The 44,610-nt window shown below is 38.9% G+C and carries 36 protein-coding genes; 14 read left to right on the plus strand and 22 right to left on the minus strand.

From position 1 onward, the window contains the following. Positions 1–499: 499 nt before the first annotated feature. From ACNKXV_RS03660 to ACNKXV_RS03670, 3 genes are all read right to left on the minus strand, one after another. Entirely contained in the window at positions 500–2,398 is a 1,899-nt protein-coding gene (locus ACNKXV_RS03660; RefSeq protein WP_417906346.1) for a putative porin, read from the minus strand. A gap of 119 nt (positions 2,399–2,517) precedes the next feature. Continuing rightward, entirely contained in the window at positions 2,518–3,885 is a 1,368-nt protein-coding gene (locus tag ACNKXV_RS03665) for a RagB/SusD family nutrient uptake outer membrane protein (RefSeq protein WP_417906347.1), read from the minus strand. A gap of 6 nt (positions 3,886–3,891) precedes the next feature. After that, a complete protein-coding gene (locus tag ACNKXV_RS03670) occupies positions 3,892–6,933 on the minus strand; it encodes a SusC/RagA family TonB-linked outer membrane protein (RefSeq protein WP_417906348.1) in 3,042 nt (1,013 codons plus the stop codon). A gap of 170 nt (positions 6,934–7,103) precedes the next feature. On the opposite strand from ACNKXV_RS03670, the gene ACNKXV_RS03675 reads away from it, so the two are divergent. Further along, positions 7,104–7,700, plus strand: a complete 597-nt coding sequence (locus ACNKXV_RS03675; protein ID WP_417906349.1) for a ribonuclease HII — start codon at positions 7,104–7,106, stop codon at positions 7,698–7,700. Between the two features lie 34 nt (positions 7,701–7,734). Beyond that, complete coding sequence (locus tag ACNKXV_RS03680; RefSeq protein WP_417906350.1) at positions 7,735–10,152, plus strand: hypothetical protein; 2,418 nt, start codon at positions 7,735–7,737, stop codon at positions 10,150–10,152. On the opposite strand, the gene lipB is transcribed toward ACNKXV_RS03680, so the two are convergent. Together lipB and ACNKXV_RS03690 are read right to left on the minus strand one after the other, a co-directional pair. After that, positions 10,135–10,842: a lipoyl(octanoyl) transferase LipB gene (gene lipB / locus ACNKXV_RS03685; RefSeq protein ID WP_417906351.1), complete on the minus strand. Its 708-nt coding sequence runs from the start codon at positions 10,840–10,842 to the stop codon at positions 10,135–10,137. The two genes, ACNKXV_RS03680 and lipB, sit on opposite strands and share 18 nt — an antisense overlap. A gap of 2 nt (positions 10,843–10,844) precedes the next feature. Then, positions 10,845–11,003: a YqaE/Pmp3 family membrane protein gene (locus ACNKXV_RS03690; RefSeq protein ID WP_417906352.1), complete on the minus strand. Its 159-nt coding sequence runs from the start codon at positions 11,001–11,003 to the stop codon at positions 10,845–10,847. A 120-nt stretch (positions 11,004–11,123) separates the two neighbouring features. Here ACNKXV_RS03690 and lysS point away from each other — a divergent pair, with 120 nt between their 5' ends. After that, positions 11,124–12,815 carry a lysine--tRNA ligase gene (lysS, locus tag ACNKXV_RS03695; protein ID WP_417906353.1) on the plus strand — a complete coding sequence of 564 codons (1,692 nt, stop codon included), beginning with the start codon at positions 11,124–11,126 and terminating at the stop codon, positions 12,813–12,815. A gap of 78 nt (positions 12,816–12,893) precedes the next feature. Here lysS and ACNKXV_RS03700 read toward each other — a convergent pair whose 3' ends face one another. Then, positions 12,894–13,103, minus strand: coding sequence for a DUF2267 domain-containing protein (locus ACNKXV_RS03700; RefSeq protein ID WP_417906354.1), 210 nt, complete (start codon positions 13,101–13,103; stop codon positions 12,894–12,896). Between the two features lie 198 nt (positions 13,104–13,301). Here ACNKXV_RS03700 and ACNKXV_RS03705 point away from each other — a divergent pair, with 198 nt between their 5' ends. The 3 genes from ACNKXV_RS03705 to ACNKXV_RS03715 all read left to right on the plus strand — a co-directional run bounded on the left by ACNKXV_RS03705 (position 13,302) and on the right by ACNKXV_RS03715 (position 16,874). Continuing rightward, entirely contained in the window at positions 13,302–15,794 is a 2,493-nt protein-coding gene (locus tag ACNKXV_RS03705) for a zinc-dependent metalloprotease (RefSeq protein ID WP_417906355.1), read from the plus strand. Positions 15,795–15,922: 128 nt separating this feature from the next. After that, a complete protein-coding gene (locus ACNKXV_RS03710) occupies positions 15,923–16,369 on the plus strand; it encodes a hypothetical protein (protein WP_417906356.1) in 447 nt (148 codons plus the stop codon). 97 nt (positions 16,370–16,466) lie between these two features. Beyond that, the gene (locus ACNKXV_RS03715) at positions 16,467–16,874 is read left to right on the plus strand and encodes a hypothetical protein (protein WP_417906357.1); all 408 of its coding nucleotides are present in this window, start codon (positions 16,467–16,469) and stop codon (positions 16,872–16,874) included. A 192-nt stretch (positions 16,875–17,066) separates the two neighbouring features. On the opposite strand, the gene ACNKXV_RS03720 is transcribed toward ACNKXV_RS03715, so the two are convergent. The 12 genes from ACNKXV_RS03720 to ACNKXV_RS03775 form a co-directional block, all read right to left on the minus strand. Next, positions 17,067–20,024: a heavy metal translocating P-type ATPase gene (locus tag ACNKXV_RS03720; protein ID WP_417906358.1), complete on the minus strand. Its 2,958-nt coding sequence runs from the start codon at positions 20,022–20,024 to the stop codon at positions 17,067–17,069. Positions 20,025–20,170: 146 nt separating this feature from the next. Then, complete coding sequence (locus tag ACNKXV_RS03725) at positions 20,171–20,491, minus strand: four-helix bundle copper-binding protein (protein ID WP_417906359.1); 321 nt, start codon at positions 20,489–20,491, stop codon at positions 20,171–20,173. Between the two features lie 115 nt (positions 20,492–20,606). Further along, the gene (locus ACNKXV_RS03730) at positions 20,607–21,617 is read right to left on the minus strand and encodes a potassium channel family protein (protein ID WP_417906360.1); all 1,011 of its coding nucleotides are present in this window, start codon (positions 21,615–21,617) and stop codon (positions 20,607–20,609) included. A gap of 102 nt (positions 21,618–21,719) precedes the next feature. Further along, positions 21,720–22,286: a helix-turn-helix domain-containing protein gene (locus tag ACNKXV_RS03735; RefSeq protein WP_417906361.1), complete on the minus strand. Its 567-nt coding sequence runs from the start codon at positions 22,284–22,286 to the stop codon at positions 21,720–21,722. Positions 22,287–22,346: 60 nt separating this feature from the next. Then, a complete protein-coding gene (locus tag ACNKXV_RS03740; RefSeq protein WP_417906362.1) occupies positions 22,347–22,913 on the minus strand; it encodes a DUF3347 domain-containing protein in 567 nt (188 codons plus the stop codon). A 68-nt stretch (positions 22,914–22,981) separates the two neighbouring features. Next, complete coding sequence (locus ACNKXV_RS03745) at positions 22,982–23,680, minus strand: PepSY domain-containing protein (protein WP_417906970.1); 699 nt, start codon at positions 23,678–23,680, stop codon at positions 22,982–22,984. 147 nt (positions 23,681–23,827) lie between these two features. Continuing rightward, positions 23,828–24,214, minus strand: coding sequence for a DUF302 domain-containing protein (locus ACNKXV_RS03750; protein ID WP_417906363.1), 387 nt, complete (start codon positions 24,212–24,214; stop codon positions 23,828–23,830). A gap of 105 nt (positions 24,215–24,319) precedes the next feature. Further along, positions 24,320–24,871: a hypothetical protein gene (locus ACNKXV_RS03755; RefSeq protein ID WP_417906364.1), complete on the minus strand. Its 552-nt coding sequence runs from the start codon at positions 24,869–24,871 to the stop codon at positions 24,320–24,322. A gap of 37 nt (positions 24,872–24,908) precedes the next feature. Further along, a complete protein-coding gene (locus ACNKXV_RS03760) occupies positions 24,909–25,397 on the minus strand; it encodes a DUF305 domain-containing protein (RefSeq protein WP_417906365.1) in 489 nt (162 codons plus the stop codon). A 229-nt stretch (positions 25,398–25,626) separates the two neighbouring features. After that, a complete protein-coding gene (locus ACNKXV_RS03765; protein ID WP_417906366.1) occupies positions 25,627–26,496 on the minus strand; it encodes a TolC family protein in 870 nt (289 codons plus the stop codon). Continuing rightward, on the minus strand, positions 26,493–30,317 hold the full coding sequence (locus tag ACNKXV_RS03770; RefSeq protein WP_417906367.1) for an efflux RND transporter permease subunit: 3,825 nt from the start codon (positions 30,315–30,317) through the stop codon (positions 26,493–26,495). The genes ACNKXV_RS03765 and ACNKXV_RS03770 overlap by 4 nt, the downstream gene beginning before the upstream one ends. Positions 30,318–30,427: 110 nt before the next feature. After that, on the minus strand, positions 30,428–30,820 hold the full coding sequence (locus tag ACNKXV_RS03775) for an HYC_CC_PP family protein (protein WP_417906368.1): 393 nt from the start codon (positions 30,818–30,820) through the stop codon (positions 30,428–30,430). Positions 30,821–31,091: 271 nt separating this feature from the next. Between ACNKXV_RS03775 and ACNKXV_RS03780 the strand changes: the two genes are divergently transcribed. After that, positions 31,092–32,033, plus strand: a complete 942-nt coding sequence (locus ACNKXV_RS03780; RefSeq protein ID WP_417906369.1) for an NmrA/HSCARG family protein — start codon at positions 31,092–31,094, stop codon at positions 32,031–32,033. Positions 32,034–32,040: 7 nt separating this feature from the next. Here ACNKXV_RS03780 and ACNKXV_RS03785 read toward each other — a convergent pair whose 3' ends face one another. Together ACNKXV_RS03785 and xrtF are read right to left on the minus strand one after the other, a co-directional pair. Further along, positions 32,041–32,484: an exosortase F system-associated membrane protein gene (locus ACNKXV_RS03785; protein WP_417906370.1), complete on the minus strand. Its 444-nt coding sequence runs from the start codon at positions 32,482–32,484 to the stop codon at positions 32,041–32,043. Beyond that, the gene (xrtF, locus tag ACNKXV_RS03790; protein WP_417906371.1) at positions 32,469–33,017 is read right to left on the minus strand and encodes an exosortase family protein XrtF; all 549 of its coding nucleotides are present in this window, start codon (positions 33,015–33,017) and stop codon (positions 32,469–32,471) included. The genes ACNKXV_RS03785 and xrtF overlap by 16 nt, the downstream gene beginning before the upstream one ends. A gap of 88 nt (positions 33,018–33,105) precedes the next feature. On the opposite strand from xrtF, the gene ACNKXV_RS03795 reads away from it, so the two are divergent. Beyond that, positions 33,106–33,561 carry a GAF domain-containing protein gene (locus tag ACNKXV_RS03795; RefSeq protein WP_417906372.1) on the plus strand — a complete coding sequence of 152 codons (456 nt, stop codon included), beginning with the start codon at positions 33,106–33,108 and terminating at the stop codon, positions 33,559–33,561. A 327-nt stretch (positions 33,562–33,888) separates the two neighbouring features. On the opposite strand, the gene ACNKXV_RS03800 is transcribed toward ACNKXV_RS03795, so the two are convergent. Next, positions 33,889–35,145: an ABC transporter permease gene (locus ACNKXV_RS03800; protein ID WP_417906373.1), complete on the minus strand. Its 1,257-nt coding sequence runs from the start codon at positions 35,143–35,145 to the stop codon at positions 33,889–33,891. Positions 35,146–35,290: 145 nt separating this feature from the next. Between ACNKXV_RS03800 and purH the strand changes: the two genes are divergently transcribed. Genes purH through rodA form a run of 6 tightly spaced genes read left to right on the plus strand, consistent with a single transcriptional unit; the run spans position 35,291 to position 42,342 of the window. Further along, positions 35,291–36,823, plus strand: a complete 1,533-nt coding sequence (purH, locus tag ACNKXV_RS03805) for a bifunctional phosphoribosylaminoimidazolecarboxamide formyltransferase/IMP cyclohydrolase (protein WP_417906374.1) — start codon at positions 35,291–35,293, stop codon at positions 36,821–36,823. 41 nt (positions 36,824–36,864) lie between these two features. Continuing rightward, positions 36,865–37,893: a rod shape-determining protein gene (locus tag ACNKXV_RS03810; protein ID WP_251741336.1), complete on the plus strand. Its 1,029-nt coding sequence runs from the start codon at positions 36,865–36,867 to the stop codon at positions 37,891–37,893. A gap of 12 nt (positions 37,894–37,905) precedes the next feature. Continuing rightward, on the plus strand, positions 37,906–38,730 hold the full coding sequence (gene mreC / locus ACNKXV_RS03815) for a rod shape-determining protein MreC (protein ID WP_417906375.1): 825 nt from the start codon (positions 37,906–37,908) through the stop codon (positions 38,728–38,730). Further along, positions 38,720–39,226, plus strand: coding sequence for a rod shape-determining protein MreD (locus tag ACNKXV_RS03820; protein ID WP_417906376.1), 507 nt, complete (start codon positions 38,720–38,722; stop codon positions 39,224–39,226). The genes mreC and ACNKXV_RS03820 overlap by 11 nt, the downstream gene beginning before the upstream one ends. Beyond that, positions 39,223–41,091 carry a peptidoglycan D,D-transpeptidase FtsI family protein gene (locus ACNKXV_RS03825; RefSeq protein ID WP_417906377.1) on the plus strand — a complete coding sequence of 623 codons (1,869 nt, stop codon included), beginning with the start codon at positions 39,223–39,225 and terminating at the stop codon, positions 41,089–41,091. The genes ACNKXV_RS03820 and ACNKXV_RS03825 overlap by 4 nt, the downstream gene beginning before the upstream one ends. Continuing rightward, positions 41,092–42,342, plus strand: a complete 1,251-nt coding sequence (rodA, locus tag ACNKXV_RS03830; protein WP_417906378.1) for a rod shape-determining protein RodA — start codon at positions 41,092–41,094, stop codon at positions 42,340–42,342. Positions 42,343–42,476: 134 nt separating this feature from the next. Here rodA and ACNKXV_RS03835 read toward each other — a convergent pair whose 3' ends face one another. Further along, positions 42,477–44,609: a carboxy terminal-processing peptidase gene (locus ACNKXV_RS03835; RefSeq protein WP_417906379.1), complete on the minus strand. Its 2,133-nt coding sequence runs from the start codon at positions 44,607–44,609 to the stop codon at positions 42,477–42,479. Between the last annotated feature and the right edge of the window lies 1 nt (position 44,610).

Below are 44,610 nucleotides of genomic sequence, written 5' to 3' on the forward strand. Positions count from 1 at the left end.
TTTTCCTTGCCCTTACATGAACATCGCTTTGTTTCCAAAGCGGGTGCAAATATAAAACGAGTTTTGCTCTCCAACCAAATAAAATTTAAAGAAATTTTAATTTAATTTTTAAAAGCTTTCACAACGCTTAAACCCTATCAGTAGTACTATCAATGAACCCACACCCTCGTTTTGAAAGCGGCTGCAAACATACAACTACTTCTTCTTTCCAACCAAATTAAAATCATTAAAATTTTAATTTATTTTTTGAAGCAATTTCCGCTCAAAAGCCTTGTCATTAGTACTGTCAGTGAACATCCGCTTCCTCTGAAAGCGGCTGCAAATATACAGCTGTTTTTTAATTGCGCAACACTAAAATGTAATATTTGTGACTTTTATTTAATTAGATTAATTCGGGAAGAATTCCGGATAAATTGAGAGACAAATCTTTTATTTTCCATCAGTAAGTTCAAGGAAAAACATAATTCACCGAGAATGTCGTAATTCAGGCTTTTGAATATTACATAAAAAGATCCCAAACAAGGCCAAATCTTATCAAAAGGTCGCCATACGGATAGCCTGGAGCAGAGAAATTATTATTCCCGTTGATCACTGCATTAAGGTGCTGCAGCTTAAAAAAGATCCTAGCTTTATCTACTTTCGCATTGAAAAAGTAGTCTACCACGGGGAAGCCGCCCAGTTCTTCAGAATTTTGAACGTAGAATTCTGCCAGTACAGGATCATAGCCATTCATATTATACTTAGTAAAGTAATTAAAGGTAAAACCGGTTTGCAGGTAAAGTGCATTGTCAAACCAATGGTCTTTATAATACACTGAATTACGTGTAACGAAATCCGGAACATTCAACACATCATTCCCTTCAAGTACTTTTTGATACATTATAGTATTATAAGACCCGAATAAACCGAAATCGAATTCTTTTTCAGCTTTTAACTTTACATACCTAACCTGATCATTTATTTGAAAAGGCTTTACACCTCCATTTTCATTCAATCCAAAAAAGGTATAATTGTCGATCTGCAATAATTCGGCTTCCAGATCAACAAGACCTGAAGTATCAAGTTTCGCAAAAAGACTTTGAGAGATTACATTATCAAAGTTATTCTGCCAGTTATAATTTACATAATCACTTTGATGCAATAAGAAATTAAAATTAGGTGCAGTACTATTATGACTAATCCCAAAATGCAAATGATTAGTTTCATTAAAAGAATAGCCTGCGGTGGCCTTCAGATAATTTCCTGAAAACTGATCGGAAATATTAATCCGACCTTCAGCTTTGAAATTAAATCCCCCCAGTTTTTCAGCATAAGAACCTCCTATATAAGGAACATCTCCATTAAGGCGGTTTCCAACCACACTTTCATTGGTTATATAAATCGCATTATACCCATAATCATAATGAGTATATCCAAACCAACCGGAAAGTTTACCTAATATCTGATTGGAATAGTTCAAGGAAACTTCATTTGTGAAAATGGTAGACCTGGTAGCTGTTTCAAGGTTGGTACTCTCGAAAGATTCACCAAAAATAGAATTTACGGCAGCATCCTGCTGAAAGACAAACTTTTTATAACTATGATCTAACCTATGTCCCACACTAATTACATTGGAGGAATCTGCCGGATTGGTTAGCAAATATTCCTGATCCAGGAAAATTCGCTTCCCAAACAAGGTACTTTCAGCGTTTTCGAAATTGACATCCAAAACAGACCTGTCTATAAATTCTGGCTCCTTATCCACATACTGCGAAATGGATTGCAGGGTCAACCCCCCGTTTTCTTCATTCAAAAGATCCTGGGAAACAAAATGCCCTTTAACGTGATACCTTCTATTATCTGAATCATAACTAAAACCCATCCTTAAATTTCCGGTACTGGTAAGGATGTGTTGATATTGACCAAGAGCCCTCATCCCCTTATAGGCAATGAATAAGTTTAGATTTTTAGAGGTATTAACGGTAAAAAAAGCATCTACCTGCTGTCCCTGCTCCGGAACGGTTTTAAAATAAAGCTCTGTCCATGGTTTTGGCACATGATAATAATTTATATCCCGTGCTTCCATAAAGTTATAATGCCTGGCTCTGGCACCAAACTCCGGGAAGGCCCGTGAAAGATCCTTTTTAAAACTCAGGCTGTTATATGTTTGACCTGTATTGGAAAAAGGCAACAGTTCAAAATTATCCTTGCGCAGATAATTGAACTTATAATCTTTGAGAATAGTAAGTGAAGTATCCAAATGGGTAGTATCCCGCTCTATTGAAATGATCTTGTATAATTTAACAGGCGCAACACTATCTTTCTTTTTAGTTTCCTTTTTACCAGAACCCTGATCAGGTCTTTGGCCCCACATATTTACAGAGCACACTAAAAAAAGAAAGAATATCAGTTTTTTCATATATCATCCCAATTGAAAACAAAAATATAATATTTAACGGAAGATGCTCCCTGATTTGTAAAACAAAAAAAAGCCACCCTAATTGGGTGGCTTTTCTTTATAAAGTCCTTGGTTTAGGATTATCCTCCGTAACCTGGATTTTGAGTAACGTTAGAGTTAGCATCAATTTCAGTCAATGGAATTGGATAAGCTAATCTGTAATCTCCAAAAGGAACAGACTCAAGAATGTTTTGAAGTGGATCAACCTTGTCGATTCCCATTCCGTATCTTAACATATCCCAGAAGTAAAGTCCTTCAAAAACGAATTCTTTTCTGTTCTCTAAAAGGATGTTATCAACATTGATCTCAGTATAAAGATCTGCACCTCTATTCTCAGGAATCATGTTCAACCATGTTAGAGCTTCTGCAGTATCACCTAATTGGAAAAGAGCTTCTGCATAAGTAAGGATCATTTCTTCGTAACGAATAACGATCACGTTAGCTTCTCTGTTTGGATATTTACCCATGTTTCTAAGAAGATCACCTTCGTAACCTAAGATATCAGCTCTTACATCGTCATCTCCGTAAAGAGTTTCAACATTTGGAAGAACCTGGATATCTCCATAAACAGATCCTCTGTATATGAATTCCATAGAGTTAGAACCATTATTATCAGTTCCACTGTAAGCTATCTCAAAGATAGAGTTTGCACCACCATCATTATCAAAAGAAGCTACATAATCTCCAGCAGGAACAATAGCGTAGATTCCAGAATCGATCACTGTTTTAGCAGCGTCACGAGCCTGAGCCCACTTCTCAAACTGAAGTGCTACTCTAGCCTCAAGAGCCTTAGCCGTATACTTAGAGATAAATTCTTTCGATGCATCGAAATAATCATCACTCATTGCAGCAAAACCAGCTTCAAGATCTGAAAGTATATCATTTACATTAGAGTCTACAGTATCTCTTGAAGGGAAATCGTTTCCACCTTTAAAAGTTTTAATGTAAGGTACTCCAAGATCTCCACCTACGTACTGCTGTCCGTAAGTTTTAAGAAGATCGTAATGAGCAAGAGCTCTAAGCGTATATGCCTGACCCTGGATGTGACGACCGTAATCCTGATCACCTTCCAAAGTAGAAACATCTGTTGCGATAAGGATGTTTGCGATTGCAATTACCCCGTATGCATTATCCCAGATGTAAACACTGTTTGGCAAGTACATAAGAGCTGCCTCTGTAGTAAAACGTCCAGAGTTACCGTTTGAAAATACATTTATTGTACGCACCTCATTAGTTACCAGGTAATCTCTACCGTAGTAACCGGTTGCTGACAAACGGTTGTAAGCTCCTTTCAAAAGACCTTCCATATCACCAACAGTTTTGATGGCTTCTTCAGATCTTTTAGATTGCTCCAAAGAAGGATCTAGATCTTCTGTGGAACATGATCCCATTGCTACCATTGCAGCGAGCAGGACCACGAAATAAAATTTATTCAAATATCTTTTCATAACTTTTTAGAATTTTAAATTAACACCTAAAACAACTGACTTCACTGGAGGTGTAGCAATACTTGTAAATCCTGATGCATCTACTTCAGGGTCATGCTGCAAGTTATCATCTTTCACCCAAGTGTAAAGATTAGTTCCTCTTACGAAGATTCTTGCACTGCTCATTCCAACTGCTTCAGTAACAGCAGGATTGAAATCATATCCAAAGGTTACGTTTCTTAGACGGAAGAAATCACCATCATAAAGATACTTAGAGTTGTAAGTCCATGGCTGTCCACCAAATACTGATTTAGTAACTCTAGTCTGGTCACCTGGCTGTTGCCATCTGTCCATTAAAGAATCATATCCATTGTAGAATGCAGTTGCAAATAGGTTTGGCTGGTTAATATACCTGTGCCATGACTCATATACCTGGTGTCCACCAGCATAGTATCCAGAAGCATCAAGGAAGAATCCTTTGAAGTCTACGTGGAAGTTCAATCCAGCAGTAATGCTTGGAAGTGCACTTGATCCCTGGTAAACACGCTTAGCCTGAGTATAGCTAGTAGTAGTTTCACTACCAACACCATCTGTATAATAAGTATCAACTCCAGTTTCTGGATCTACTCCAGCCCAAGTTGGCAAGAACCACTCATTAACAAGAGTTCCTTTAGCAGATCTCTGGTAAGAACCATTAGTTACTGCAATTTCGTTACCATTAGCATCCTGAGCAACTTCAAGTACTTCGTTATCTACAGTACCTACGTTACCACCAATACTCATGTTGAAATCATCAGATCTTACAACTTCAAAGTCTAATTCAGCTTCGAAACCTTTGTTCTCCATACTACCTATGTTTCTAAACTGGCTATCGAAACCTGTTGTAAATGATAAAGGTACATTAAGTAAAAGGTCCTGAGACTCTCTTCTATAGTAAGCAAGAGATCCAGTCAATCTGTTTTGCCATAATCCAAATTCAATACCAGCATCGAAAGTATAAGAAGTCTCCCAAGTTAGGTCTTCGTTACCATAACCAGCTGGGTAAGCTCCACCTGTTCCTGCGTAATCTGAATCGTAGTTAAATAAAACCTGGTACTGGTTAAGACCGATATCTGCGTTACCAGTTTTACCGTAAGAAGCACGTAGTTTTAAGTTATTGATAAAGTCGTTTCCTGCAAGGAAATCTTCTCTATGAATATTCCATGCTGCACCAACAGACCAGAAATCACCCCATCTGTTTTGCTCAGCAAATCTTGAGTTACCTTCACGACGGTAAGTACCGTTAAGAATATATCTGCTATCAAAGTTATAAGAAGCAGTACCTAAATAAGATGCTACAGCCCAGTCAGTAAATTCAGAATTTACACCTGTTGGGTTACCTGCAGAAGCAAGGTTACTTAAACCATCTGCAACAAACTGATCTCCTTCTGCAGACATATAGTTTCTTCTATATTTCTGGAATTCCTGAAGAGCTTTAAAGTCAAAATTGTGATCTCCAAAGCTTAGAAGATAGTCAATAGAGTTCTGGAATACATAAGTTACAGTATTTCTACTAGCGAAAAATGCATATCCATTTGTATCATCACCATCACCTAACTGTCTGTTGTTATAAGTTTTGTAGTTATAAACCTGGTAGTCTAAAGAGAATCTAGAAGTAAAAGAAAGATTTTCGATAGGAGTTCTCCAGTTAACAGAGTTGTTAGAAAGGATTCTTGTTAATTTTGACTGATCGATATCATTCTCTGCAATGTATAGTGGGTTTGGAATACCTGTATTAAGGTTAAAAGACCCATCCTCATTGTAAGGAATATCGATTGGAGACATAAAATATCTCGCTGTGAACGGAGAAGAGAAGTATGCACTACCTTCTAAAAGACCATCCTGGAAAGTATGAGATCCAGTGTTAGATGAACTGAATTCAAGATTATCAGAAAGGTTTTTTGTAAAGTTTAAAGATCCAGAGATTCTTTCGAATTCAGATCCAATTACAGTAGCTTCCTGATCGAAATAACCAAGAGACGCATAAAAACTATGATCTTCGGTACCACCAGTAGCAGAAATAGTGTGCTCCTGTAGTGGCGCATCGTTATTCTTGATCACTTCATCCCAGTTACCTTCTGGTCTTCCAGCTGCATTCCATGCAACATATCCACCGTAATCTCCAAGGTTAGCAGCTTCAAAAGCTTTAGCCTCATCCATAGAACCAACACCAAAAGTATTCATGATACCTTCGTAGTAAAGGATTTCTCTTTCAGCACCGGTTAACATATCCGGACCATCGATAGCATTGTTTGCAAAACCGTAGTAAGAACTTACATTGATAGAAGTTTTACCAGCTTTACCACTCTTAGTTTGGATTACAATAACCCCGTTAGCACCTCTTGCTCCATAAGAAGCAGTTGCAGAAGCATCCTTAAGTACAGTAATACTTGCGATGTCATTTGAGTTTAAACTCGCTAAAGAAGAAAGTGAAGAAGTTGCAGAACTACCACCAACGTTCGTGTTAATGATTGGCACTCCATCAATTACATATAAAGGCTCATTCCCTGCGTTGATCGAGCTTATACCACGAATACGGATATCCTGCACAGATCCAGGAGTACCAGAAGAAGTCGAGATCTGAAGACCTGAAACTTTCCCTTGTAACGCCTGATCTACAGTAGCCATAGGAGTTTGTTGAAGAGCTTCAGAATCAATCTGCACTGCAGATCCAGTCATATCTTCTCTCTTCTTAGAAACATACCCCATTACTACTACTTCTTCCAAAGCACCAGCATCAGTTTTAAGGGTTACGTTATAAGTATCAGCAGCACCAACAGTCACCTGCTGAGTTGCGAAACCTACATAACTAAATACGATAACATCACCGGAAGCAACAGAGATGGCATAGTTTCCATCAAAATCTGTTTGAGCACCATTACTGGTACCTTTTTCGATTACGTTAACACCGGGAAGGGGCAAACCTTCCTCATCTACAACCGTTCCTGTAACGGTTTTTTCTTGTGCAAAACCAATTTGCACTACTAACACCAGTAACAGTGTTAGAAATCCATTTAATCTTTTTTTCATTATTTCGTTAAATTTGAATTAGCCAGCGCCAAAAATGCTAATAATTCCTTAACATTCCAAAAAATCTTACATTTTAACTTATTAAAACTTTAACAAGCTTGTATTAAACGCTCCCCGGGAGTTTATAATACCGGTGTATATTTGTTAAAGTTTTAAAAAACTATTTACGAATGCTTAAAGCATATAATAAAAATATAATTGTTGCAGGAACAGATGAAGCCGGGCGTGGATGTCTCGCAGGCCCCGTTACTGCTGCCGCTGTGATCCTACCTAAAAGATTTAAAAACAATATTTTAAACGACTCTAAGGTTTTAAGCTTAAAAAAGAGGAACAATTTAAGAGATGAAATTCAAAGTAAATCTCTTTGCTATAGTGTGACTCATATTTTTATGGAAGAAATTGATGAAATAAATATTTTAAACGCTTCCATCAAGGCAATGCAAGTATGTATCGAAAAACTTAGCACCAAACCAGAGCATATAATTGTGGATGGGAATAGATTTTATCCGTTTAATGACATCCCTCACGAATGTATAGTAAAAGGTGACGGGAAATTTTTAAGTATAGCAGCCGTATCGGTCCTGGCGAAAACCTACCGGGATGCTTATATGGAAGAGATACATGAGGAATTCCCCATGTATAACTGGAAAAAGAATAAAGGTTATCCTACCAAAGAACATCGGGAAGCCATAAAGGAGCACGGGATTACCAAATATCACAGAAAAAGCTTTAAACTCTTACCAGATCAATTGAAGTTTGCCTTCTAAGTTTATACTTTTGCGCGTATCCCAATTTAAACTGATGAAAAGATTTCTTGTATTATTAATAATACTATCCTGCTACGCCTGCTCCAAACCAGAGTCAGCAAAATTTGAAATTAAAAATCATATCCCGGCAGATACTGAATTATTTCTTCTTTCTCCTGATCTGGGTTTGCTGGAAGAGGAATTGGCAACCAATAAGATCTTCACCAATTTTAGCCCCACGTTTAGTGCTAAAATTCAGCAAAACCTGGGATTCCTTAAAGATTTACAGTTTAATAACCGGGCAGGGATTAGTTTTTCCCGGCTGGGTTCAGATAATTGGGACTATCTGATTATTACTAAAAAGGACAGCAGCCTTATAAATCTGGATTCCATTCAGAATAAGAGTGTTGAAAGCCTGAATTTGAATGGGCAAAACTTAAAAAAGATTGGCCTGGAAAATGATTCGTTCTACCTGAAAGAAACCGGGAATGCCAATTTGATCTCCAATTCCAGAGAACTCTTACTGGATTTTCAGCCAAACTCAAATCCCGAAGAGATGGAAGATTTCTTCAAAGTGTTTAATGCTACAGATCCCGGAAAGACTTCGATACTTTTTGAAGATAGGGCCGAAAAAAAATTATTCAATATTCTGAAAAAATTCGGAATTGAAAATTCAACCCACTTTGCCGGATGGAGTGCGATAGACTTCAAAACCGAAGACCACAAATTAATTTTTAATGGTCTAAGCCTGAAAAAAGAAGACAGTTTTATTAATCGCCTGCAGCAAAGCCCATCGCAGGAACCGGAAGCCAGTAAAATAACACCAAAAGATTTTATAAGCTTTTACGCGATCAGCTCGAAACCAGAAACCAGCTCAGATTCCGAATTAGCAGACACGGTCCGGATTTCCGCTTCATCATTTCCCGAGCACATAAGAGAAGTTGTTTTCATAAAATTAAACTCGGGTAATGTGATCGCCTTCAACGCTCAGGAAATTGAAGCCGCTAAAGAGAAGTTGGCCGGCACCTCGACCATAATAGAAGAATACCGTGAAAACCGGATCTATGAAATCAATACGGAATTGAAATGGATGAATGCATATCCGTATTTAAATCAGGCCGAAAAACCTGGGTATTATACCGTGATAGACCATTTTCTATTATTTAGTACCAATACAGAGCCTTTAAAAAAAATCATTTCAGCCGTATTAAATTCTGACACACTGGAAAACAACCAGCATTACCTGAATACGCTTGGAGCTTTGTCTTCCCGTTCTTCAGTTTTAATGGTTGAGAACATAAGTTTTAATAAACAAAGCACCGACCAGGATTCAGATAAGACTCCAAAACTTAAGAGATTTACCCTGGCTGCTTATCAGCTCATAGCAGAGGAGAATTTTTCTCACCTGCACGGAATTATTTCTGAACCAGATGAGAATGACACCGCTCTAAATGAAGCGGAACAACAGTCTTCCATAAAGATTAATTCACCAATTGCCACTTCTCCTGTCTTTTTCAGAAATCACAGAACAGATCAAATGGACATTGTAGTTCAGGATCAAAACAACAATCTCTACCTGGTTTCCAATCAGGGGAACATCTTCTGGAAAAAGAAACTGGATAGCAAGATCACCAGCCCTGTATATCAGGTAGACCTATTTAAAAACGGGAATAAACAACTGGCTTTTTCCACGGGTTATAACCTGGAGGTAATCGACAGAACGGGTAAAGATGTGAAACCGTTTCCGGTTAAATTCAATGATCCGCTTTCCCAACCTTTAGCTGTTTTCGACTATGATAACAACAGGACTTACAGATTCGTAATGGTTCAGGGAAAAAGGGTGTATATGCTGGGACCAAAAGGGAAACCCATCAAAGGATTCGATTTTGAGAATGCCAGCTCTAATATTATTAAAACACCAAAACACATTAGATTAGGCCATAAAGATTATATCCTGATCGCCGAGCAGGACGGGAAGTTAAATATCCTGAACAGGCAGGGAGGAATCAGAGTTCCGGTTACCGAAAAATTGGATTTTTCTACTAATGACTGGTTCGGGTATGACTCGAAATTTGTTGGGACAGACCAGTCCGGAAACCTTTTGGAGAAATCGCCACAGGGAAATCTAACCAAAAAAGACCTTGGTCTGGCAGAAAATCACCGCTTAGCCGCTGAAGATGACCTAATGGCGTATCTTAATGAAAATGAACTGGTAATTAACGAAAAGTCTGTTTCTCTGGATTTTGGACTTTACACCTCTCCCCAGATCTTTAAATTAAAAAGAAGAACACTGGTAGCTATCACAGATACTCAGGCAAATAAAGTCTATGTTTTTAACAAGAACGGAGAACTTCTCAACGGCTTCCCGGTATATGGAAGCTCTGAAGTTGACCTTTCCAATGCCGATCTGGACTCTAAAACGGAATTGGTAGTTCGAGGAGATGAGAATGAGATCTTAGTCTACGAATTTTAATTCGGCCTCAAAAAGGTCTTTAAAATGCTTTAATAGTTTTTCCTGAACTTCAGACAAGTCCACTTCTTTCACTCCTAATTCCACATTTAGAGATGTAACAGCTTTACCTTTAATTCCGCAGGGAATAATATTATCAAAATAACCCAGGTCTGCATTTACATTCAGGGCAAAACCATGCATGGTAACCCATCTGCTGGCTCTAACGCCCATGGCACATATCTTTCTTGCGAAAGGTGTTTCCACATCCAGCCAAACACCGGTTTCCCCTGGGCTTCGTTCAGCTTTCAAACCATATTCCGCCAGGGTCAGGATCACCATTTCCTCCAGGAGCCGAAGGTATTTATGTATATCTGTAAAAAAATTATCCAGGTCAAGGATAGGATATCCCACCAGTTGACCCGGCCCGTGATAAGTAATATCACCACCACGATTGATCTTATAAAAAGTGGCGTCTTTTCGCTTCAATTCAGCTTCCGAAACAAGTAAGTTTTCAAGATCTCCGCTCTTACCCAAAGTATAAACATGTGGATGCTCCACCATGAGCAGATAATTAGGCGTGGGAGAATCAAGCGCTTCCCTCCTGTTCCTGATCTTTAGATCCAGAGTTTCCTTGAATAACTTTTCCTGATAATCCCAGGTATCTTTGTAATCTTTTCTTCCCAGATTCCTTACTTCAACTGCTTTGTTCATGATCAAGACTTGGGGTTATTAATGATAATAAGAGCTGCGATCACTCCCGGGATCCATCCCAAAAGGGTTAAAATCAATACAATTAAAATAGATCCACAGCCTTTATCATACACCGCCAATGGTGGAAAAAGCACTGAAAGGATCACTCTCCAAACACTCATTAAATATAAATTTTGACGCAAAGATAGAATTATTATTTCGGCTTTTAATTGCGTTGTGTGGCAGGCTGATAGTCACTATATTTGCATCCGCATTTTTGTTGAATGCATAAAAAAAATTATATGCAGCAGTTATCAGAACAGGAACAAATTAGACGAGAGAAATTAACGGCTATAAGAAAAGCCGGAATCAATCCTTATCCGGCCGATCTATTTCCGGTGGATCATACCACTACTCAAATCAAACAAAATTTTGAGGAAGGAAAAAAAGTAGTGATTGCGGGAAGGCTTATGTCCAGAAGGATTCAGGGAAAGGCATCTTTTGCTGAATTACAGGATTCTACAGGTCGTCTTCAGGTATATTTTAACCGCGATGAGATTTGTACAGGAGAGGATAAGTCTAAATACAACGACCTTTACAAGAAATTGCTGGATATAGGTGATTTTATTGGAATTGAAGGAGAGCTTTTTAAAACTCAGGTTGGTGAAATGACGGTGATGGTAAAAGATTTCCATCTTTTAAGCAAATCCCTGAGACCGCTGCCACTTCCAAAAACAGATAAAGAAGGAAATACTCATGATGGTTTTAACGACCCGGAGCAAAGATACCGTCAGCGTTATGCCGATCTTGCCGTTAACCCTAAGGTAAAAGAGGTTTTTGTAAAGCGAACCAAGCTTTTCAACGCCATGAGAAATTTCTTTAATGATAAAGGATATTTTGAGGTTGAGACACCAATTCTTCAGCCAATCCCGGGTGGAGCCGCAGCGAGACCTTTTGTGAGTCATCATAATGCTTTGGATATTCCTTTGTACCTAAGAATTGCCAACGAACTGTATTTAAAGAGACTTATTGTTGGTGGATTTGACGGAGTATATGAGTTTTCCAAAAACTTCAGAAATGAAGGAATGGACAGAACTCACAATCCGGAATTTACGGCAATGGAGATCTATGTTGCCTATAAGGATTACAACTGGATGATGGAGTTTACAGAAAATTTGCTTGAACATTGTGCAATGGCTGTAAACGGTACTACGAAAGCTACCTTTGGAAAACATGAAGTAGATTTCAAGGCACCATACAAGCGTCTTTCCATGACAGATGCTATTAAGGAATTTACAGGTTTCGACATTACCGGAAAATCTGAAAAAGAATTATACGAAGCCGCCAAGGGAATGGGGATCGAGGTTGACGATACCATGGGGAAAGGAAAACTCATCGATGAGATCTTTGGTGAAAAATGTGAAGGAAACTTTATCCAGCCAACATTCATTACAGACTATCCAAAGGAAATGAGTCCGCTATGTAAAGAGCACAGGGATAATCCTGAGCTTACGGAGCGTTTTGAATTAATGGTTTGCGGAAAAGAGGTTGCAAATGCTTATTCTGAGCTTAATGACCCAATTGATCAAAGAGAACGTTTTGAGGAACAATTGAAGCTTTCTGAAAAAGGTGATGATGAAGCGATGTTTATCGACAATGACTTCCTTAGAGCTTTGGAATACGGAATGCCTCCAACGTCCGGACTTGGAATTGGAATGGACAGATTGATCATGTTCCTAACCAATAAACAATCCATACAGGAAGTTCTTTTCTTTCCTCAAATGAAGCCTGAGAAAAAACCGGTTGAATTAACTGAAGAGGAAAAAACTGTTTTTAAATTGCTTAAAAATGATGAGATCCATGAGCTTGATGCGATCAAGGATCAATCTGGTTTAAGTAACAAAAAATGGGATAAAGCCATTAAAGGCTTACGTAAGAATAAGATGGTAGATGTATTTAAAGAAGGTGATGTTTTGAGCATCAAAACTTCGTAAATTCTAAATATTAAAAGGACTGTTTAAAACTGCTCGCACGCCTTAAGACGTAATAACAGTTTTAAACAGTCTTTCATTTTATTTTTTACCGAACATCCCGCCAATTTTCCCGGCCATGTCTCCTAAATTTCCGGCCTTACCTTCGCCTTTTAGATAAGCATCTACCTGCCCGGCCATAGCATCTGGCATCCTGTCTTTTAAGACTCCGGCCACAACCTGTACTGCTATTCTTGCTTTATCTTCAGAGATTCCAGCTTTTTCTGAAACTAACTTTACTACTTCATCCATAATACTTGATTTTTAATCTAATTAATATTCTATCTAAAAAAACAAATTTTCATATCAACTAAGATAGTTCTTAATCTTTTTAACTTTCCATTAAACCTTTTAGCTTTTCCCAAGTCATAAGACTGCCAAACGGCGGCTTTTTTCATTTTATGTCACAAATCCCGCTATAGAACAACTTATTAATTAAAACATTTATTTATGATCAAGAACCAGAGCCTTAAGCTATTGCTTATCGCCCTTTCCATGTCTGTTTCCAGCTGTGCTGTATTTCAGAAACAGGATAAAAAGGAAACCAAATCTGCCACTGCCGCCGATTCCAAGAAAGATAACGGAATTAAACCTTATGCTAAGGTGATCACCAAAGATGCCAAAACAGATAAAGGTCTTTTTACCGTGCATCAGGTAGATAACAAGTATTTTTATGAAATCCCGGACAGCCTTTTTAACAGAGAGATGCTAACTGTTACCAGAATTGCCAAGACCGCCAGCGGAATTGGTTTTGGAGGTGGAAAGCAAAATACCCAGGTTCACAGATGGCAAAAAAAGGGAGATAAAGTTCTTCTTAGAGTAGTCTCTTATGACATCTATGCAGCCGATTCACTACCTGTACATGAGGCAGTGGTAAATTCAAATTTTGAACCTATCATTCAATCTTTCGATGTTAAAACCATAGGAAAAGATTCTCTTTCCAAATCTACGGTGATCGAAGTTACAGATCTTTATACCAAAGATGTTCAGGCTTTAGGCTTACCAGATGGTACCAGAAAACGTTACAAGGTGTCAAGACTGGATGAAAGCCGTTCTTATATCGATACCATCAGGAGTTATCCTCAAAATATTGAGATAAGACACGTAAAGACCTACAATGCCGGCGAACCACCATCCAACGAAAGTTTAGGTTCTATTTCGCTAGAATTCAGCAACTCAATGATCCTGCTTCCAAAAGTTCCCATGGAAAGAAGGTATTTTGACGAACGTGTTGGTTGGTTCACTACAGAGCAAACAGATTATGGTCTTGCAGCTCAAAAAAGTGAGACAGTAGAATACCTTGATCGCTGGAGACTTGAAGTGAAAGAAGAAGATATTGAGAAGTTCATAAACGGTGAACTTGTTGAGCCAAAAAAGCCAATTATATATTATATAGACAGAGCTACTCCAAAACAATGGGTTCCATTTATCAAACAAGGAATAGAAGACTGGCAGGTTGCATTTGAAGCTGCAGGTTTTAAAAATGCTATTCTTGCTAAAGATGCTCCAACCGTAGAGGAAGATCCGGACTGGAGCCCGGAAGATGTTAGATATTCTGTGGTAAGATATCTTGCGTCCCCAATTCCAAATGCTAACGGCCCACACGTTAGTGATCCACGTTCTGGAGAGATTTTAGAATCTGATATCAACTGGTACCATAATGTTATGACCTTGTTGAGAAACTGGTTCTTTGTGCAAACCGCAGCTATCAATGAAGATGCGCAAGGGGTGGCATTCAAGGATGAAGTAATGGGAAGGTTGATACGTTTTGTTTCGGCTCACGAAGTTGGACACACCCTTGGATTGCCTCATAATATGGGAAGCAGTGTGGCTTACCCGGTTGAAAAGCTTAGAGACCCTGAATTCACTAAAGAATTTGGAACAGCTCCATCTATCATGGACTATGCTCGTTTCAACTATATCGCGCAGCCGGAAGACGGTGATGTGGCTTTAATGCCGGAAATTGGACCTTATGATAAATATGCGATCGCATGGGGATACAGACCAATTCTGGATAAAGTTGGAAAAGAAGAAAAGCCGGTACTGGACAAATGGATCCTGGAACATGCCGGAGATGCAAAATATCGCTTCGGAAAACAACAGGGAAATGTGATCGATCCAAGTTCTCAAACCGAAGATCTTGGAGATGATGCCATGCTCGCCAGTGAATATGGGATCAAGAACCTTAAAAGAATTGTTCCAAAGCTAATTGAGTGGACTGCTGAAGACGGAAAGAATTATGAAGATCTTGAAGATCTGTATGAGCAGGTTCTTTCTCAATACAACCGCTATATGGGTCACGTGACTGCTAACATTGGTGGAGTTTATGAGTATTATAAAACTTACGATCAGGAAGGTGCTGTTTACACTCATGTAGATAAAGAGAAGCAGGAAAGAGCCATGAAGTTCTTACAGGACCAGCTTTTCGAAACTCCTGAATGGATGATCAATCAGGATATTTTCAACAAGATAGAATTTGATGGAAATATTGAGCGTATTAGAAACATGCAACAAAAAACTCTGGACAATCTATTAGACTTTGGTAGAATTGCGAGACTGATGGAAAATGAGGAGATCAACGGTAAGGAAGCTTATTCTTTACTTGACATGATGACCGATCTAAGAAAAGGCCTTTGGAGCGAGGTTTATTCAGGTAAAAGAATAGATCGCTATAGAAGAAACCTACAACGTGCTTATATCGAAAGATTAGAGCATTTAATGAATGAAGAGCAGGAAGAAATTCCGGCAAGATGGAGAAGCTGGATCACCAGAAGTAATGTAAATGTAAGCCAGAGTGATATTAGACCTGTGGTAAGAGGAGAATTAAAAACTCTGGAAAGACAGATCAAAAATTCTGTATACAGGTCTGGCGATACTTTAACCCGCTACCACTTACAGGATATTTTAAAACGAATCGACCTCATCCTTAATCCGGTGAACTAAAATTTAATGTTTGGTTTTGTTCGAAAAGGCTGTCGTTTTATACGGCAGCTTTTTTTATGTTAAAGAATATCCTTTTCATAGCTGCATAGCGTAATTTTAAGTAAGTACAAATCAACAACATACAGGTTATGAAACAGATATGCTTATTATTACTCGTTGCTTTGTTTTCTATGAGCACATTTGCTCAGGAAGACAAAGAAGAAATGATAGAAGCCAGACATGAGTCTCACAAAATGAAAGATCATAATGATCACGAGGCCCGGGCAATGATCTATGCAGATAAGGTAGCCACCAGACTAAGTCTGAATCTTGAACAAAAGGAAAAAATTAGACTGGCTCATTTAAAAAAGCAGGAAAAACTCAACGAATTAAAGGCTGATATCCTTGCGGGTGAAAAATCTGAAATGCAGGAACAAAAAATGAAGATTCAGAAAGATTTTTCTGAAGAAATGAAAGACATTCTGGACGATCCTCAGTTTGCTAAATGGAAACCAATGCACGAAAGGGAAATGAAAATGAATGAAAAGGCTTATAAAATGAAGAAAAACAAAGAAGACAAAAAGAAGCAGGATTAAGGCACTTTTCATTTAAAACATCTTCAGGGTCTTCGGGCCCTTTTTTTAAACCTTTTTTCATAATAAAAGTCAAAGTATCAGAAACTTAAAACCTGTAATGATGAAAAATTTAATAGTTATGATGCTGATGTTTTTTAGCCTTTTTGGCTTTTCCCAGGAACCGGCACAAAAACCAACAGATCTTAGTAAAGAGGAAACAGCAAGCCTGCAGGCTAAAAGACTGGCTATGCAATTAGACCTAACCCAGGAGCAAGAGCTAAAACTAAAAGAACTTTATCTAAAAAGGATAGAAGAAAGAAAGGAGCTGATGGAAGAAAGACGTGAGGCGAGAAAGGAAATGATGGAAGAACGAAAAGAACAACGCCAGGAGATGATGGAAATGAATAAGCAACAAAAAGAGGAACTACGAAGTATTTTAAGTGAAGAACAATACACCCAATGGGAACAATTGCAGGATAAGAGACGTAATGGAAGAAAAGGGCCTCGTAGCAAAGGAAGAAACTAATTAATAATGCAGATTTTAAATCAGATTTTTCCAAATACGATTTTTTGGATTCTGTTGCCTAAGAACCAACTATAAAAAAAAACTCCAGAAATTCCGGAGTTTTTGTTTTTCTGAAACATTTTGTTATGCTGGATATTCAGCAATCATATAATTTAGATTTCTCCCTGCGGTCGAAATGACCTTAAACTGAAATTATTTAAGTTTCGCACTTCTCAATCTCAGCGCATTTGCAATTACGGAGACAGAACTAAAGCTCATAGCCAAAGCTGCAATCATAGGAGAAAGCAAAATTCCGAATACGGGATAAAGAACCCCTGCCGCAATTGGCACACCCACGGTGTTATAGATAAGCGCGAAAAACAGATTCTCTTTAATATTTCGCATTACTTTTTCACTCAGTTTTTTGGCTTTAAGCACTCCTTTTAAATCACCTTTTACCAGAGTAATCTCGGCACTTTCTATGGCAACATCTGTTCCTGTCCCCATAGCGATCCCAATATCTGCCTGAGCCAGTGCAGGTGCGTCATTGATCCCGTCACCGGCCATAGCTACCTTTTTCCCTTCCTGCTGAAGTCTTTTAACCTCAGCCATTTTATTTTCAGGAACCATTCCGGCTTTGAATTCAGCGAGATTCATTTGCTTAGCTACAGAAGCTGCGGTCTTCTCGTTATCTCCTGTAAGCATGATCCCCTTTATCCCTTCCTGCTGAAGCTCGTTCAGGGCTTCGCGGCTTGTTTCCTTTATCTTATCTGAAATTGTCACATATCCTACTATTTTCGAGTTCACAGCCAGATAAGAAACGGTTTTTCCCTGCTCCTGTTCTGCAGAAACTTTAGTTCTTACCTCCTCTGAAATTTCAGCATTTTCAACCTGCATTAATTTATCATTCCCAAGTGCCAGGTGTTTCCCTTCGAATTTAGCCTCTACTCCTTTTCCGGTAACCGAATTAAAATCTGAAGCTTCACCATATTTTATATTCTTTTCATCAGCATATTTCAGGGTAGCTGTTGCCAATGGATGTTCACTTTGAGCATTTACCGAAGCAATTAATCTGGCTACTTCAGTTTCAGAATATTCCGCCGCGACAGCAAACACTTTTTCTACAGATGGCTTCCCTTCAGTGATAGTTCCCGTTTTATCGATAATAAGGGTATCTATATCATTCATCTCCTCCAAAGCTCTCGCATTCTTGATAAGCACCCCATTTTGAGCTCCCTTTCCTACTCCTACCATAACCGACATTGGCGTAGCCAGACCTAAGGCACAGGGACAGGCAATGATAAGCACGGCAATAGCATTTACCAGGGCGTATACATAGGAAGGTTCAGTTCCATAAATAGCCCAGACGATAAAGGTTATTACAGATATTATTACCACTACCGGCACAAAATAAGCCGAGATCCTATCGGCCAGTTTCTGAATAGGCGCCTGTGATCTGCTGGCACTATTTACCATTTGGATTATTTGAGCCAGCAAGGTCTCATCACCTACTTTTTCGGCGGTCATGGTAAAACTCTGAGTGCCGTTAATAGTACCGGAACTTACAGGATCCCCTTCGGCTTTATCAACCGGGATAGGTTCTCCGGTGATCATGGCTTCGTCTATACTCGAAGCCCCGCTTTTTATCTTTCCGTCTACCGGAATTTTCTCTCCCGGTTTTACTCTTAAAATATCACCTTTTTCAATTTTATCAACAGCAATGGTCTCTTCTACCCCATCCCTAACTCTTACTGCAGTATTCGGCGCCAGCTTCAGCAGCTCTTTGATCGCCGAATTGGTTTGGCTATGTGCTCTGGCTTCAAGTACCTGACCAAGCAATACCAGGGTTAAGATTACCGTAGCGGCTTCGAAATATACATGTACGGTGCCCATATGGGTTTTAAACTGGTCTGGAAAAAAATCAGGGAAAACCATTCCGAAGACACTAAAAATCCAGGCGACCCCAGCTCCAATCCCTATAAGGGTAAACATATTGAGATTCCATGTTTTTATGGATCTCCATGCACGTTCAAAGAACATCCAGGTGGCATAGAAAACCACCGGAAGCGACAAGCCGAATTGTATCCAGTTCCAAACCTTCATTTCTACCAAGTCATATAGCGGATTGTTCGGGATCATTTCAGACATGGCGATAAGGAAGATAGGCACGGTAAAGGCTACCGCGATCCAGAATTTTTTCAGCAATTTCTTATAACCCTTTTCCTCGGCAGAGGGTTCCGGTTCAATAGGCACCAGATCCATCCCGCAAATAGGACAATCTCCGGGCTCATCCTTTACCACTTCCGGATGCATAGGGCAGGTGAATTTTACAGCAGAGGCTGCTCTAACTTCCTCCACCAGATCCATTCCACAAACCGGGCAGTCCCCTGGTTTATCATAGGTCTTGTCACCTTCACAATGCATGGGACAATACCAGGTACCGGTTCCTTCACCTTTAGGCTTAGGTTTATCTACATGTTTATGACCTTCTCCCGGTAGGTAGATTTGATAATTTCCATCCAGTTGCTCAAATTTTTTCTGAAAGGTTTTAATATGAATATGCTCCAGCATACTAACTTTAGCAGTTCCCTCCTGTAGATTCACCTTAGCTTCTTTCACGCCCTCTATTGATTCAAGGGTTTGTTCAATTTTGGACTTACATCCACTGCAGGTCATTCCCTTAATTTCATACTCATGAACCATCAATTTCCCTGAAGTATTTGGCTCATGTATATGATAATCCCCTCCACTTTGAATTAGCGCTTTTTCAAGGTCTTCAATTTTAACAGATTTCTCAAACTGCAGTTTAGCTTCTGCTTTTTCCAGGTTTACATTTGCCCGGGTTACTCCATCAACTTCACTTAAGGTTTTTTCCACATGAGTACGACAACCATTACAGGTCATTCCCGTGACCTTATAAGTATGCTTCATTAGTTCGTCAAAAGTATGATCATCATTTTCCGGCATTATGATATGATAATTCCCGCCATCTTTTTGAAGTGCTGCTTCAAAAGTATCCAGAGGAATATGCTTATCCATCTCTATAGTTGCTACATGATCTTTAAGATCCACCATTACTGAAGAAACTCCCTCCACCTTCTGCAAGGTTTGCTCTACATGGCTTCTACAGCCATTACAAGTCATTCCGGTAATTTTATATGTATGTTTCATCTGGATGTATTATAAATTTTTCAGTATCCTGAAAGAGTGAAGAACAAAGATAACGATAGCCATTTTTGGGAAGTTTCAAGAAAATGGAATAAACTTTCAATAAATAAAAAAGCCCGGTAATCTAAACCGGGCTTTTTAAAAATTTTCTATGCTAAGTAAGCCTCACAAGCGCTTACACACTCTTTACAGGCCTTCGCACAATCTTTACAATGTTGCGTATCGTGTTTGCTACATTCGTCGGCACAAGCCTGGCATATTTTTTTACAATATTCTACCAGTCCTTTTACATCGTCATATTTGGTAGCCAGAACCTGACTAAGCGTTGAGCAAACTTCTGCACATACTCTGTCAATTCTTATACAATCCACCATTATTTTCACATTGTCTTCATCCAAACAGGCATCTGCACAATGATTACAGTGATTAATACAATTTCCAAGAGCACTAATTAGTTTTTCATTTCTCATAACTTATTAATTTTTATGGATTTGATTAAAAATAAACAGGAATGATGGAAATGACTTTTAATAAAATGCTAAGTTCTTTCAGTTTTTAATTGTTTTTAACTCGATACCTATGCTTTTAAGAACTTTTAGCATTCACATCTTTCCAGGTCCAGCCATCCTGATGCAACAGGGTTTTAAAGAACCTGCGATCCTTTTCCTCGCCCTGTGATAATTCAGGACTTCCGGAATCTTCGATCAATCTTTTTTCCAGCAGTTTTCTAATCTCGATTGCCGGGGGCGCCTCATTCATTAAACTAATATGGGTAACTTCAGAAATAGTTTCGAAATAATTTTGAAAGGCTACCACCAAAGGATTGAGATCTTCCTTCTCCGGGTGGTCTTCTTTATTCACCTTATTGGAAATTATGATCAAAGCCTCGTACAATCGCGTTAACTGCAAGATCACATTATACTTCGTCTTATTATTATGAAAATAATGGATAACAGGATAGGCCCTGTGCTGCTGACTGTATTTAATAATAGAATTGGCCAGGTCATCTGCTTTACTTGTCAATCTGCTAAAGTCACTGCCCGTCCAGGAGTTTATAACCATTTCCTGTGGAGTACTACCTAAAGTACTTAAGCTAATTCCCAGTTTTCGCTGATCTATACAAGCGGAAAGTACCGGTACAAAATAGGTTACAGACATGGTTAGCAGGATTAGCCCGGTAAAAGAATAAATGGTAGTAAGCATTCTCCAGAAATCGCCACCAGCGATATAATCTCCTATCCCAAGTGTAGAAAGTGTAAAACCGCTATAATAAACGATCTCCCAGAAATCTGCCGGTATTTTAGTAGTACTGTTTATTACTGAACCCGGATTGCCATATAATACTAATACCATACTACTCCAGAGTAAAAATACCCAGGTAAGTACAATGGAGATTAGTAATATATAACCGGTATGAGCAAGGAATTTCGATCTACCATTCTTACCTGATAGCAAAAGAAATATTTTCCAGAAAAAATGAGAAAATCTACTCGTTAACCAACCTCCACCTTGCATGGATAAGGTGGTTTGTAAAATATCTATTACAATCCCCAAGTAAATAACGATCCCGATAATCGATAACAGGTCTAATTCCATAGTATATAATTATTCTGAATTAATTCGTTCGAGAAGAATTTACACAGAATAATCACCGGGGTCCTTTAAGAAATTGCTAAAAATCTGATTTATTAGTAGACTTTAAACAGAATCGAGGGTTTTCCTGTCCTTAATGTGAAGATTTTTATAATGAGATGGAGTAAAGCCGGTTGCTTTTTTAAACGAAGTCGAAAGATAGGCGGGTGTGGAAAAACCCAGTTCATCTGCGATCATGGCAATGGTGTTTTCTTCCTGTTGCAACATTTCCTTTACTCTCTCAATACGAATTCCATTATAGAAATTCTGGATACTCTGGCCTTCACTTTCGGTAAACATATGAGTGATGTGGCTGTAATCGTAATTAAGATTATTACTTAGAAGGCTAGATAGTTTTTGATTTGAAGGGCGCGAAGAATACACCTCTTTTATTATCAATGATTTGATCGAATTGATAAGCTTTTGATCCCTGTTTTCTATGATCTCAAAACCTATTTTTTCAAGTTCAAGCCGGAGCTGTTCAAGTTCCTGCTGGTTTAACTCTCGTTCCAGCACAGCTTCCCCGAGATTCACCTCACTAAAGGCAATATTTAATCGATCAAGGATAGCCTCTATGCTCATGATGCATCGTTGACAAACAACATTCTTGATATGTAGTTTTACTCCTTCCAAACCGATTAAATTTAATACAAAAAACAACAGGCTGAACTTATCTTCAGCCTGTTGTATTATTTACATGATAGTTTCTTCTACTCTACCACATTTAAGCATCTTATCCCCGAAATAAGGGTTTCTGATCTCTTCTGAAGTAGAATACCAGGAATCTCCTTTTCCTTCAAAGGCCATAGGGCAGAATTGCTTATAGATCTTCCCTGAAGAAATTGCCCCTTTAAATACAGGCTCTAATTTTGCAGTTAGTTTAGAGAACATTTCTCTTTGCTTATTTACATCTTCTGTAGTTGCAATATTTCCTGCAATCTTAGAAATTTCAGCATTGTTTTCTGAAAGGGTTCCTTCAAGTTGCTTTGCAGCCTCCTTTGCCGCAGCAGCATCTGTTCCTACTAATGCATCCTTAAGTGAGATATATTGAGTAAAAGCCTGCTTAACTTTTGCGTCGCTAAATTCAGCGTCTACAGCAGTTGCAACCTCTTCTTTTTCCTCATGCATTTCGTGTTCCATTTCTGTATGTGAAACAGCTTCTGCCTCGGCATTTTCTTTTTTGCTATCTCCACAGGAAACCATGATCAAACTTCCCGCTACTAAACTTAAGCTCACTAATTTTCTAACTTGTTTTTTCATCAAACTAATTATTAACTTTTATAAAATATTTCAATTAAATCTGTGAATCACAGAAGTCCTGATTCTTTTTAGCCGAACAATTTAATCATTCTTGGCGAAGATATGAACCAAAGTAAAAATCCGCTTAACACGGTTATTAAACCTAACAATGAGAAACCACGCAAAATAAGGTTATTAAAATCATCTCTGCCTTCATAATCCATGGTATGCGTCATCCATAAAAAATCGAACCATCTCCAGTCTCTGTGTCTTACCGCTCTAAAACTTCCATTAACCGCACCTATATAGGCTTTTAAATTTTCATCGGTTTCATATGAAATAACATAGGCCGGTAATAGATTTTCCCGGTATTCATGATGGTCCCCGGTTTCGGTAATTTTTTCTACTCCGGAAATTTTAAAATCATCTTTCATAAATCTTCCGGCAATAGCGACCGCCTGTTCTTTATTGACTTCCTGAAGTTTTTCACCGGTTCTGGCATTTAGCAGGAACTCTTCATTAACGAAGTAATAAGGCTCTCCGGCAATTTCCTGCAGGTTTACCGAACTTATTTCCAAATCTGGCGCCAGTTGCGATGGGGCTTGTAGATCTGAAAATGAAGTTTGATCTGGAGTCTCTTTTTTAAACTGGTCTCCGTGTATTTCGTCTAGATCTGTCCAGCTAAAATACATTCCACTTACAGTCCACATGATGAACTGTATACCTATGAATATCCCCAAATACCTATGGGTTTTCCTGATATTCATAGCCGTTTTTCTTTTGACTATCATTTTTAATTTGTGTAGGGTAAAAAATTTGGGTTTTATTGGCCGGCAAAAATAAAATATTTCCCTGCCATCCCTGCACTAAAATGAAAAACTTCAGAGATCTTCTTCAATAATTAAATAGGTTGAAAGAAACACACTTTCCTTAAATTATAGATTCTCAATAACCTTTTGCAGTTTCCCCTCTATTTCCTTTGCAATTTCACCTAAAGCATCATTTTCCACGGCCTGCATGGAAGCTATGGGATTAACCGCGGCCACCTCAATTTCTTCGGAACCTTTATCCTGCACAATTACATTACAGGGCAGCATGGTTCCTATTTTATCTTCAGCCCTTAGGGCTTTATGAGCATAAGGCGCATTACAGGCTCCAAGGATGCGGTAATTTCTAAAATCTACATCAAGCTTCTTTTTTAAAGTTTCGGTCACATTGATCTCCGTCAATACCCCGAAGCCTTCCTTTTCCAGTTCGTTGGTGACCTTCTCTATCACCTCATCAAATTCTCCTTTGATCGTTTTATTAAAATAGTAATTCATAGCTTGTTATTTTATTAAATTATTTATTCTGAAAAACAACCAATCCCGCGATATCGCAGGATTGGTAAAAGCAATATTTACTAATGTATATTAGTTTTTATAAGCTTATTTCTTTTTTCCGGCCTTCATTTCTTCCTGATGTGCCTTCATTTTAGCTTTCATTTTCTCCATCAATTCCGGGTTCTCATGAAGGAACTGGATCATTTGATCCATCATTTTTTCAGCCATTTCCGGATTTGCCTTCATTTTTGCGTGCATATCCTGCATCATGGCTTGTTTCATTTCAGGATCGTCCATCATTTTGGCTTTCATCTTATCCTGCATCTTCTTCTGCATCTCCGGATCGTTCTCCATCTTTTCATGCATCATCTTCTTCATCTTCTCCTTCATCTCAGGATTCTTCTCCATCACCTCTTTCATCTTTCCATTTTCCATCATTTGGAAATGATCTTTCAGTAACCATTTTTCAGCTTCATCGTTGTTATGAACAACCTGCATGAACTCCTTGAATTTTGACTGATCGTTTACAATCTCTTTGTAAACCTGATTTCTAAATTCGTTTTCTGCCATTGCTACCGGTGCAGTTCTGGTGGTACCGCAGCTGGTTAAAAAAAGTCCGAATGCGCCGATTAATGTAAATTTTAAAGCATTTTTCATAACTGTTGATTTTTAATAGTTGATTGGTTAATAAATTTTATTTTTCTGATTCTAATCTTTTGATCATTTTCTTCATTTCGGCAATTTCTTTTTCCTGAGCTTTAATAATATCATCAGCAAGTTTTCTAACCTCCGGATCATCTATATCTGCTCTTTTACTGGTAAGAATTGCAATAGAATGGTGAGGGATCATGGCCTTCATATATAAAACATCACCAATTATTGGTTTCTGAGCTCTAACCAGCCCCAATGCACTTACAAATAACACAAGACTACCTACATAAATAGCCATGTTCTTTTTCTTGTCCTTATACATACTCTTCATAAGAGATAACATGATCACCGCCATCGCAGCGATCCCCAGACAACTCATATAAAATCGTGTAAGACTAAAATATACATGATCAAATTCATAGGTATTAAAGTACATAGTGATGTACATGGCAATAAATGACAGGCCAAGCATTAAAAAGAACTTAGCGTAATTCCCTTTCTTTTTATGTTGATCGTGCTCTTTGGAATTCATTTTTTAATTTTTTGGTTACTAAAAAAATATGGTTTTCAACACTTTAGTTTTCAACTGAATGATCAGTGAGAAAATCCAAATTCCAAGGTAAAATGATGCTAACAAACTTGCTGTTAACCTATTAATAAAAGATTTTTAGTTGTTTTAAATTTTTAACAATTGGGACCAAAAAACAGGAAACCCCGCCATTTTAAGCAGGGTTTCAATTATTTTGAAAATTATTGATAGGTTATTTTAATGTATCCTTTACCTCTCCGCAGGTTAGCATGGCATCTCCGTAGTAAGGATTGCGAACTTCAGCTTCAAGACTTAACCAGTTTGCCCCTTTATTATTGTTGGCCATTGGGCAAAACTGAACATAAACAGGATTCCCTTCGAAATTCATATTTGTAGCCAGGGCCACCATATTTTCTGAAAGGATTATAAAATGATCCCGTTGATTCTCGATTTTATTATTTTCTGAAATCGCCTGCAGCATATCTTTTACTAAATTGAATTGCTTTTTAAGGCTTTCCAGTTCCCTCTCCATTAATTCAATTTCTGTAGCTGCTTCTTCTCTTTTGATATCAACCTTCACCACATTCACCATGGGCGCTTTCCCGGCTTCGAACCTGTTTAAAGCCAATTTTCTATAGGAATCAAGGATATCAAGATTTTCTTTTTGAATTTTTATCACTTCATTTATCCGATATATCTCGGCATAAGCCAGCTTTAACTGAAGAAATAACTTTTCCCTTACGGCCACATACTGCTGAAATTTTGCCTCAGCCATCAGTTCCGCAGTTGTTTTTTCAGCTTCCAGCTTTCCAAACCAGGGAAACATCTGCATTAAAGTAAATCTGGCTTCCTGAGCTCCCAAACGGGTTTCCATCATTTGCCCAAAAGCACTGATGTACAAGGTTGGATCTGGTAAGGCAGAAACCTGCGGAGCTTTTTCCAACGCTGCCTCAAACCTACTATAAGCGGCCTTTACCTCCGGATTATTCTCTGCACCCAGTTTAAGATATTCTTCTATCTGCTGTGCCTGCATCACTCCACCTGCAACGAACAGACAGAGTAGCAACAAACCCTTAATTGTATATTTATCTAATTTTTTCATCTTTCCAGTCTTTCTTGTTTTTTAACCACGCTTTCTCTCCAGTAAGCCTGTAGCACCGGCACCACGAAAATGGTCATGATCTGTATGATCATTCCGCCCACGATAGGGATGGCCATTGGCACCATAATATCAGATCCTTTCCCTGTAGAAGTCAGCACCGGGAATAAGGCGATAATAGTCACTGCAGTTGTCATCATCGCAGGACGAACCCGTTTTTTCCCCGCTTCCATCACAGAATCACGAACATCTGGCACCGTTTGAGGTTGTCTTCTTTCAAAGACCTGATGTATATAGGTTCCCATCAGTACCCCATCATCTGTGGCGATTCCGAATAAGGCTATAAATCCAACCCAAACCGCAACACTTAAATTCACTTCCTGCATCTGGAAGAGGTCGCGCATATTGGTTCCAAAAACATCAAAGTCCATGAACCATCCCTGACCATAAAGCCAGATCATAATGAATCCTCCGGCAAAAGCCACAAACACACCAGAAAAGTGAATAGTCGAAGCGATAACCGTCTTGAACTGGAAGTACAGCAGCAGGAAAATAATAAGCAGACATATTGGAATAAGAATAGATAAACGCTTAACCGCTCTCACCTGATTCTCATAACTCCCGGAAAACTTATAACTCACTCCGGCAGGAACCTTTAATTCCCCGTTATCGATCCTTTCCTGAATATGATTCTGGGCATCGTTCACCACATTTACCTCAGCATATCCGTCTCTTTTATCGAATAACACATATCCAACCAGGAAGGTATCTTCACTCTTGATCATTTGCGGACCACGCACATAATTAAGATCGGCCAGTTCCCCTAATGGGATCTGAGCTCCCGAAGAAGTTGGCACAAGTATCCTTTTAACCGATTCGGGATCATCCCGCAATTCTCTCGGGTATCTCACTCTAACCGGGAATCGTTCACGACCTTCTACAGTGGTAGTGATCTCCATCCCGCCAATTGCGGTCTCTATTGTTTGCTGAACATCTTCTATACTCAACCCGTATCTCGCAATCGCAGGTCTCTTTATATCTATCTCCAGGTAGGGCTTCCCTACCACCCTGTCTGCAAAAACAGTTTCAGATTTAACTGAAGGCACTTGCTTTAGAAGATCTTCCAGCTCCATTCCAAAAGCCTGAATCGTTTTAAGATCTGGACCGTAAACCTTAATCCCCATCGGGGCTCTCATCCCGGTTTGCAACATGACCAGCCTGGTTTCTATCGGCTGTAGTTTTGGTGCTGATGTCACTCCGGGAAGATTGGTACGCTTTACAATCTCATCCCAAATATCATCAGGGCTGTTTATATGATCTCTCCAGTTTCGGTAATATTTCCCATCCTCATCTGCAATTAACTGTTCTTTCGAAACATTACGAAGCACGGCATCTTTATTAGATAAAGTATCTCCGGTTTTTAAGATAAACTTATCTTCATCATCAACCTTAAACTTCTGAGGTTTCCCAGCTTCAGATAAAACATATTCAGGTTTATAATTGATTACATTTTCAAACATGGAAACCGGTGCAGGATCCAGGGCACTTTCTATACGTCCCAGTTTACCAACAGAAATCTCTACTTCGGGGATATCTGTCACCGCCATATCCAGTTGCTGAACGGTTTGTTTTGCATATTCCACCCCGGCATGCGGCATAGTGGTTGGCATTAGCAGAAAACTCCCTTCATTTAAGGAAGGCATAAATTCTTTTCCCACTCCCGGGAAGGTATGTGCCAATCCAGACCAGACCTTTGTTTTCTTAACGTTCCAGCCTACTTGATCGAAGGCGGTGGCGACGAAACCAAATAGCTTTGGAAAACCAAACCAGATCATAATTCCGAAGAAAACGGTCACTATTGGTAAAAGGAAGAATTTTCCTTTATTGATTAAACACCAGTTCAAAATAGGCTCATAGAATTTTACCACGGCCATAAGCATAATGAGCGTGATGGCCAGTAATACAATTACAAATACGTAATTTGAGATAAGGCTTTTTTGAAAACCTAAAGGCATCCATTCTTCGGCCAGGAATAACAGCGTAACCGCAAGGGTGATTCCCAACGTGATCTTTTCAGAATAGCGACCTAAAAATTCAGGATTTCTATCTTCAAGAAGTTTTATAGTTCCAATTAAGGTCAGCGCAAGTGGCAACCAGAATGAGAATATCAATACCAGCGCTATCCCGGAAACGATCAGGATTATATTCCAGATCTTCTGACTTTTCTTTTTATCGATCTTAATATTGAAAGTATAATAAGACAACATTGGCAGGACAAAGACACCAACCACAAATGCCGCAGCAATCGCGAAGGTCTTGGTAAAAGCCAGCGGTCTAAATAGTTTCCCTTCAGCATTCTCCATAAAGAATACCGGAATAAAACTTACAATGGTAGTAAGTAAAGCCGTGGTGATCGCCGGTGCAACCTCAACCGTAGCTCCATAAATAACATCCAGTAATTTCTTTCCCCGGGCATCTTTATTCTCCGGCATTTCGAGCCATCGAATTGTATTTTCAACGAAGACGATCCCAACATCTACCATCACCCCAATGGCGATCGCGATCCCCGAAAGGGCAACAACATTGGCATCAACCCCAAAATACCGCATCGCGATAAAGGTCATTAATACCGCAACCGGCAATAAACTGGAGATCAATACCGATGCTCTTAGATTAAGAACTAGTACAATGATTACGATAATACTAATCAGAATTTCATGAGATAAGGCGAGCTCCAGCGTGCCTATGGTTTCATTGATTAGTTGAGTCCTGTCGTAAAACGGAACGATAGTCAGTTTAGATTCGGTTCCATCAGTCAGGGTTTTAGAGGGTAATCCTGCTGAGATCTCCCCAATCTTTTCCTTTACATTCTTAATTACCTGTAAAGGATTAGATCCATAACGGGCCACCACTACTCCACCAACAACTTCTGCTCCTCCTTTATCAAGAATACCTCTTCGCTCAGCAGGCCCAAGATGAACACGACCCAGATCCTTTATCAGGACCGGTGTATTATTATTTTCGGCAACCACCGTATTCTCAATATCCTCGATAGATTTGATGTACCCCAAACCTCTAACCAGATATTCAACTTTATTGACTTCAAGGGTTTTTGCTCCGGCATCACGGTTAGAATTCTTAACCGCCATCATCACCTGATTTATTCCAATATTATATGCTTTAAGAGCATCTGGATCTACATCTATCTGATATTCCTGCACAAATCCTCCTACCGAGGCTACTTCAGACACTCCTGATGTTGCGCTTAGTCCGGGTTTTACATAATAGTCCTGGATCTTCCTTAATTCATGAAGGTCCCAGCCACCGGTTACATTGCCATCTTTATCACGACCTTCCAGAGTATACCAGTATACCTGACCTAAAGCTGTTGCATCTGGTCCCAGAGAAGGCTGAACTTCTTTCGGTAAAAGACCTGAAGGCAGAGAATTCAGCTTCTCCAACACCCTAGATCTGGACCAGTAAAACTCGACATCTTCTTCAAAAATGATATAGATACTAGAGAATCCAAACATGGAAGTACTACGAACCGACTTAACCCCCGGAATTCCAAGTAAGGAACTGGTTAAAGGATAGGTGATCTGATCTTCAACATCCTGCGGTGAGCGGCCAGACCATTCGGTAAAAACAATTTGTTGATTCTCCCCAATATCAGGGATTGCATCTACAGGCACGGGATCTTGTGGAAGAAAACCGGTATCCCAGTTAAAAGGAGCTGTTACCTGTCCCCAGCCAACCAGGGCGAGTACCATTAATACAGCTACCAGCCTGTTATAGATAAAATATTTTATAATTCTATTGAACATTTTGTTTCAAATTTGATTTGTAAAACCACTTATAAATGGTTCAGAAAAAGGCATAATCACGCCATCCAGGCTCTTAATTTAAACCTGAAAATATACGTAAGTCCTTAAAATCAAATAAGAAAGACCTGGTCTACCAGTTGTATATCGGTGACCAGTAAAGGAGGAGAATAATCTTTAAACGGAATGATCTGTTTTGGTAAACTCTCAAACAGTTCAAAATAAGTATAGGTGAAGGTCGTAATAAAAAGCTGCTGATTAAAATCGAAGGAATCAAAGGAAAGTTTTAACTCATCCTGGCCTTCAACAGTAATAGTTTCATTGCTACAGCAATGATCTTCAGCGGTTGCACTCATCTCCATTCCACAAGTCTTCGCTTTAGAAAAGACCGCAGTGTCCACGAGAAAACTTCCGCAGAAATGTTTGTCTACCGTAAAAGACATGGTAGAGAACATCACCAAAAAGGCCATGCAAAGAGATGTGATATGTTGAAACGCTTTTTTCACCGCTTACAAAAATACATAAAATTTAAATATCAGCTGTTAGGCATCAAACAGGCACCTAAATGATATTCAAATATATACTATATGAAGGCCTTAAAAATTCAATTTTAAGGAAAATACTTTCAATTCTATAATCAAGATGGAACCTTCTGCCTTTTGGTCTGCTCCTAACAACCGGATACTCAAAAAAAATCATATTTACTTAATATTAGACTGGAAATTATTAAATTTAAGAGCCTCACCTTTTTGATTATCAATACTTTAAATTTTTATTATGAAAAAAATAATAGCTGTAGTCGGCGGGACCGGCGCACAAGGAGGAGGTCTGGTTCGTGCCATTTTAAATGATCCTGAAGGCGGATTCAAAGCCAGGGTATTAACCCGTAAAGCAGATTCAGATAAAGCCAAAGAATTAAAAGATCTGGGAGCTGAGATCGTTGAAGCTGATATAGACAATAAAGAAAGCATTATCACTGCTTTTAAAGGGGCTTATGGCGCTTATTGCGTCACCAACTTCTGGGAACATTTTTCCCCGGATAGAGAATTGAAACAGGCGAAAAATATGGCCGAGGCCGGGAAAGAAGCGGGAATACAGCATGTTATCTGGTCCACATTGGAAGATACAAGGAAATGGATTCCGCTCGATGATGACCGTATGCCTACTTTAATGGAGAAATACAAGGTGCCTCATTTTGATGCAAAAGGGGAAGCTGATGACTATTTTTCAGACAGTAAAATTCCATACACCCTGCTCTTCACTTCGTTTTACTGGGATAATTTCATCCATTTCGGGATGGGTCCGCAGAAAGGTGAGGATGGTGAGCTTACCATTACCCTGCCGATGGATAATAAGCCTCTGCCGGGAATTGCCGCTGAAGATATAGGCAAGTGTGCTTACGCTATTTTTAAAGCCGGCGACACATTTAAAAATAAAATCGTTGCCATTGCGGGAGAACATTTAACCGGGAAAGAAATGGCCGATACCTTTTCTGAGGTCTATGGCAAAAAAATTAAATATAATGCCGTACCTCCTGAAGTATACAGGAGTTTTGACTTTCCGGGAGCCGATGATCTGGGGAATATGTTTCAGTTCAAAGTTATGTTTGAAGAATATTTCTGCACCATTAGAGATGTGAATGCTACAAGAAAACTAAACCCAGAGCTGTTAACTTTCCGGCAATGGCTGGATAAGTATAAAGATAAAATGGAAATTTAATTGTTGCTTAAGGGTTTTTCAGCTTGGAATAATAAAATGCCGGCAATAAAATAAGGAGAAAGAGCGGATGAATAAGGAATCTGCGAACATAGAACAGGGCCAGATAATGCTCATTTCCAATATTCAGCACTAAAAATATAAAAACCGCGGTGGCCAACAAGTAGAGGATTCCATATAGAACCGTAGAAAATTTTAGAATATCCCTGTCTTTAAAACTTAAATAGATAATGGCAAGTGAAATAAGGGTATTTAATCCAAAGCGGAGGGTTAAGTTTACCATTAGTTTAGCCATATCCATAGGTGGAATGATTCCAAGCAAATAGTCAGATTTAAAAAAGACGATGAGGGGATCATAAAAAAGATCTTCCTCGAAAAATCTTATTGCAGCGAGCGAAAGAACCAATAAGCCAATTTTAAAAAATCTCCAGGGTTTGTTTAGTGTTTCTTCCATTGCGAATAGATTCTAACCCAGATCAACCACAGGATAAATACAGTTCCATAAATGGCAATTGGAAAAAATACCGAATGCATGAATCCGGAATATTGAGGATATTTATAAATACTTACCGCAAGGATTACGATTCTTAAGATGTTTATGGAATAGATTATTACGGACCCGGCAAATAAAAATAGCAAAGTTTGCCAGGCTCTTCCAAAAAAGGCCAGTACAAAGGAAGTAAACAGAATAATGATACTGGCAGAGTTACAGCCTTCCACAATCCCCGCCAGGAAATAACCGTCTACCATAAGTTTCATTGATAAACCGGTATAGTGCATAATGACTTCTACTTGCTCAAAACCAAGCCCCTCCATCACCATTCCGCTTTGTCTTGCCACCAGTTGAGTTAAAGGGTCCGGCACAGGATTCTCAGACTCATATAAAATAAGAAATCCATTGTATAAGCTGGAAAACAAGAAATAACTCCCCAGAAAAATGAAGATGAATCTAAGTACATGTCTATATTGCCGAAATAATCTTAGCAAATGGAGGAATTCGTTTTAACAAATTTATTCAATTCCCGCCCACACTTTACAACCGAAATTGAATACTTTTGCACTAAAGATTGTTAATATGCATTTTCCGGAATTAAAACCACAGGTACAAAATATTCTTAACCAAGAAAACCTTGATGTGAAGGACAAACTTACTCAGGTATGTGAGTTGCTTGAACAAAATATCCCTTATTACGATTGGGTAGGTTTCTATTTTAAAAACGGAGACAAGGAAGAATTAAAGTTAAAGGCATTTGCCGGAGAACCTACAGATCATGAGATCATTCCGTTTGGCAAAGGGATTTGCGGGCAGGTTGCGGTTTCCAATAAAAACTTTGTGGTACCAGATGTAAAAAATCAATCTAACTATATTGCCTGTAGCATCTATGTAAAAGCAGAGATCGTTATTCCACTATTTGTGAATGGGGAAAATATAGGCCAGATCGATATTGACAGTCATACAGAAGATCCATTTTCTCATGAAGACGAATTATTCCTGGAATGGGTTAATCAAAAGGTTGCTGAAATTCTGTAACCCGGATTAATAAACCAGATATTTAAAATAAAACAAAACCCCTTCTCAAGAGGGGTTTTTTCATAGGCTGAGGTTAGTATAATTACCAGTAGATCTTATACTTTAAATTTGAAGTGCGATCACAAAAAAGAGTACAATAAAAAACCCTATTAATTGTAATAGCGCCATCAGGTAATTTCTCTCAATTTCATTTCCCACTTTCATAGCTTTTTGTTTTAAATATACTCAAGCTATTGACTGAGAATAAAGCATTTAACTAACTTTAATTCTTTCTGAAAAAAATTAAGATAATTTATGTGAGAAAATTTAAGAGTTTTAACGGGAATTTTACATTCCGGTTCTAATCGCCTCTACCGGATCCAGCTTAGATGCTGAGATAGCGGGAATTATCCCTGAAATCAATCCAATAATTGCAGACACCAATGTTCCTATAAAAATATTGAAAGGCGATAATACAAATTCAAAATCACCGGTAAATTGGGATGCTATAAGTGAGACTACCCAAACCAGGAACAATCCAACCAATCCGCCAATTACAGAAAGTATAATTGCTTCAAATAGAAATTGAGACAGGATAAATTTATTCTTGGCCCCAAGAGACTTTTGAATTCCTATTAAATTCGTTCTTTCCTTGACACTTACAAACATGATGTTGGCAATTCCAAATCCACCCACGAGCAAAGAAAAACCACTAATCACCAGACCAATAACATTCAACTGCCCCGTGATATTATCTATAAAATCGGCAAACCCCTGAAGCTGATTTACAAAAAAGGTATTAACCTCCCCGGGCTTTGTACCACGCATGTTTCTTAATTGTTGCTCCAGAGTAGCAATGTATTCATCATTATCCACTCCATCTTCGGGCTTCAAAATAATTTGAGGAAAAACGGTTCCTTTAGTAGATCCAAAAACTCTTCGAGCGAAATTAGCAGGCACAAAGACCTGACTATCCCTTGAACCCCCAAAAAGACTTTGACCTTGCTTGGCAAGTACACCAATTACTGTTGCCCTTCTTCCAAAAATTCTTACTTCTTTTCCCAAACCGCTGGAATCACCAAAAAGATTTTGAGCCACTTCATGCCCCAGCACAATAACTCCTGAACCACTTACCGCTTCCGGTTCATTAAAAAATCTACCTTCTTTTAAGTCGAAGGCTTCAATATCGTAATATTCATGGGTAACCGCTCCAATGTCCACACCCGCACTGGTAGCATCGCGGTATTTGATCGCCGAGCCTCCGGGAACCCCAAGCACAAAACTTATAGCTTCAGTATCTGGTAAACTTTTTTTAAGGTTTTGATATTCTTCATAAGTAACATCAGGGAACTGTTCTCTTTTCCAACGGGGAATATCTGATGGTCCAAAATTGAAACGCATCACAATTATGGTGCTGTTATCCAGGGAACTTAAGCTGCCGGTAATATCTTTTTTAAGCGAATCAACGGCCGCCAGCACGGCAATAATTGAAAATATACCAATGGTCACTCCCAGTAATGATAGAAACGTACGAAGTTTGTTATTTGTAAGAGCGCTAATTGCAAAATTAAAACTCTCCTTAAGTACCCGTAAATAGATTAGCATGGTATATAGTTCTGCCTTTTTAAACTGAATTAACGATAGGACGTACAATCTAAATTTTCGTTACAAATTTTCTCAATAATTCATTTGCTGCACGTTTAAATTTTTCGCTTTATTAGTTACTTTTGCAGCTTTAACACACAACACAATGAGCGAATTAAAACAAGCAACTTCTGCCTTAATTTCAGTTTTCAATAAAGATGGGCTGGAGCCTATCGTGAGGAAGCTTGATGAATTAGGGGTTACCATCTATTCCACGGGTGGAACTGAAAAATTTATCAGGAACCTTAACATTGAGGTTATCCCGGTTGAAGACGTCACTTCTTATCCATCCATCTTAGGAGGAAGAGTAAAAACGCTTCACCCAAAAGTTTTTGGAGGGATACTTAACAGGCAGGATAATGAAAATGATGTAAAGGAGCTGGAGCAGTTTGAAATTCCGCAAATAGACATTGTGATCGTGGATCTTTATCCTTTTGAAAAAACGGTTGCTTCCGGTGCTTCTGAACAGGACATTATCGAGAAGATCGATATTGGAGGAATTTCCCTGATAAGAGCTGCCGCAAAGAATTTCAAGGATGTTATTTGTGTGTCTTCTGTTGATGACTATCAGGAATTTCTTGATCTTCTTAACAGGGATGGTGGTAAAACCAGCCTTACAGATCGAAAAAGATTCGCTACTAAAGCCTTTAATATTTCCTCTCATTACGATTCGGCAATCTTCAATTATTTCAATAAAGAAGAAGAGGTTAACTCATTTAAGCAAAGTGAACTTCTTGGCAAAGAGTTGAGATATGGAGAAAACCCTCATCAAAAAGGAACCTTTTTCGGTGATTTTGATGCCATATTTGATAAACTTCACGGCAAAGAACTTTCATACAACAACCTGCTGGATGTAGATGCCGCGGTAAATCTTATGAACGAATTTAAAGGAGAAGCACCAACCTTTGCTATTTTAAAACACAATAATGCCTGCGGACTAGCCCAAAGAGACAGCGTGCATCAGGCATATGTAGATGCTCTTGCCGGGGACCCGGTTTCGGCTTTTGGAGGAATATTAATCAGTAATGTGGAAATTGACGCCAAAACTGCTGAAGAAATCCACAAACTTTTCTGTGAGGTAGTAATTGCACCTTCATTTTCTAAAGAAGCTGAAGAAATTTTAAAAGGCAAGAAAAATCGAATCCTTCTTGTTCAAAAAGATGCCCAACTTCCAAACCAGCAGATAAGAACCTGTCTCAATGGAGTTTTGGTTCAGGACAAGGATCTAAAAACAGATTCTCTCGGGGATCTACAAGATGCAACAACCAAAATAGCATCAGATGAAGAAAAATCTGACATGATCTTTGCATCTAAAATTTGCAAGCATACCAAATCGAATACCATCGTGTTGGTTAAGAATAAACAACTTTGTGCAAGTGGAACAGGACAAACATCCAGAGTGGATGCCTTAACCCAAAGTATAGAGAAAGCACGGTCTTTTGAATTTGATTTAAATGGGGCAGTAATGGCAAGTGATGCTTTCTTCCCATTTCCAGATTGTGTGGAGATTGCAGGTAATGCCGGAATTACTGCAGTTATCCAGCCGGGGGGCAGCATAAAAGACCAGCTAAGTATCGATTATTGCAACAAAAACAATATCGCAATGGTGATGACCGGAACACGCCATTTTAAACATTAATTTTAGTACATTTACCCAAACCTCAACACTTAAAATACACTATGGGATTTTTTGATTTTCTCATTGAAGAAATTGCAATAGATTTAGGTACCGCAAACACCCTGATAATACATAACGATAAAGTGGTTGTAGACAGCCCATCGATCGTTGCACGTGACAGAACTTCCGGTAAAATTACCGCTGTTGGTAAAGAAGCTGCGATGATGCAGGGAAAAACTCATGAGAATATTAAAACCATTCGCCCTTTGAAAGATGGGGTAATTGCAGATTTTGATGCCAGTGAGAAGATGCTTACCATGTTCATCAAAGAAATTCCTGCTTTAAAGAAAAAGCTATTTACACCTGCACTTAGAATGGTGATCTGTATTCCTTCAGGAATTACAGAAGTAGAGATGCGCGCCGTAAAAGAAAGTGCTGAAAGAGTAAATGGAAAAGAGGTGTATTTGATCCATGAGCCAATGGCAGCCGCAATTGGTATTGGTGTAGACATCATGCAACCAAAAGGTAACATGATCGTTGATATAGGTGGAGGTACTACAGAAATTGCCGTGATCGCCTTAGGTGGGATCGTATGTGATAAATCTGTAAAGATCGCCGGAGACGTTTTTACCAATGATATCGTTTATTACATGCGAACTCAGCATAACTTATATGTTGGAGAACGCACAGCTGAAAAAATAAAGATCCAGATTGGTGCTGCCACGGAAGATCTTGAAGTTCCACCAGACGAAATGAGTGTACAGGGTAGAGACCTTTTAACCGGGAAACCTAAGCAGGTAAATATTTCTTACCGTGAAATCGCTAAAGCATTAGACAAGTCTATTTTAAGAATTGAAGATGCGGTAATGGAAACTCTATCACAAACTCCGCCGGAACTTGCAGCCGACATTTACAATACAGGTATTTACCTTGCCGGGGGTGGTTCAATGTTAAGAGGATTGGATAAACGTTTATCTCAAAAAACCGATCTACCTGTTTATATAGCAGAAGATCCACTTAGAGCAGTTGTAAGAGGAACAGGGATCACACTTAAGAACCTGAGCCGATATAAAGGGATTTTGATCAAGTAGGAAGCTTAATTTATGCAGCAAATTTTTAATTTTCTTATAAGGAATAAGAATTCCATATTATTCTTAATCCTGTTTGCTGTATCCATATTTCTTACCATTCAAAACCATTCGTTCCATAGGAGCAGATTTATAAGTTCTGCAAACTGGGTAACCGGCGGGATCTATTCCTGGTCGAGTGATATGAATTCCTATTTTCATCTGGAAGAATATAACAAAAGGCTTATTGAAGAGAACAATCAGCTACGGAATATGATTTCAAATATGAATGATAGTATTTCTGTAAAAAAACAACTTGACAGCACTTCATTCCAGGGAGATTATGTTTTTAGATCGGCCAGAGTGATCAATAACAACTTTGCCAGGGTTGATAATTACCTTACTCTAAACCGGGGAGAAAATTCGGGAATAGAACCCGAATTCGGAGTAATCACCAGTCAGGGTATCGTTGGAATTGTTGACCGGGTAAATGATAATTACTCCCGTGTAATTTCCATATTAAACAGCAGATCCCGTATTAATGCGCAGTTAAATCACACCAACCATTTTGGAAGTCTTGTCTGGAATGGCAAAGACCCAAACATTGTACAGTTAATCGATGTTCCAAGACAAGCCCCTGTTCAAAAAGGCGACACCATTATTACAGGAGGAAGATCCCTTATTTTCCCAAAAGGCCTCCCTATTGGAAGTATTGAAGATTTTACATTAGATCAAACCCAGAGTTATTACACTATTAATATCAAATTGTTCAACGACATGACCAATATTGGCTATGTATATGTTATTGAACATGTAGATAAAGATGAAATAAAAAAATTACAGGAGACCGATGAACAGTAAGCTTTTCTCAAATATCGCCAGGTTCGTCATCCTAATTTTTCTTCAGGTATTGATCCTGAACAATATCAATTTTGCCGGATATATCAATCCATATTTATATGTCCTGTTCATTTTGTTATACCCTTTTGAGGGGAACCAAAGCCTGTTTATTTTCCTTTCGTTCCTCTTAGGAATTAGCATTGATGTTTTTGAGGATAGTGGCGGGATTAATGCCGCTGCCTGTCTGGTGGCTGCATTTGTACGTCCTAACCTTCTTCGATTTTCTTTTGGAATTAGTTATGATCACCAGAATATACGTCTCTCGCAAACTCCATTTGGATCAAAGTTGAGTTACGTTTTTCTTATGGTGCTTATCCATCATTTCGTTTTCTTTTCTTTGGAAATGTTTAGCGTAAATCATATACTCCTAATCCTGAAAAAAACCTTATTTTCCAGTATATTCTCTGTAATTCTGATTTTACTTAGTTTAACACTGTTCAGCAGGAAAAGCCGATGAGAAAAGTATTGTTATATATAACCATCCTCACAACGGGTCTGATTTTCCTGGGGAGGCTTTTCTATTTACAAATCGTGGACACTTCCCTTGCCATCCGTTCTCAGGATAATGCAATTAAAGTGGTTTATGATTATCCGCAACGGGGTTATATTTATGACCGCGATGGCAATCTTATGGTTTCCAATCAACCATCATACGATGTCATGGTTATTCCCCGAAACCTTAAACCATTTGACACTACCGAATTTTGTAATATTCTGAATCTGGAGCGTGAAGATCTGGAGAAAAAGCTGGACAAGGCCAGGATCTATTCTCCAATGTTACCTTCAGTAGTTATTCCCCAACTTACAAAAAGCGAATACGCCATCCTTCAGGAAAAAATGCGGAACTATGAAGGGTTCTATATTCAGAAAAGATCATTAAGAGATTATCAGGTAGATCACAGCGCTAACGTACTGGGATATATTGCTGAAGTAAACCAAAAGATCGTAAACGAAAACCCATATTATATTTCCGGTGACCTTATTGGTCGTGCGGGAGTTGAAAGCCAGTATGAAGAATTACTGCGCGGCGTTAAAGGGGTAAAACACATTCAAAAAGACAGGTTTAACCGCGACATTGGCCCTTATAAGGATGGAATCTATGATACTTTACCTGAAAAAGGGAAGGATATCACCATTACCGTGGACAATGCACTTCAGGATTACGGGACCAGACTAATGAAGAACAAGCGTGGCGGGATCGTGGCTCTGGAACCCGGTACCGGTGAAATCCTTGCGCTTATTACAGCTCCAACCTATGATCCCGCAAAACTGGTAGGCCGTAGCCGATCAAGAAATTACTGGGAATTGTATACAGATTCTATAGCCAAACCACTTTACGACCGTGGATTGCTGGCTGAATATCCTCCCGGATCTCCGTTTAAAACCTTAAACGCACTTATAGCGCTTCAGGAAGGGGTTGTTGATACCAGAGATAGTTTCTCTTGTAATCATGGATATGTGTACGGACGAGGAAGAAAATTGGGTTGTCACGCGCATAGAAGTCCGCTTTCCATGATCCCGGGTATTGCACAATCCTGTAATGCTTATTTCGCCAATGTTTACCGAAGGGTCATAGAAAAATATCCTACACCTCAAAAAGGAATGGATGCATGGAACATGCATTTGCGAAGTTTTGGGCTTGGCCAGTTCATGGGTAATGATCTAAGCACCGGGAGACCAGGAAAGATCCCGGATGCAGATTATTATAACATGATCTATGATTACCCAACCTATAAATGGTATGCCACGGCTACCCTGTCCAATGCCATTGGCCAGGGGGAAGTTTTAATGACGCCAATTCAGCTTGCTAATATGGCTGCTATTATTGGAAATAAAGGCTGGTATTATACTCCCCATATCTTAAAAGAGATCAACGGGCAGCCCATTAAAAATGAAAAATTCACAACGAAGAATTACACAACCATAGAAGCCAGACATTTCGATCCTGTGATCGAAGGAATGCACGAGGTTTATAAAAGCGGAACTGCATCGACCTTACGTATACCCGGAGTTGAGATTGCCGGAAAAACCGGAACCGCAGAAAACTTTACTAAAATTAATGGAAAGAGAGTTCAGTTAACTGACCATTCCATTTTTGTAGCATTTGCACCGGTAGACAATCCAAAGATCGCCATCGCAGTTTTTGTGGAGAACGGATATTGGGGTAGCCGATACGCCGGAAGGATCGCCAGCCTTATGATCGAGAAATATTTGAAAGGCACTATTACCAGAACAGATATGGAAGATTGGATCATGAGTCATAGTCTGGAAGATGAATATGCTAAACCCCTGAGTGGAGAACCTTTTACAATCAATAAATAAATGTCAAAAAGCAGTGGAGCCGGTTTTGACTGGATCAGTATTCTTATTTATTTAGTACTTATACTTTTTGGATGGGCTAACATCTATTCTGCTTCTTTGGGCACCTCCTCCGGTTCCTTTTTTGACCTTGACCAACCATATGGAAAGCAGGCTCTTTTTATTGGCTTAAGTGTTTTTCTTATTATCATAGTCCTTTCAATAGAAGCTAAGTTCTATTATCGATTCTCGAGTGTGATCTATCTGGTTTCCCTCCTGTCGCTTGCCGGACTATTTGTTTTTGGTAAAACCATTTCCGGAGCAACTTCCTGGTATTCCTTTGGAAGCTTTGGTCTGCAGCCTTCTGAGTTTGCAAAATTCGCCACAGCCCTGGCTCTGGCAAAATACTTGAGCGATATCCAGACCAATATTAAAAAACTGGATCATCAGGTAAAGGCATTTATTATTATTGCAATTCCCGCATTATTGATAATTCCGCAACCGGATCCCGGAAGCGCCCTGGTATATGCGGCATTTTTCTTTCCGCTATATAGAGAAGGACTTTCAGGATTTTATCTGGTAACCGGTCTATCTGCCGTCTCGGTATTTGTACTAACATTACTGATTGGACCTATGTGGGTAAGCCTCGTTGTATTTGCAATCGCAATACTTATGCTTTTTGTGAAAAGCCGAAAACGACCGGGTGCATTGTTAATTACCCTTTTTGCTCTGGTATGTATTGGAATCAGCTTCTCAGTTAATTACGTTTTTGAGAATGTATTTGAACAAAGACACCGTGACCGGTTCAATATCGTTCTTGGAAAAGAAGTAGATTCCAGAGGTATAGGATATAATACTAATCAAAGCGAGATCGCCATAGGTAGCGGCGGCTGGTTTGGAAAAGGCTGGACAGAAGGTACTCAAACCAAAGGGCATTTTGTACCGGAACAACATACCGACTACATTTTTAGCACCGTGGGAGAAGAATGGGGCTTTGTGGGAAGCGCCCTGGTAGTGATCTTATTCGTTCTTTTATTAATAAGACTCCTTATCCTTGCCGAAAGGCAAAGAAATCAATTCTACAGGGTATATGGATACTCGGTGATTGGAATTCTATTCATTCACTTTCTGGTGAATATTGGAATGGTTATAGGCATTTTCCCAACTGTGGGGATTCCTCTACCTTTCTTTAGTTATGGAGGCTCCGGACTTTGGGGCTTCACCATTCTACTCTTTATATTTATTAAACTGGACAGCGACAGGCTGGCTTATTAGCCACATTGCTCAAACATCAACAAAAGAGCAGCAACCAAAAGTATCACAAAGGGATAAATAATCTTTCGTTTCATAACATTCGCATAAAAAAACCCGGAAACAATGCTTCCGGGTTATTAATATAATTTTACTTCTTAATCTTTAACCTTCTTCTTTCTATCTACTCCCGCAACTTTATTCCGGGTGATATTATTCATTTTAATATCTGAAAGCACATTTACAGCTTCTTCAATATAAACGTCTTTACTTAAGCTTTCATGCCATCTTTGTCTCTTTTCCTTCAGAATAGTATCTGTCGAGAATAATTGCTCCTCATAAGGCAGTGAATAATAAGTAAGATCGGTCTTATAATCCTTGATCGCATCAAATTGTTTAGCCATTTCCTTATCTTCCGCAGCGCGATTAGCATAGTCTTCATAACTTAAAGGGTAACTTCTATCATCGCTTTGAGACTTCACCCATTTCGCGTTTTCTTCGATAAGTTTTAGCTGATTATTATTGCTCATTCTTTCCTTACTTGCCTGAATAGCCGATTCATAACCAACATATCCATCCCAGATCTCATAATCTGCAGCATCTATCTTATCCCATGGTAGTGGATTCTCCTGATCTTTCTCGCCTATATCAACAAAGCTGTATCTATCCGGAACCACCACATCACTTTTAACACCCTCCAATTGGGTAGATCCACCATTTACACGGTAAAACTTCTGCGTGGTTATTTTTAGAGCTCCCATGTCGCCCATTTCGTTATTTCTCAACCATCGGTTAAGGTCGATCACATTTTGAACAGTACCTTTCCCATAAGTTTGCTTACTTCCAATAATGATCGCTCTTTTATAATCCTGCATGGCTGCAGCAAGAATTTCTGAAGCTGAAGCTGAAAGTTCGTTTACAAGGATCACCAGAGGACCATCCCATAGAACCTGCGGATCTTCATCTTTAAGCACTTCTTTACGCTGCCCGTTTGACTTTACCTGAACTATTGGTCCTTCTTCAATAAACATCCCGGCAATATCTACCACAGTTTTAAGCGAACCACCTCCATTGTTACGAAGATCAAGCACAAGGCCTTCCATGCCTTCCTGTTTCAATCTTATAATATCAGCTTTGATATCTGAAGCAGCGTTTCTTTTATTATAATCTTCCATGTCGAAGTAGAATTTAGGAAGATTGATCACCCCAAATTTTCTATCTCCTTTTTTAACTATTGAAGATTTTGCGTAGGTTTCTTCGATCTCGATCACGTCTCTGGTAAGAGTAATTTCTTCGATATTACCCATGATTTTTTTTCTAACAGTTAGTGTAACCTTAGTGTCTTTTGGGCCTTTAATCAGGTCTACAGCATCATCTAAACGCATTCCCACGATACTTACCGCTTCTTTCTCGTCTTCCTGCTTAACCTTAAGAATCACATCTCCTTCGCCAATCTCTTCACTTCTCCAGGCTGGTCCACCGGAAATAACTTCTGTAATGGTAATATTATCGGCATCTTTTACCAGTCTTGCACCAATTCCTTCTAATTTACCAGACATGGCAATATCAAATCTATCCTTATCCTGCGGCGCAAAATAGAATGTATGCGGGTCGAATTCTTCTACGATGGCGTTGATGTATACAGAGAAGTAATCTTCTCTTTCCAGATCATCTGTAAAATCATAATATCTATCGATGTTACTTAAAGTAGTCTCTCTCGCCTTTTCTTCAAGATCAGCATCAGACTGAATTTCATAAGTTTCATCATTCTCTTTCTTCTTCTGTTCGTCCTGTTTCAAGTCGTAATAGGTAATAAGAGTATTGAACTTTAACTGCTCTTTCCAGCGCTTTTTCATTTCAGCTTTTGAAGATACATATGCAAGGTTGTCATAATCTGTATTGATTATTTCCTTTTCTGTAAAATCGAAAGGCTCTGAAAGGATCTCCTTGTATAAAGATCTTGCCTCTTCCATCCTTTGCTGAAGTCGGCCATAGGTAAGATTAAAAAACTCGATCTCCTTGCCTTTTATCTGATCATCGATCTTGTCTTTATAAGCTTCAAATTCCTGAACGTCTTCCGCATAAAAAAATCGCTTGGAGGGATCAAGTCCTTCAAGGTAATCTTCAAATACATTGGCAGAGAATTCATCATTGATTTCTTTCGCATCATAATGCCCCTGATTAAGTACATAAGTAATAAGATCGATAAGGAGTTTATCCTTATTGGGGTCTTCAAATTTCTTGGTAGTAAAACTACAAGAAGCAGCAGCCATCATTAAGATAAGGGCCAGT

This window comes from Christiangramia aquimixticola, from assembly GCF_048285835.1.
Taxonomy (GTDB): domain Bacteria; phylum Bacteroidota; class Bacteroidia; order Flavobacteriales; family Flavobacteriaceae; genus Christiangramia; species Christiangramia aquimixticola.

Excerpts from the sequence above, each read along its gene's own strand:
- ACNKXV_RS03660 (WP_417906346.1), bottom strand. The coding sequence starts at position 2,398 with ATGAAAAAACTGATATTCTTTCTTTTTTTAGTGTGCTCTGTAAATATG.
- ACNKXV_RS03665 (WP_417906347.1), bottom strand. The coding sequence starts at position 3,885 with ATGAAAAGATATTTGAATAAATTTTATTTCGTGGTCCTGCTCGCTGCA.
- ACNKXV_RS03670 (WP_417906348.1), bottom strand. The coding sequence starts at position 6,933 with ATGAAAAAAAGATTAAATGGATTTCTAACACTGTTACTGGTGTTAGTA.
- ACNKXV_RS03675 (WP_417906349.1), top strand. The coding sequence starts at position 7,104 with ATGCTTAAAGCATATAATAAAAATATAATTGTTGCAGGAACAGATGAA.
- ACNKXV_RS03680 (WP_417906350.1), top strand. The coding sequence starts at position 7,735 with ATGAAAAGATTTCTTGTATTATTAATAATACTATCCTGCTACGCCTGC.
- lipB (WP_417906351.1), bottom strand. The coding sequence starts at position 10,842 with ATGAACAAAGCAGTTGAAGTAAGGAATCTGGGAAGAAAAGATTACAAA.
- ACNKXV_RS03690 (WP_417906352.1), bottom strand. The coding sequence starts at position 11,003 with ATGAGTGTTTGGAGAGTGATCCTTTCAGTGCTTTTTCCACCATTGGCG.
- lysS (WP_417906353.1), top strand. The coding sequence starts at position 11,124 with ATGCAGCAGTTATCAGAACAGGAACAAATTAGACGAGAGAAATTAACG.
- ACNKXV_RS03700 (WP_417906354.1), bottom strand. The coding sequence starts at position 13,103 with ATGGATGAAGTAGTAAAGTTAGTTTCAGAAAAAGCTGGAATCTCTGAA.
- ACNKXV_RS03705 (WP_417906355.1), top strand. The coding sequence starts at position 13,302 with ATGATCAAGAACCAGAGCCTTAAGCTATTGCTTATCGCCCTTTCCATG.
- ACNKXV_RS03710 (WP_417906356.1), top strand. The coding sequence starts at position 15,923 with ATGAAACAGATATGCTTATTATTACTCGTTGCTTTGTTTTCTATGAGC.
- ACNKXV_RS03715 (WP_417906357.1), top strand. The coding sequence starts at position 16,467 with ATGATGAAAAATTTAATAGTTATGATGCTGATGTTTTTTAGCCTTTTT.
- ACNKXV_RS03720 (WP_417906358.1), bottom strand. The coding sequence starts at position 20,024 with ATGAAACATACATATAAAATTACCGGAATGACTTGTAATGGCTGTAGA.
- ACNKXV_RS03725 (WP_417906359.1), bottom strand. The coding sequence starts at position 20,491 with ATGAGAAATGAAAAACTAATTAGTGCTCTTGGAAATTGTATTAATCAC.
- ACNKXV_RS03730 (WP_417906360.1), bottom strand. The coding sequence starts at position 21,617 with ATGGAATTAGACCTGTTATCGATTATCGGGATCGTTATTTACTTGGGG.
- ACNKXV_RS03740 (WP_417906362.1), bottom strand. The coding sequence starts at position 22,913 with ATGAAAAAACAAGTTAGAAAATTAGTGAGCTTAAGTTTAGTAGCGGGA.
- ACNKXV_RS03750 (WP_417906363.1), bottom strand. The coding sequence starts at position 24,214 with ATGAATTACTATTTTAATAAAACGATCAAAGGAGAATTTGATGAGGTG.
- ACNKXV_RS03755 (WP_417906364.1), bottom strand. The coding sequence starts at position 24,871 with ATGAAAAATGCTTTAAAATTTACATTAATCGGCGCATTCGGACTTTTT.
- ACNKXV_RS03760 (WP_417906365.1), bottom strand. The coding sequence starts at position 25,397 with ATGAATTCCAAAGAGCACGATCAACATAAAAAGAAAGGGAATTACGCT.
- ACNKXV_RS03765 (WP_417906366.1), bottom strand. The coding sequence starts at position 26,496 with ATGAAAAAATTAGATAAATATACAATTAAGGGTTTGTTGCTACTCTGT.
- ACNKXV_RS03770 (WP_417906367.1), bottom strand. The coding sequence starts at position 30,317 with ATGTTCAATAGAATTATAAAATATTTTATCTATAACAGGCTGGTAGCT.
- ACNKXV_RS03780 (WP_417906369.1), top strand. The coding sequence starts at position 31,092 with ATGAAAAAAATAATAGCTGTAGTCGGCGGGACCGGCGCACAAGGAGGA.
- ACNKXV_RS03785 (WP_417906370.1), bottom strand. The coding sequence starts at position 32,484 with ATGGAAGAAACACTAAACAAACCCTGGAGATTTTTTAAAATTGGCTTA.
- ACNKXV_RS03795 (WP_417906372.1), top strand. The coding sequence starts at position 33,106 with ATGCATTTTCCGGAATTAAAACCACAGGTACAAAATATTCTTAACCAA.
- ACNKXV_RS03800 (WP_417906373.1), bottom strand. The coding sequence starts at position 35,145 with ATGCTAATCTATTTACGGGTACTTAAGGAGAGTTTTAATTTTGCAATT.
- purH (WP_417906374.1), top strand. The coding sequence starts at position 35,291 with ATGAGCGAATTAAAACAAGCAACTTCTGCCTTAATTTCAGTTTTCAAT.
- ACNKXV_RS03810 (WP_251741336.1), top strand. The coding sequence starts at position 36,865 with ATGGGATTTTTTGATTTTCTCATTGAAGAAATTGCAATAGATTTAGGT.
- mreC (WP_417906375.1), top strand. The coding sequence starts at position 37,906 with ATGCAGCAAATTTTTAATTTTCTTATAAGGAATAAGAATTCCATATTA.
- ACNKXV_RS03820 (WP_417906376.1), top strand. The coding sequence starts at position 38,720 with ATGAACAGTAAGCTTTTCTCAAATATCGCCAGGTTCGTCATCCTAATT.
- ACNKXV_RS03825 (WP_417906377.1), top strand. The coding sequence starts at position 39,223 with ATGAGAAAAGTATTGTTATATATAACCATCCTCACAACGGGTCTGATT.
- rodA (WP_417906378.1), top strand. The coding sequence starts at position 41,092 with ATGTCAAAAAGCAGTGGAGCCGGTTTTGACTGGATCAGTATTCTTATT.